The 54,733-nt window shown below is 69.7% G+C and carries 61 protein-coding genes, 2 tRNA genes and 1 pseudogene (1 of these 64 cut by a window edge); 41 read left to right on the top strand and 23 right to left on the bottom strand.

The window, feature by feature from the left end:
* Positions 1–24: transfer RNA gene (locus tag IMZ11_RS29295), tRNA-Gly, on the bottom strand; it reaches 50 nt to the left of the window's first position.
* A 319-nt stretch (positions 25–343) separates the two neighbouring features.
* Between IMZ11_RS29295 and dcd the strand changes: the two genes are divergently transcribed.
* The 3 genes from dcd (at position 344) to IMZ11_RS29280 (ending at position 2,719) form a co-directional block, all read left to right on the top strand.
* Positions 344–919 carry a dCTP deaminase gene (gene dcd, locus IMZ11_RS29290; RefSeq protein WP_061253110.1) on the top strand — a complete coding sequence of 192 codons (576 nt, stop codon included), beginning with the start codon at positions 344–346 and terminating at the stop codon, positions 917–919.
* A gap of 183 nt (positions 920–1,102) precedes the next feature.
* Positions 1,103–1,720, top strand: coding sequence for a DUF47 domain-containing protein (locus IMZ11_RS29285; protein WP_061253111.1), 618 nt, complete (start codon positions 1,103–1,105; stop codon positions 1,718–1,720).
* Positions 1,721–2,719, top strand: a complete 999-nt coding sequence (locus IMZ11_RS29280; RefSeq protein ID WP_228645666.1) for an inorganic phosphate transporter — start codon at positions 1,721–1,723, stop codon at positions 2,717–2,719.
* Positions 2,720–2,724: 5 nt separating this feature from the next.
* Here the strand turns inward: IMZ11_RS29280 and mshD are convergent, their stop codons facing one another.
* Positions 2,725–3,627, bottom strand: a complete 903-nt coding sequence (gene mshD / locus IMZ11_RS29275) for a mycothiol synthase (RefSeq protein ID WP_228645665.1) — start codon at positions 3,625–3,627, stop codon at positions 2,725–2,727.
* A gap of 109 nt (positions 3,628–3,736) precedes the next feature.
* Here mshD and IMZ11_RS29270 point away from each other — a divergent pair, with 109 nt between their 5' ends.
* Positions 3,737–5,512 (top strand): bifunctional UDP-sugar hydrolase/5'-nucleotidase, encoded by a 1,776-nt coding sequence (locus tag IMZ11_RS29270; protein WP_228645664.1) that lies wholly within the window; start codon positions 3,737–3,739, stop codon positions 5,510–5,512.
* A 94-nt stretch (positions 5,513–5,606) separates the two neighbouring features.
* On the opposite strand, the gene IMZ11_RS29265 is transcribed toward IMZ11_RS29270, so the two are convergent.
* On the bottom strand, positions 5,607–6,326 hold the full coding sequence (locus IMZ11_RS29265) for a response regulator transcription factor (RefSeq protein ID WP_061253115.1): 720 nt from the start codon (positions 6,324–6,326) through the stop codon (positions 5,607–5,609).
* 358 nt (positions 6,327–6,684) lie between these two features.
* Here IMZ11_RS29265 and IMZ11_RS29260 point away from each other — a divergent pair, with 358 nt between their 5' ends.
* From IMZ11_RS29260 to IMZ11_RS29210, 12 genes are all read left to right on the top strand, one after another.
* Complete coding sequence (locus tag IMZ11_RS29260) at positions 6,685–6,933, top strand: MoaD/ThiS family protein (RefSeq protein ID WP_228645663.1); 249 nt, start codon at positions 6,685–6,687, stop codon at positions 6,931–6,933.
* A gap of 223 nt (positions 6,934–7,156) precedes the next feature.
* Positions 7,157–7,837, top strand: a complete 681-nt coding sequence (locus tag IMZ11_RS29255) for a DUF2993 domain-containing protein (protein ID WP_228645662.1) — start codon at positions 7,157–7,159, stop codon at positions 7,835–7,837.
* 31 nt (positions 7,838–7,868) lie between these two features.
* Positions 7,869–8,381 carry a sigma-70 family RNA polymerase sigma factor gene (locus IMZ11_RS29250; protein ID WP_061253118.1) on the top strand — a complete coding sequence of 171 codons (513 nt, stop codon included), beginning with the start codon at positions 7,869–7,871 and terminating at the stop codon, positions 8,379–8,381.
* Complete coding sequence (locus IMZ11_RS29245; RefSeq protein ID WP_228645661.1) at positions 8,378–9,202, top strand: anti-sigma factor; 825 nt, start codon at positions 8,378–8,380, stop codon at positions 9,200–9,202. Before IMZ11_RS29250 ends, IMZ11_RS29245 begins: the two co-directional genes overlap by 4 nt.
* Before the next feature lie 81 nt (positions 9,203–9,283).
* A complete protein-coding gene (locus IMZ11_RS29240) occupies positions 9,284–9,760 on the top strand; it encodes a thioredoxin family protein (RefSeq protein WP_228645660.1) in 477 nt (158 codons plus the stop codon).
* A 32-nt stretch (positions 9,761–9,792) separates the two neighbouring features.
* The gene (locus tag IMZ11_RS46780; protein ID WP_352231756.1) at positions 9,793–9,876 is read left to right on the top strand and encodes a putative leader peptide; all 84 of its coding nucleotides are present in this window, start codon (positions 9,793–9,795) and stop codon (positions 9,874–9,876) included.
* A gap of 55 nt (positions 9,877–9,931) precedes the next feature.
* The gene (locus IMZ11_RS29235) at positions 9,932–10,342 is read left to right on the top strand and encodes a DUF4395 domain-containing protein (protein WP_228645659.1); all 411 of its coding nucleotides are present in this window, start codon (positions 9,932–9,934) and stop codon (positions 10,340–10,342) included.
* Positions 10,339–11,178 (top strand): sulfurtransferase, encoded by an 840-nt coding sequence (locus tag IMZ11_RS29230; RefSeq protein ID WP_228645658.1) that lies wholly within the window; start codon positions 10,339–10,341, stop codon positions 11,176–11,178. Before IMZ11_RS29235 ends, IMZ11_RS29230 begins: the two co-directional genes overlap by 4 nt.
* On the top strand, positions 11,178–11,477 hold the full coding sequence (locus tag IMZ11_RS29225) for a DUF1416 domain-containing protein (protein WP_061253122.1): 300 nt from the start codon (positions 11,178–11,180) through the stop codon (positions 11,475–11,477). Before IMZ11_RS29230 ends, IMZ11_RS29225 begins: the two co-directional genes overlap by 1 nt.
* A 187-nt stretch (positions 11,478–11,664) precedes the next feature.
* A complete protein-coding gene (locus IMZ11_RS29220) occupies positions 11,665–11,910 on the top strand; it encodes a hypothetical protein (RefSeq protein WP_228645657.1) in 246 nt (81 codons plus the stop codon).
* A gap of 11 nt (positions 11,911–11,921) precedes the next feature.
* Positions 11,922–12,194, top strand: a complete 273-nt coding sequence (locus IMZ11_RS29215; RefSeq protein ID WP_228645656.1) for a ribbon-helix-helix protein, CopG family — start codon at positions 11,922–11,924, stop codon at positions 12,192–12,194.
* A gap of 152 nt (positions 12,195–12,346) precedes the next feature.
* Positions 12,347–13,633, top strand: coding sequence for a hypothetical protein (locus IMZ11_RS29210; RefSeq protein ID WP_228645655.1), 1,287 nt, complete (start codon positions 12,347–12,349; stop codon positions 13,631–13,633).
* A 6-nt stretch (positions 13,634–13,639) separates the two neighbouring features.
* Here IMZ11_RS29210 and IMZ11_RS29205 read toward each other — a convergent pair whose 3' ends face one another.
* The 3 genes from IMZ11_RS29205 to IMZ11_RS29195 form a co-directional block, all read right to left on the bottom strand.
* Positions 13,640–14,554 (bottom strand): hypothetical protein, encoded by a 915-nt coding sequence (locus IMZ11_RS29205; protein WP_228645654.1) that lies wholly within the window; start codon positions 14,552–14,554, stop codon positions 13,640–13,642.
* Between the two features lie 106 nt (positions 14,555–14,660).
* Positions 14,661–15,326 carry a DUF4352 domain-containing protein gene (locus IMZ11_RS29200; protein ID WP_228645653.1) on the bottom strand — a complete coding sequence of 222 codons (666 nt, stop codon included), beginning with the start codon at positions 15,324–15,326 and terminating at the stop codon, positions 14,661–14,663.
* Positions 15,323–15,976: a hypothetical protein gene (locus IMZ11_RS29195; RefSeq protein WP_228645652.1), complete on the bottom strand. Its 654-nt coding sequence runs from the start codon at positions 15,974–15,976 to the stop codon at positions 15,323–15,325. The genes IMZ11_RS29200 and IMZ11_RS29195 overlap by 4 nt, the downstream gene beginning before the upstream one ends.
* A gap of 147 nt (positions 15,977–16,123) precedes the next feature.
* Here IMZ11_RS29195 and IMZ11_RS29190 point away from each other — a divergent pair, with 147 nt between their 5' ends.
* On the top strand, positions 16,124–18,139 hold the full coding sequence (locus IMZ11_RS29190) for a hypothetical protein (RefSeq protein ID WP_228645651.1): 2,016 nt from the start codon (positions 16,124–16,126) through the stop codon (positions 18,137–18,139).
* Positions 18,140–18,156: 17 nt separating this feature from the next.
* A pseudogene (locus IMZ11_RS46775) lies at positions 18,157–19,515 on the top strand (helicase HerA-like domain-containing protein); the annotation flags it as partial.
* Between the two features lie 1,509 nt (positions 19,516–21,024).
* Here the strand turns inward: IMZ11_RS46775 and IMZ11_RS46770 are convergent.
* Together IMZ11_RS46770 and IMZ11_RS29175 are read right to left on the bottom strand one after the other, a co-directional pair.
* Complete coding sequence (locus IMZ11_RS46770; RefSeq protein ID WP_255707288.1) at positions 21,025–21,162, bottom strand: hypothetical protein; 138 nt, start codon at positions 21,160–21,162, stop codon at positions 21,025–21,027.
* A gap of 1,150 nt (positions 21,163–22,312) precedes the next feature.
* Positions 22,313–22,735, bottom strand: coding sequence for a YjdF family protein (locus IMZ11_RS29175; protein ID WP_228645650.1), 423 nt, complete (start codon positions 22,733–22,735; stop codon positions 22,313–22,315).
* A gap of 217 nt (positions 22,736–22,952) precedes the next feature.
* Between IMZ11_RS29175 and IMZ11_RS29170 the strand changes: the two genes are divergently transcribed.
* Positions 22,953–24,182, top strand: a complete 1,230-nt coding sequence (locus IMZ11_RS29170) for a MurT ligase domain-containing protein (RefSeq protein ID WP_228645649.1) — start codon at positions 22,953–22,955, stop codon at positions 24,180–24,182.
* 33 nt (positions 24,183–24,215) lie between these two features.
* Positions 24,216–24,923, top strand: coding sequence for a type 1 glutamine amidotransferase (locus tag IMZ11_RS29165; RefSeq protein ID WP_228645648.1), 708 nt, complete (start codon positions 24,216–24,218; stop codon positions 24,921–24,923).
* Between the two features lie 22 nt (positions 24,924–24,945).
* Here IMZ11_RS29165 and IMZ11_RS29160 read toward each other — a convergent pair whose 3' ends face one another.
* Positions 24,946–25,308 carry a DsrE family protein gene (locus IMZ11_RS29160; protein ID WP_061253131.1) on the bottom strand — a complete coding sequence of 121 codons (363 nt, stop codon included), beginning with the start codon at positions 25,306–25,308 and terminating at the stop codon, positions 24,946–24,948.
* Between the two features lie 88 nt (positions 25,309–25,396).
* On the opposite strand from IMZ11_RS29160, the gene IMZ11_RS29155 reads away from it, so the two are divergent.
* The 4 genes from IMZ11_RS29155 (at position 25,397) to IMZ11_RS29140 (ending at position 28,826) form a co-directional block, all read left to right on the top strand.
* On the top strand, positions 25,397–25,894 hold the full coding sequence (locus IMZ11_RS29155) for an FABP family protein (protein WP_228645647.1): 498 nt from the start codon (positions 25,397–25,399) through the stop codon (positions 25,892–25,894).
* A 94-nt stretch (positions 25,895–25,988) separates the two neighbouring features.
* Positions 25,989–26,954 carry an NAD(P)-dependent oxidoreductase gene (locus tag IMZ11_RS29150; protein ID WP_228645646.1) on the top strand — a complete coding sequence of 322 codons (966 nt, stop codon included), beginning with the start codon at positions 25,989–25,991 and terminating at the stop codon, positions 26,952–26,954.
* A 376-nt stretch (positions 26,955–27,330) separates the two neighbouring features.
* Positions 27,331–27,741 carry a Fur family transcriptional regulator gene (locus IMZ11_RS29145; protein ID WP_228645645.1) on the top strand — a complete coding sequence of 137 codons (411 nt, stop codon included), beginning with the start codon at positions 27,331–27,333 and terminating at the stop codon, positions 27,739–27,741.
* Positions 27,742–27,794: 53 nt separating this feature from the next.
* Entirely contained in the window at positions 27,795–28,826 is a 1,032-nt protein-coding gene (locus tag IMZ11_RS29140; RefSeq protein WP_228645644.1) for a folate-binding protein YgfZ, read from the top strand.
* Positions 28,827–28,936: 110 nt separating this feature from the next.
* Here IMZ11_RS29140 and IMZ11_RS29135 read toward each other — a convergent pair whose 3' ends face one another.
* Both IMZ11_RS29135 and dtd read right to left on the bottom strand, forming a co-directional pair.
* Positions 28,937–29,749, bottom strand: coding sequence for a hypothetical protein (locus IMZ11_RS29135; RefSeq protein ID WP_228645643.1), 813 nt, complete (start codon positions 29,747–29,749; stop codon positions 28,937–28,939).
* Between the two features lie 69 nt (positions 29,750–29,818).
* A complete protein-coding gene (gene dtd / locus IMZ11_RS29130; protein ID WP_228645642.1) occupies positions 29,819–30,244 on the bottom strand; it encodes a D-aminoacyl-tRNA deacylase in 426 nt (141 codons plus the stop codon).
* Positions 30,245–30,493: 249 nt separating this feature from the next.
* On the opposite strand from dtd, the gene IMZ11_RS29125 reads away from it, so the two are divergent.
* Positions 30,494–31,435, top strand: coding sequence for an asparaginase (locus tag IMZ11_RS29125; RefSeq protein ID WP_228645641.1), 942 nt, complete (start codon positions 30,494–30,496; stop codon positions 31,433–31,435).
* 90 nt (positions 31,436–31,525) lie between these two features.
* On the opposite strand, the gene IMZ11_RS29120 is transcribed toward IMZ11_RS29125, so the two are convergent.
* Entirely contained in the window at positions 31,526–33,139 is a 1,614-nt protein-coding gene (locus IMZ11_RS29120) for a DUF2207 domain-containing protein (RefSeq protein WP_228645640.1), read from the bottom strand.
* Positions 33,140–33,199: 60 nt separating this feature from the next.
* Here IMZ11_RS29120 and IMZ11_RS29115 point away from each other — a divergent pair, with 60 nt between their 5' ends.
* Together IMZ11_RS29115 and IMZ11_RS29110 are read left to right on the top strand one after the other, a co-directional pair.
* Positions 33,200–34,171, top strand: coding sequence for a magnesium transporter CorA family protein (locus IMZ11_RS29115; protein WP_228645639.1), 972 nt, complete (start codon positions 33,200–33,202; stop codon positions 34,169–34,171).
* 243 nt (positions 34,172–34,414) lie between these two features.
* On the top strand, positions 34,415–35,149 hold the full coding sequence (locus IMZ11_RS29110) for an SGNH/GDSL hydrolase family protein (protein WP_228645638.1): 735 nt from the start codon (positions 34,415–34,417) through the stop codon (positions 35,147–35,149).
* Between the two features lie 13 nt (positions 35,150–35,162).
* Here the strand turns inward: IMZ11_RS29110 and IMZ11_RS29105 are convergent, their stop codons facing one another.
* The 5 genes from IMZ11_RS29105 to IMZ11_RS29085 all read right to left on the bottom strand — a co-directional run bounded on the left by IMZ11_RS29105 (position 35,163) and on the right by IMZ11_RS29085 (position 37,881).
* Positions 35,163–35,504: a DUF2516 family protein gene (locus IMZ11_RS29105; protein WP_228645637.1), complete on the bottom strand. Its 342-nt coding sequence runs from the start codon at positions 35,502–35,504 to the stop codon at positions 35,163–35,165.
* A gap of 163 nt (positions 35,505–35,667) precedes the next feature.
* Entirely contained in the window at positions 35,668–36,099 is a 432-nt protein-coding gene (locus tag IMZ11_RS29100; protein WP_228645636.1) for a hypothetical protein, read from the bottom strand.
* A gap of 3 nt (positions 36,100–36,102) precedes the next feature.
* Positions 36,103–36,543, bottom strand: coding sequence for a helix-turn-helix domain-containing protein (locus tag IMZ11_RS29095; RefSeq protein WP_061253144.1), 441 nt, complete (start codon positions 36,541–36,543; stop codon positions 36,103–36,105).
* Positions 36,544–36,613: 70 nt separating this feature from the next.
* On the bottom strand, positions 36,614–37,528 hold the full coding sequence (locus tag IMZ11_RS29090; protein WP_061253145.1) for a M56 family metallopeptidase: 915 nt from the start codon (positions 37,526–37,528) through the stop codon (positions 36,614–36,616).
* Positions 37,525–37,881, bottom strand: coding sequence for a BlaI/MecI/CopY family transcriptional regulator (locus tag IMZ11_RS29085; protein WP_308066867.1), 357 nt, complete (start codon positions 37,879–37,881; stop codon positions 37,525–37,527). The genes IMZ11_RS29090 and IMZ11_RS29085 overlap by 4 nt, the downstream gene beginning before the upstream one ends.
* Positions 37,882–37,932: 51 nt before the next feature.
* Here IMZ11_RS29085 and IMZ11_RS29080 point away from each other — a divergent pair, with 51 nt between their 5' ends.
* Complete coding sequence (locus IMZ11_RS29080; RefSeq protein WP_228645635.1) at positions 37,933–38,448, top strand: O-acetyl-ADP-ribose deacetylase; 516 nt, start codon at positions 37,933–37,935, stop codon at positions 38,446–38,448.
* 82 nt (positions 38,449–38,530) lie between these two features.
* Here IMZ11_RS29080 and IMZ11_RS29075 read toward each other — a convergent pair whose 3' ends face one another.
* Both IMZ11_RS29075 and IMZ11_RS29070 read right to left on the bottom strand, forming a co-directional pair.
* Positions 38,531–39,319 (bottom strand): hypothetical protein, encoded by a 789-nt coding sequence (locus IMZ11_RS29075; protein ID WP_061253148.1) that lies wholly within the window; start codon positions 39,317–39,319, stop codon positions 38,531–38,533.
* A gap of 1 nt (position 39,320) precedes the next feature.
* A complete protein-coding gene (locus IMZ11_RS29070) occupies positions 39,321–40,058 on the bottom strand; it encodes an SDR family NAD(P)-dependent oxidoreductase (protein ID WP_061253149.1) in 738 nt (245 codons plus the stop codon).
* Positions 40,059–40,194: 136 nt separating this feature from the next.
* Between IMZ11_RS29070 and mshA the strand changes: the two genes are divergently transcribed.
* The 3 genes from mshA to IMZ11_RS29055 all read left to right on the top strand — a co-directional run bounded on the left by mshA (position 40,195) and on the right by IMZ11_RS29055 (position 42,838).
* Positions 40,195–41,478: a D-inositol-3-phosphate glycosyltransferase gene (mshA, locus tag IMZ11_RS29065; RefSeq protein WP_228645634.1), complete on the top strand. Its 1,284-nt coding sequence runs from the start codon at positions 40,195–40,197 to the stop codon at positions 41,476–41,478.
* Positions 41,479–41,571: 93 nt separating this feature from the next.
* The gene (locus IMZ11_RS29060; protein ID WP_061253150.1) at positions 41,572–42,069 is read left to right on the top strand and encodes a YbjN domain-containing protein; all 498 of its coding nucleotides are present in this window, start codon (positions 41,572–41,574) and stop codon (positions 42,067–42,069) included.
* 25 nt (positions 42,070–42,094) lie between these two features.
* Positions 42,095–42,838, top strand: a complete 744-nt coding sequence (locus IMZ11_RS29055; protein ID WP_228645633.1) for a phosphoglyceromutase — start codon at positions 42,095–42,097, stop codon at positions 42,836–42,838.
* Positions 42,839–42,940: 102 nt separating this feature from the next.
* Here IMZ11_RS29055 and phoU read toward each other — a convergent pair whose 3' ends face one another.
* On the bottom strand, positions 42,941–43,588 hold the full coding sequence (gene phoU, locus IMZ11_RS29050) for a phosphate signaling complex protein PhoU (protein WP_061253663.1): 648 nt from the start codon (positions 43,586–43,588) through the stop codon (positions 42,941–42,943).
* Positions 43,589–43,773: 185 nt separating this feature from the next.
* On the opposite strand from phoU, the gene IMZ11_RS29045 reads away from it, so the two are divergent.
* A complete protein-coding gene (locus IMZ11_RS29045) occupies positions 43,774–44,883 on the top strand; it encodes a cell wall metabolism sensor histidine kinase WalK (protein WP_228645680.1) in 1,110 nt (369 codons plus the stop codon).
* Positions 44,880–45,569 (top strand): response regulator transcription factor, encoded by a 690-nt coding sequence (locus IMZ11_RS29040; protein ID WP_061253152.1) that lies wholly within the window; start codon positions 44,880–44,882, stop codon positions 45,567–45,569. Before IMZ11_RS29045 ends, IMZ11_RS29040 begins: the two co-directional genes overlap by 4 nt.
* A 143-nt stretch (positions 45,570–45,712) precedes the next feature.
* Here the strand turns inward: IMZ11_RS29040 and IMZ11_RS29035 are convergent, their stop codons facing one another.
* Positions 45,713–46,363, bottom strand: a complete 651-nt coding sequence (locus IMZ11_RS29035) for a copper chaperone PCu(A)C (protein WP_228645632.1) — start codon at positions 46,361–46,363, stop codon at positions 45,713–45,715.
* A gap of 260 nt (positions 46,364–46,623) precedes the next feature.
* Here IMZ11_RS29035 and IMZ11_RS29030 point away from each other — a divergent pair, with 260 nt between their 5' ends.
* From IMZ11_RS29030 to IMZ11_RS29015, 4 genes are all read left to right on the top strand, one after another.
* Positions 46,624–47,106, top strand: a complete 483-nt coding sequence (locus IMZ11_RS29030; RefSeq protein ID WP_030510364.1) for a CarD family transcriptional regulator — start codon at positions 46,624–46,626, stop codon at positions 47,104–47,106.
* Between the two features lie 17 nt (positions 47,107–47,123).
* Positions 47,124–47,579, top strand: a complete 456-nt coding sequence (gene ispF, locus IMZ11_RS29025) for a 2-C-methyl-D-erythritol 2,4-cyclodiphosphate synthase (RefSeq protein ID WP_228645631.1) — start codon at positions 47,124–47,126, stop codon at positions 47,577–47,579.
* Between the two features lie 211 nt (positions 47,580–47,790).
* Positions 47,791–48,054: a GlsB/YeaQ/YmgE family stress response membrane protein gene (locus IMZ11_RS29020; RefSeq protein WP_228645630.1), complete on the top strand. Its 264-nt coding sequence runs from the start codon at positions 47,791–47,793 to the stop codon at positions 48,052–48,054.
* A gap of 85 nt (positions 48,055–48,139) precedes the next feature.
* Positions 48,140–48,409 carry a GlsB/YeaQ/YmgE family stress response membrane protein gene (locus tag IMZ11_RS29015; protein ID WP_061253155.1) on the top strand — a complete coding sequence of 90 codons (270 nt, stop codon included), beginning with the start codon at positions 48,140–48,142 and terminating at the stop codon, positions 48,407–48,409.
* A 281-nt stretch (positions 48,410–48,690) separates the two neighbouring features.
* On the opposite strand, the gene IMZ11_RS29010 is transcribed toward IMZ11_RS29015, so the two are convergent.
* The gene (locus tag IMZ11_RS29010; protein WP_228645629.1) at positions 48,691–50,154 is read right to left on the bottom strand and encodes a DUF2637 domain-containing protein; all 1,464 of its coding nucleotides are present in this window, start codon (positions 50,152–50,154) and stop codon (positions 48,691–48,693) included.
* Between the two features lie 186 nt (positions 50,155–50,340).
* Here IMZ11_RS29010 and IMZ11_RS29005 point away from each other — a divergent pair, with 186 nt between their 5' ends.
* The 4 genes from IMZ11_RS29005 (at position 50,341) to IMZ11_RS28990 (ending at position 53,312) form a co-directional block, all read left to right on the top strand.
* Entirely contained in the window at positions 50,341–50,706 is a 366-nt protein-coding gene (locus IMZ11_RS29005) for a PPOX class F420-dependent oxidoreductase (protein WP_308066866.1), read from the top strand.
* Between the two features lie 110 nt (positions 50,707–50,816).
* Positions 50,817–52,211, top strand: a complete 1,395-nt coding sequence (gene cysS, locus IMZ11_RS29000) for a cysteine--tRNA ligase (protein WP_228645627.1) — start codon at positions 50,817–50,819, stop codon at positions 52,209–52,211.
* A 22-nt stretch (positions 52,212–52,233) separates the two neighbouring features.
* Positions 52,234–53,190, top strand: coding sequence for a 23S rRNA (guanosine(2251)-2'-O)-methyltransferase RlmB (gene rlmB / locus IMZ11_RS28995; RefSeq protein WP_228645626.1), 957 nt, complete (start codon positions 52,234–52,236; stop codon positions 53,188–53,190).
* A 49-nt stretch (positions 53,191–53,239) separates the two neighbouring features.
* Positions 53,240–53,312: transfer RNA gene (locus IMZ11_RS28990), tRNA-Thr, on the top strand.
* Positions 53,313–53,326: 14 nt separating this feature from the next.
* Here IMZ11_RS28990 and IMZ11_RS28985 read toward each other — a convergent pair.
* Entirely contained in the window at positions 53,327–54,610 is a 1,284-nt protein-coding gene (locus tag IMZ11_RS28985; RefSeq protein ID WP_228645625.1) for a hypothetical protein, read from the bottom strand.
* Positions 54,611–54,733 lie beyond the last annotated feature (123 nt).

Genomic DNA, 54,733 nt, shown 5'->3' with positions numbered 1-54,733 from the left:
GTTCTGCCATTGAACTACACCCGCATCGGCCGTTCCGAAGAGCCGACCGCGTCCATCACTCTAGCGGAAAGTCGGCGTGGTCTCGTCGTCGAGGCCGAGAAGTTCCGAAAGATCTCATGGCTCACCGGTGGTGGTCGTGTGCCGTCCCGGGGTGCCGCCATCGGGCCGGGCGCCTGGCCCGAGAGGTCGAGCCAAGATTCACCCCCGAGGTGCGTCGTGTCCCTGTCGCAGGGCGGATTCGGGGGAGGTGAGACCCACATCAGGGGTGTGAGCCCGGATGGGTGTGCCTCTTCCGGTCGATGTCCACCACGACGTCGGAGTGGGGGCGGTTACCCTTGCACGCGTGTTGCTTTCCGACCGTGACATCCGTGCCGAAATCGAGACCGGACGGGTCAAGATCGACCCGTACGAACCGGAGATGATCCAGCCGTCCAGCGTGGACGTACGGCTGGACCGGTTCTTCCGTGTGTTCGAAAACCACCGGTACCCGCACATCGACCCGGCCATGGAGCAGCCCGACCTCACCCGACTGGTCGAGCCGGAAGGCGACGACCCGTTCATCCTGCACCCCGGCGAGTTCGTCCTGGCCAGCACGTACGAGGTGATCAGCCTCCCGGACGACATCGCGTCCAGACTGGAGGGCAAGTCGAGCCTGGGCAGGCTGGGCCTGCTCACCCATTCGACCGCGGGCTTCATCGATCCGGGGTTCGACGGGCATGTCACTCTGGAGTTGTCCAATGTCGCCACATTGCCGATAAAGCTCTGGCCGGGCATGAAGATCGGCCAGCTGTGCATGTTCCGGCTCAGCTCACCCGCCGAGTTCCCGTACGGTTCCCGGAGGTACGGCTCCCGCTACCAGGGGCAGCGCGGGCCGACGCCGAGCCGGTCGTTCCTGAACTTTCACCGCACGAAGATATGAACACGGGCCTCACCAGGCTCGCTGCACCTCGCAACCGCCCAGGTGTTGGCACCTGACCTCAGGGCAGCCATAACAGGAAGAGATGGTTACAAGCGGGCATGCATACCCTTAAGTTCGCATCTCAACTGGTTACCCGTACTCTTCTCTGCGGACCATCCCCGCACCTCACCTCTGGAGAATGACGTGCGCCTGCGTCTCACGCCCCGTGAGGACAGCTATTACGACTTGTTCGCCGACTCCGCGAACAACCTCGTCACCGCATCCCGGCTACTGGTAGAGATCATCAGTGACGGATCGGACCGGGAGGCCCTGGCCGACAAGATGCGGGCCTGCGAACACGCGGGTGACGAGCGCACTCACGCGATCATGAAGCGTCTCAACGAGAGCTTCATCACGCCGTTCGACCGTGAGGACATCTATCGCCTCGCCTCGAACCTCGACGACGTCATGGACTTCATGGAGGCGGCCGCCGACCTCATCGTCCTCTACCAGATCGACCACCTGCCCAAAGAGGTCGTCCGTCAGGTCGAGGTGCTGGAGAGGGCCGCCGAACTGACCGCCGACGCCATGCCGCGCCTGCGTTCGATGCAGAACCTCAACGAGTACTGGATCGAGATCAACCGGCTGGAGAACCAGGCCGACCAGATCTACCGCCGGCTCCTGGCCAAGCTCTTCAGCGGCGAGTACGACGCCCTCATGGTCATGAAGATGCGTGAGGTCATCGAGCAGCTCGAACTCGCCGCGGACGCGTTCGAACACGTGGCGAACACGATCGAGTCGATCGCGGTCAAGGAAAGCTAAGTGGAGCTCGCACTCGTCATCGGCGTCATCGTCGTCGCTCTGGTGTTCGACTACACCAACGGCTTCCATGACGCCGCCAACGCGATCGCGACCTCCGTGTCCACGCGGGCGCTGACCCCGCGGATCGCGTTGCTCCTCGCCGCCGTGATGAACTTCATCGGCGCGCACCTCGGTACCTCGGTCGCCCAGACGGTGGGCAAAGGGATCATCGACGCTCCGAACGGCTCGCACGGCCTGATAGTCGTGGGCGGGGCGCTCATCGGAGCGATCGTCTGGAACCTCATCACCTGGTACTTCGGCCTGCCCTCGTCGAGCAGTCACGCCCTCATCGGCGGTCTGGTCGGCTCCGCCATCGCCGCGAGCGCCACCGTGCACTGGAGCGGTGTGGTGGAGAAGGTCGTCATCCCCATGGTTCTGTCGCCCGTCGTCGGATTCATCCTGGGCGGCATCATCATGATCATCATCCTCTGGATCTTCCGCAAGTCGAGTCCGCGCTCGACCAGCCGGGGCTTCCGGTACGCCCAGACCGTGTCGGCGGCGGCCATGGCGCTCGGTCACGGCCTCCAGGACGCGCAGAAGACCATGGGCGTCATCTTCCTCGCGCTCGTCGTGGGCGGCTACGTCTCGCCGGACGCGGGAATCCCCGAGTGGGTCATCACCGCCTCGGCCGCGGCCATCTCCCTCGGCACGTACGCCGGTGGCTGGCGCATCATGCGGACACTGGGCCGGCGGATCATCCACCTGGACCCGCCGCGCGGCTTCGCGGCCGAGGCGGCGGCCGCGTCCGTCCTCTACACCGCCGCGATCGGTTTCGGAGCGCCGATCTCGACCACGCACACCGTCACCAGCGCGATCATGGGCGTGGGCGCCACCAAGCGCCTGTCGGCCGTGCGGTGGGGGATCGCGGGCAACATCGTGACCGCCTGGGTGCTCACGATCCCCGCCGCCGCCGTGGTGGCCGCCCTGGCCTACCTCGGCCTGCACTGGATCCTGGAGTAGGAGCCTCAGCCGCGGTACATCACGTCCGTGTTCCAACGGGTGAACCCGAGTGACTCGTACAGCCTGACCGCGGCCCTGTTCTCCTCGTCCACGTACAGCATCACCTGGGCGAGGCCGCGCGAGCGCAGGTGCTCGAGGCCGGCGAGCGTCAGCGCGCGGCCGAGCCCCGAGCCCTGCTCGGCGGGGTCCACGCCGACCACGTAGACCTCGCCGACGGGCTCACGATCCTGCCCGTCACCCTCGTGGACCTTGGTCCAGTGGAAGCCCGCCAGGGAGTCGTCCCGTACGGCGAGGAAGAAGCCGTCGGGGTCGAACCACGGCTCCCGCTCCCGGAGCTCCAGATCCTCCCGCGTCCACGCGCCCTGCTCGGGGTGCGTCGAGAACGCCAGGGCGTTGAGCGCGACCCACGCGTCCTCGTCCTCGCCGGGGACGAACGTGCGCAGCCGTACGCCCTCGGGCACGCTAACGGAGGGGAACGGCGCGTCCAGCGGACGCCGCATCTGCCAGAGCGACCTGGCGCGCGACAGGCCCGCGGACGCGGCCAGCGCGCCCGCGGCCGGATGGTCTCCGTGCGCCCAGAGGCGGACCCGCCCGCCGGTCTCCGCCAGGACCGCCTCAAGCAGCCGCCGCCCGAGCCCGCGGCCGCGCAGCGCCGGGCGGACCACCAGCTCGCCGCCGGTCCCCTCCACCGGGTCGGCGGGGTCCAGGTGCGCGAACCCGGCGATCGTCCCGCCCTCATATATCAGTACGGCTCTCGCCCCCGGATCGCCGCCGTGGCGCAGCCGCAGCATCGCGTGCTCGTTGAGCGGACGCACCCCGTCGGCCTCCGCGGCCTCCCGGACCAGTTCCATGACGTCGGTGACCTGTTCGTCATCGAGTCGTCTCCTGGTCTCCACACGCACGTCCACGTCGCATACCTCAGTTCCGTCTAGTGGCAAAAGCCGCCATCATCATGAGCGGCGAATCGTTGTCTCTTCGCCATCTCATGTAAAGGTCGCGGTCTTACTGTCATGTTCCATGACCTCTCGCTCCCTTCTCCGCCTCGCGGTGGCGGGCGTCGCCGCGGCGACGGGACTGACCCTGGCCGCGCTCCCCGCGGCCGCCGCGCCGACCGCCTCCGCCAAGCCTCAGCCGATCCCGATCCGGCTGCTCACGGTGAACGACTTCCACGGCAACCTGGAGACCCCGACCGGGTCCAGCGGCCGCATCGTCAACGAGACGGGCGTGACCGTCCAGTCCGCGGGCGGCGCGGCCTATCTGGCCACCGCGATCAAGCAGAACACCATCAAGGGCCGGACCGACGTCGTCGCGGCCGGTGACCTGATCGGCGCCTCGCCGCTGATCTCCGCGGCCTTCCACGACGAGCCCACCGTACAGGTGCTCGGAGCGCTCGGGCTCGACGTCTCCTCCGTCGGCAACCACGAGTTCGACGAAGGTCTCACGGAGCTGCGCCGCCTCCAGAAGGGCGGCTGCCACCCTACGGACGGCTGCTCGCCCGCGGGCAAGTGGAAGGGCGCCAAGTACGACTACATCGGGGCCAACGTGGTCGACGACGACGGCAAGCACGCGCTGCCGCCCATCGCGATCCGCGTGGTGAACGGCGTCAAGATCGGTTACATCGGACTGGTGACCAAGACCACTCCGTCCATCGTGACGCCCGCCAGCATCGCGGGCCTCACCTTCCAGGACGAGGTCGAGGCGGGCAACCGGGCTGCTGCCTGGCTGAAGAGGCGCGGCGTCAACGCGATGGTCGCACTGGTCCACGAGGGTGACTCGATCACCGCCAACCAGAGCCCCGACGCCTGCCCGCTGACCACGGGCGTGGGCAGGACGATCGCGACCAACCTCAGCGCCGACGTGGACCTCGTCGTCATGGGGCACTCGCACCAGGCGTACGTCTGCACGACGACCGACCCGGCCGGCAACACCCGGTACTTCACCCAGGGGTCGTCCTTCGGCCGGGTGCTCACCCAGATCGACTTCCAGGTGGACAAGAAGACCCGGGACGTCATCCGCTCCTCGGTGACCGCCGACAACAAGGTCGTCGCCGTGGAGGGCCCGGCCAACGCGGGTCTCGACATCACCAAGTACGCCGCCGACCCCACGATCGATTCGCTCGTCTCGTACTGGAAGACGGCCGTCGCGTCCAAGGCGAACGCGCCCGTCGGCAAGATCACCGCGGACATCACCAACGTCGCCCCGTCGGGCGGCAGCGGTGAGACGGCGCTCGGCGACGTCATCGCGGACGCGCAGCTCGCGGCGGCCAAGAAGGACGGCGGCAACGCCGACATCGCCCTGATGAACCCGGGAGGCGTCAGGACGCTCCTCACCTACGCCGGTTCCCCGGCCGGTGAGGGCGACGGCGTCGTCACGTACGGCGAGGCGTTCGCGGTGCAGCCGTTCAACAACCTGCTGCAGGCCGTCACGCTGACCGGCGCCGAGCTCAAGACCGTTCTGGAGCAGCAGTTCACGGGAGGCCCGAACGCCCAGGCGTTCACCAAGATCCTGCAGCCCTCGTCCAACCTCACGTACAGCTACAACGCGAGCGCGGCCTGGGGATCCCGGATCTCGGACCTCAAGATCGATGGGGCGGCGGTGACCGACACCCAGTCGGTCCGTGTCGCGGCCAACAACTTCCTGGTCTCGGGTGGCGACGCCTTCACCGAGTTCACCAAGGGCACCGACCTGTGGACGTGGAACGGCGGCTTCGACGTGGACGCCTTCACCGCCTATCTCACGGCCAACTCCCCGATCGCGCCGCCCGCGCTGACCCGGATCACCAAGGTCGGTTGATCACGGCGACCCTCATGAGGCCCGTCCCGCCCGGGGCGGGCCTCACCCCCCGGTCCCGTACGGCTCCCGCCGGAGACGGCGAACCGGATCGGGATCAGTGGTGGGCGGGCTCCTGCTCGCCGGTCTCGGCGTGCTCGCCCCCACGGTCGGGGACGAAGCGGTAGCCGACGTTCCGGACCGTTCCGATGAGCGACTCGTACTCGGCGCCGAGCTTGGCGCGCAGCCGCCGGACGTGCACGTCCACGGTGCGGGTGCCGCCGAAGTAGTCGTATCCCCACACCTCCTGCAGCAGCTGGGCGCGGGTGAAGACCCGCCCCGGGTGCTGCGCGAGGTATTTGAGCAGCTCGAACTCCTTGAAGGTCAGGTCGAGCGCGCGCCCGCGAAGCCGGGCCGTGTAGGTCGCCTCGTCGATCGCCAGATCGCCGCTGCGGATCTCGTCCGGGACGTCCTCGGCGGCGGCCAGCGACAACCTGCCGGTCGCCATGCGCAGCCGGGCCTCGACCTCGGCCGGGCCGGCGCTGTCCAGCAGTACGTCGTCCACGCCCCACTCGGCCGTCATCGCGGCCAGGCCGCCCTCGGTCACGATGACCAGCAGCGGGCAGTCCATCCCGGTGGTGCGCAGCAGTCGGCACAGGCTCTTGGCATGGGCGAGCTCGCGCCGCGCGTCGACCAGTACGGCGTCGGCGGGCGGGGCGTCGATCAGCGCGGACGCCTCCGCGGGCGCCACGCGTATCGAGTGCAGGAGCAGACCGAGCGCCGGAAGCACCTCAGCGGAGGGCTCCAGCACGTTCGTCAGCAGGAGCAGGTTGCTCACATCGGCCTCCTCGCCACGCCCGCGGTTTCGCGGGATTGTCGAGATCGCTCGCTCACATGCCCTCCTCGTCACAAGTGAAACGGTCGGGCGCGCCGGGAGAGCACCGCGCTGTGCACGTTCACAGGCTCGCCTCCTCCGCGTCATCACGGCTTCAGCCGTACAAACACGTAAGGACCCGGGGGCAACGTCGCCCAGGTCCCGTCTTCCGTAGGGTAGCCCACAGGAATATTGCGTCCATTGTGAGTCGGGCGTGTAAACAGTTCTTCACGCGGACAATCAGCGTAACCGCACGGCTACGCACAGGTGTCCGCCGGGGGGTCGGAAACGGCTCCGGACGGCGGGGTCGGGAAGGAGGACCATGGCCACGGGCACGGTCCGTTACTGGGCGGCCGCGAAGGCCGCGGCGGGGGTCGCCGAGGAGCCGTTCGACGCGCCCACTCTCGGGGCACTGCTGACGCGCATCTCGTCGAATCCTGATCTGGCGCAGGTCCTGCGGCGCTGTTCCTTCCTCGTGAACGGCGCGCCGGTGGGGACGCGGGATCCCCATTCGATCGATCTGCCCGAGGGAGCGGTCGTCGAAGTTTTACCTCCCTTTGCCGGGGGATGAGGCGCTAGAAAGTGCCGGACACATGCTGCCCGTCGCGAGCGCGGATTCGGATGGACGCGTCGCATGGCGGAGGAGGAGGTCGGAGTGGAGCCTCCGGCCGACGACGACAACGCGGCGAGGCGCTATCTGGGCCGCGCGCGACAGGGCATGATTTGTCAGGCACGACCAAGGGTGAGCCGACCCGCGTGCCCCCGTCAGACCGCGTGCCCCCGGAGGAAGACGGATGCGCAAGCTCGTCGTGTTCCTGATCCTGCTCGTCGTCGTGCTGGCCGTCCTCGACCGGGTCGCGGTCGCGGGGGTGCAGCGAGAGATCGCCAGGCAGATCGAGGCGAAGTACGACCTCAGCTCGACCCCGACCGTCCATGTCGAGGGCATTCCCTTCCTGACCCAGGCGATCTCCGGGCACTATGAGGAGATCAGCATCGCCATGGGCGAGTTGACCCGTGAAGGCGTCACGATCTCGAAGATCGACGCTACGCTCTACGGCGTGTCCGCCCCGCTGGCCGACCTGATCCAGGACGCCTCCAAGGCCGATCTCCGCGCCGAGCGGGTGACCGGCACCGTCGTGATCTCCCGCAAGACCCTCGACGCGCGGGCGCCCCGCGGCATCAAGATCGAGGGGGGAGGCGGCGACACGCTGCGGGTGTCCGGCAAGGTCACCGTGCTCGGCCAGAACATTCCGGTCACCGCCGACATGAAGATCGAGACCGTCCAGGGCGGCATCCGGCTCATCCCGTCCGATGTGAAGATCGCCGGCGGCATCTCCGTGCCGAATGTGGAGAAGTTCATCGGGTTCACCGTTCCCGTGAAGAACCTGCCGCTCAATCTCAAGATCAACAAGGTGAGGTCGGTGCCCGAGGGGCTCGCGGTCGAAGGCTCGGCAACCGATGTCCCGCTCCGCTGAACCCGACGATCCGTCCCTACGTCATGAGGACGTGAGCGCAGCCGGAACCGCGGACGAGGAACTCGTCCGCGTGCTCTTCGACGATCACGCGGGGCCCTTGTACGGATACGTGCTGCGGCTGACGGGCGATCCCGGCCGGGCGGAGGACGTCGTCCAGGAAACGCTGCTGCGGGCCTGGAAGAACCCGTCGGCCCTGTCCGGGCGGCCGGTGCGTGCCTGGCTGTTCACGGTGGCACGTAACCTCGTCGTCGACCAGCACCGGGCGCGCAGGTCACGGCCGAAGGAGACCGGCGACGAGGCACTGGCCGTGCTGCCCGCCGACGACGAGCTGGAGAAGGCCGTCGAGTCGTGGGCCGTCGCGGAGGCGCTGGCCTCGCTCAGGGCGGAGCACCGCGAGGTGCTCCTGGAGACGTACTACCGGGGGAGATCGGTGAAGGAGGCGTCAGAGATCCTCGGCATCCCGCAGGGAACGGTCAAATCGCGCACCTTCTACGCGCTCCGGGCACTCAAGCTGGCTCTGGAGGAACGGGGGCTGGCGCCATGACCTGCGAAGACGTCCGGATCTCACTCGGCGTGTACGTCCTGGGCGCGCTCGACACCGAGGAGACCGCCGAGGTCGAGGCGCATCTGGACGACTGCCCGGACTGCCTGGCCGAGCTGGCGGAGCTGTCCGGTCTTCCGCCGCTGCTCGCCCGCGTGTCCGAGGAGGACATCCGGCACGCGGCGGACCCGCCGCGCGAGATGCTCGACCGCCTGCTCACCGCCACCGTACGGCGCAGGCGCCGCTCGCGGGTCATGCTCGCGCTCGCCGCGTCCGTCGTGGTCGCCGCCCTGGGCGGGACGACCTGGGCCACCACCGTCGCGCAGCACGCCGCGGACAGCTCGGCGGGGGGCTCCTCCACCGTGTCCACGATGGCGCGGCCGGAGGAAGCCGCCAGCGCCGCCGCGGACTCCGCCGCCGCGGACTCCGCCGCCGCTGACATCGGCGCCGGCGGCATGGGCGACGTGGCGCGCAAGACGCAGCCTTCGGGCGCCTCCGATGAGCCGGTGCAGACGCTGGTGGCTCCGACGGTGAAAAGCGCGAAGCGCGGCAATGTGGAGCTGCGGGTCGAGCTGACGCCGGGCGAGGGGGGCACCCGGGTCGTGGCGACCGTCACGGGCCTGCGCTCAGGTGTGGTGTGCCATCTCACCGCCGTCGGCATGGACGGCACGGTCTCCGGAGTGGCGAGCTGGAAGGCCACCGCTCAGGGGTACGCCCCGACCACGGTCACGTTCGACGGGTCGACCGAGCTGACGGAGGACAAGATCCGCCACTTCACGCTGACCACCGCGGAGGGCCGGACGCTCGTCACGGTCCGCATGTGACCCGGGGGAATGAACCGGAGGGAATGAATCCGTGTCGCCCGCAGGTTGTCCATCGCGATGGTAGGGATAGTCGTTCTCTGTGTGACGCTCGCCACCGGCGTGGTCATCGGACTCGTCATGAAGCGCCGCGACGGACGGCTGCGCGTCGTACGGCCGCGCGCCCTGCCGGGCCAGGGAGCGGAACCCGGGACGAGCGAGGGGACGAGTGCCGTGACCGGTGAGGACATCGGCGTCGAGTTGGGGGAGCGCGCCACGCTGGTGCAGTTCTCCACCGCCTTCTGCCAGCCGTGCCGGGCCACCCGCAGGATCCTGGACGAGGTCGCCGGCATGGTGCCCGGTGTCCGGCATGTCGAGATCGACGCCGAGAGCCGCCTCGACCTGGTCCGGCGCTTCGACATCATGCGCACGCCGACGGTGCTGATCCTCGATGATTCGGGAAATGTCGTGAAAAGGGCATCCGGGCAGCCCAGGAAGGCCGACGTGATCGCGGCCCTCGGCGCGGCGGTCACAATCGATCAGGGCGTGGACAAATCGTCTCACCAGTCGGACGCGGTGTGACAGATGGCGAGACGCCGGGTACTGTCGAGTCCATGACTCCCACGACAGAGCTGCTCACGAAGCGACGGGCGGTTGATTTCTGCCGCGTCGCGACCGCGCTCTGTCGCATGGCCTGAGGGTGATTCCGCGCGGCTGAACGCCGCAATCCGAATCCTTCAGGAGCATCCCGCGATGCAGGTTGATCCCCGAGGTCCGCGCTTCGGCGCGGCTGTCACGACTGTGGTTCTCGCGCTCGTCCTCGTGACGGGCAGTGCATGGCTGCTCGCCGTACAGGCGATCGTGTTCGTGCTCGGCGCCCTCGACGTCTCGCCGTACGGCTTCTTCTTCCGGAAGTTCGTCCGTCCGAGGCTGGGTCCGCTGGGAGAGCTGGAAGACGCGGCGCCGCCCCGGTTCGCGCAGGGCGTGGGCATCGCCTTCGCGGTCGTCGGCCTGATCGGGTTCGCCACCGGGATCACCCCTCTGGCTCTGGGTGCGACAGCAGCGGCACTGCTGGCCGCCTTTCTCAACGCCGCCTTCGGCTTCTGCCTGGGCTGCGAAATGTACTTGATCCTCCGCCGTCTACAACCTGGGAGAACTACATGAGCCGCTCCGCCGTCCTGGTGGACGCCGACTGGGTCGAGGCCAACCTCGACACGCCGGGTGTCGTGCTCGTCGAGGTCGACGAGGACACCAGCGCCTACGACAAGGGTCACATCCGTGGCGCCGTGAAGATCGACTGGAGGGACGACCTCCAGGACCCCGTTCGCCGTGACTTCGTGGACCGGGCCGGGTTCGAGGCCCTCCTGTCGGCCCGTGGCATCGCCAACGACGACACTGTCGTGCTCTACGGTGGCAACAACAACTGGTTCGCCTCCTACGCGTACTGGTACTTCAAGCTGTACGGCCACGAGAACGTCAAGCTGCTCGACGGCGGGCGCAAGAAGTGGGAGCTCGACTCCCGCGAGCTGGTCGAGGAGAAGCCCGAGCGGGCCGCCACGACCTACACCGCCCAGGAGCAGGACCTCTCGCTCCGCGCCTTCCGCGACGAGGTCGTGGCGGCGATCGGCAAGCAGAACCTGGTCGACGTGCGCTCTCCTGACGAGTTCACCGGCAAGCTGCTCGCTCCGGCGCACCTCCCGCAGGAGCAGGCGCAGCGTGCGGGCCACGTGCCCACCGCCCGCAGCATCCCGTGGTCGAAGGCCGCGAACGACGACGGCACCTTCAAGTCGGACGACGAGCTGAAGAAGCTCTACTCCGAGGCCGGTGTCGACTTCGGCAAGGACACCATCGCCTACTGCCGCATCGGGGAGCGCTCGGCGCACACGTGGTTCGTGCTGCACGAGCTCCTCGACCAGGCCAACGTGAAGAACTACGACGGTTCGTGGACCGAGTACGGCTCGCTCGTGGGCGTGCCCGTGGAGCTTGGGGAGGCTCGCTGATGACTACTCAGGGTTGCGCTGCACCGGAGCAGACCGTGGCACTGCCGGCGGGCATCGACCTGTCGACGCAGGCCGTCATCCAGGGCGTCGTCTCCGGCGCCGGTACGGCCTACGCCCGTCTGCTCGACCACTCCGGTGAGTTCACCGGCGAGGTCGTCGTCTCCGATGAGGGTGTCTTCCGCTTCTTCGCCGCTCCCGGCTCGTGGACGGTCCGCATCATCGCGGGCGGTGGCGTCACGAAGGACGTCGCCGTCGAGGCCAAGCTGGGCGAGGTCGCCCAGCTCGCCGTCGCGGTCTGATCTGGTTCTCCCGAAAGGGCCGGTGCGTCTCCCGACGCACCGGCCCTTTCCTTTTCATTTGCCCCGTCGGCGTCGCCGCTTCTTTCTGCGCCTGGCGTGTGGTCACGCGGCCGACGGCGGATCCCCGCCCGTGACGAATGGTCGTTTACCCTGCGTGACCTTCTGGTTTCGTAATACGTTTGCTAGCGTGGAGGTGCACAAATCCGCTTTGAAGCACGGCGTCGATGCCGATGATGTGGTTCATGCCGCCACTCGTTTCCTGGTCGCCTACTCGCTCTCCGGTGAGGGGGATGAGGGACCGGGACGAGAGTTGCGGCTGGGACCCGATCGTGCGGGCAACCTGCTCGAAACGGTGGTGTTGCTGCTTGACGAGGCAGAGTTGGTCATTCATGCCATGCGAATGAGGGCCAAGTATCGGCAACTGCTTCCGTGAGAGGGGGACAGATGGAGGAACCGGCGCAGTTCATGTCGAAAGGCGTTCCCGTCAGCGAGGAGCGCATCGAGCGACTCGTGGCCGAGGCGGAGGAAGGATACGACGTCCCGGAACTTCGTCGCAGAGGGGGGAGGCGCCCACTCGGGGCGGCGCCGGCGGAGGTCGTTCCCGTACGCCTCGATCCCGAGCTGAAGGACGCGCTCATCCGCCGGGCCCAGGTCGATCACACCAGTGCGAGCGAGGTTATCAGACAGGCGTTGCGCTCATGGCTGCACGTGGCTTGACGCCCGACGACAACCGCGACGCGATGATGAGTACCGATGAGACCATGGAGCTTCTGCGCGAACCGAGCGGATACAGCCGTCGGCGATGAGAGGCGCGCTTCTCCGGTCGATGTTGCGGATGTGACGGGACGAGACCCGATACCATGCACCAGATGTCCGGAACGTCCGCGCTTGTCGCCCCCCGCCAGGCCGCCGAATCACGTACGCGGCCATGGATGCTGTCGCCGTACTCGCTGCCGTTGCACATGCTGCGGATCGCCGGGTCGTGCGCGCTCCCGCTGATCATGTGGTTCGCCCTCGGGCGTGTCGTGCGCTGGGGGCTGCTCCTGCTGGCCGCGACGGTCTCGCATGGTTCGTGGTACCAGGCGCGCCTCATCCTGACCGTGTTCCTGTTCACGCTCGTCGTGATGACGTCGCTCGCCACGACCGCGGGCATGCTGCACGTGATCCGTGGGGCGCTGATGGAGACCCGGGCCCGCCGGGCGGCGGGCGAGGGACGCGAGGGCATCTTCGGAGCGCTCAACCGGACCGCGCTCCTGTTCGCCGGCATCTACATGACCTGGGGCTTCGTCCAGCAAGACGTCACGGACTTAATGAACATCGACCTGTTCCGAAAGCCGGACGTCTTCTTCACGGACGCATTCAGCGGTCAGAACAGTCAGGTGATGGCGGGCCTCATCAACCTGGATGTGACGATCTCGTTGGTCGCGATGGTGCTGGCGTACGTGCTGAAGACCATTTTCGGGCGCCGTCACGAGGCGAGTGAAGGGCGCTTCTCCGGGATCGTGGCCACCTTCGGAGAACTCGCGTTCGTGTTCTACGGCCTCAACGCGGTCGGCGCCGCCGTGGACACGCGCGCCGGATGGGTCGGCACGCGTACGGCCGTCGCGGCGCTGAAGGAGTGGAGGACCAACGCCGAGGCGAACGTCCCGGGATTCGCGGTGTTCTCGGAGTTCCTGGGCAACGTCTGGCCGTACGTCGTCGAGGCGCTGATCCTGCCGCTGGCCTGGCTCACGGTCGGCGTCCTGGTGTACGGGGCGTACGTGGAGGACACCGAGACCACGATCAGGGGAACGCGGCTGGAAACGGTCGCGGCGCGGATGCAGCAGACGCACACGCTGACCCGCAGGGCGGCCGCCCGGCTGACCGCCGGCTGGACCGAGCGGTGGATCCCGCTGATCAACGCATTCCGGCTGACGATCCGGGGAGGCGCTCCCCTCTTCGGGTTGTTCGCCCTGTGCTACGTCGGGCTCCACGTGGGATCGGACTATCTCGGCAGGGCGGGTCGTTATCTCATGGCCAGTGACCGGCCCTACCTGTGGTTCGTCACCGATGTTCCGGTGGAGTTCGTCACCGATCTGGTGACGACCACGCTGACGATGTGCCTGATCGCCGCCACATTCGACCTGGCCGCCACCCGGAGCCGTCTCGGCCGGTGACGCCGCTCAGCGGAGGAATCTCAGCACCTGGTCCCGTTTCTCCTCCGTCGTCGTGGCTTCCTTCATCATGTCCTCGACGGATTGCCCGGGAACACTGCGGTAGGTGCTCGGGCGCAGTTCGACCATGACCTCGTCCGCGATCGCGGGCGGGACCACCCCGACCAACTCGAGCCGGTACGGCGTGCCGACCTTGTTGTCCTCGGTGTCCGGAGGGGTCGTGTCGTTCAGCAACTGGGTCTTCCAGGTGCGCTCGGCCTTGTCCTTGAGCTCGACGTCGGGCGCACCGTGCCGGATGGCGCCCTCGCCGTCCAGCGCCGTCCTCGTCGCGATGATCTTCATCCACTGGCGGTCAGAGGTGTCCTTCTTCCCTGTCGGGTCCGGGATGCGCTGGACGTCGACACGCCAGGAGACGTGTTGCCAGGTGGCCGTCTGCCCGGGCTGGACCACCTGGATGTGGTCGCTCGGCCGGCCGTACTCGTACACGCTGTAGGCGAACCAGCCGGGGGCGGCGACCGCGATCAGGATCGACAGCAGCGCTCCGGTGCCCTGGAGCGCGATCCGCTTCCCGCGTGGCATGGGGACGCGCGCGCCCGGGGCGACGGGTTCCGGTGACGGCTCCGGCTCCGGCTCCGGAGACGTGGGCGCTGCCGGTGGCGCCGGTGGGGCGGGCGCGGGGGCCCTGGTGCCGGTTACGGCGGGGAAAGGTTGAGTGGACCTGTCCTTGTCCTCGTCCTCGGGCGGGGGCAGAGGGGGCCACACCCGCTGGTCCGGTAGATCCCTGCGGAGTTCCCCGGGGATCGGGATCTGGGAAGCCTGCGGCGCCGGGCCTGGGCGCGAGCGCGGGGGCGGCGAGAACCAGTCCCGCGCCTTCGTCCGCTCGCGGTGGCGGCGGCGCCGCCCCTCCATGGGGGTCTCACTCATTTCTCCACCTCGGCTGACGGATCGCCCGGCCGCACGCCGCCCGACATGCCGCGTGTCACGCTGCGTGTCGCGCCGTGCCCATGGGTTCGGTCGTCTGGTGCGCGCATCAGGTCTTGTCCACCAGGGAGTGCAGTTCCTCCGCCTGTGAGGTCAGGCGGGTCAACGCGGCGCCGGAGAGCCCAAGATCGATCTCCGCCTCGGGCGCGAAACTGTCGACGACGATGGCCCCCGGCGGCGGACTGAAGACGAGACTGATCCCGGGCAGCGCCTCCTCCGGCACCTCGAAGACCAGCACTCCGCTCGACCAGAGCCCCGGCTGGACGATCTTGTTGAACATGGTGAGACTCTCGTCGACCTTGTCCGTGGGCTTGTAGCGCCGGCCGTCGGCGGTCAGGAGGACGGGAGGCTGGAGCGTGCCCAACTGCATCGGCTCCTTCGGCGTCGTGGCGATGACGTTCACCAGAAGGAACAGGTTGCTCGTCTCGACCTTGACGACCTTGCCGAGATCCTTGGTGTCCACCGCGTGCGCCGCGGTCACGGACGTCACCTTCACGCTGAAGCGGTTCGTCTCCACCAGTTCGCCCGCGGACCCCTTGGTGGTGAGGGCCGAGCCGCGCTGCTCGAACGGCAGGGTGAAGGTCTGGGCGTAGACCGCGGCCGCCGCCAGCGCGAGGCCGACCACGATCCCGACGACGCGCCGAACCGCCCCCGGCCCGGTCCTGTTCTTGCCCGTGGATCGCCTTCGGGCGCCGGCGTCGGTCGCCACAATCACGCCTCCTCCTGTCGTACAGGGAGGGTGACCTGCGTGGCCACCACGGGGACGGCGGGATCCGCGTCCGCCTCCATCTCGAGCTGCCAGTAGTGCGTCCCGTCACGCAAGCCGACCTTTTCGTAGACGAAGCGGCCGACGTCGAGGGTGATCGAGGGTGGCGCGACGGCCGCGGGTTCGAGCTCGTACTGCACGACCACCGTCGTGGTGATCCCGGGATGCAGTTGCTCGCTCTTCACGCCGTAGCTGAGGACGTGGGCCTCCGGACCGTACTCCTGCTTGATCTGGGGAGTCATGCGGAGCAGCGCGCCGGCGAAGCCCGCGAAAGGAGACCAGCTCTGCCCGGCTTGCGGTATCACGCCGACCGAGGCGGTGGTGTCGCCCATGTTGGTGACCTTGAGTACGAGCTTCAGATAGCGCTTGGTCCGGCCGTACTCGTTCCGCTCGACGGTGTCGACGGCCTTGATGAACTGGGTGCGGAACTCGCCCTGGTCGACGATCTCGCCCGGTTGCGCCTTCGGCGGAGGTTCGTCGGGCGCCTCCTTCAGGCCGCCGAAGGCCGCTGTGACGCCGATTCCTGCCGCGATCACCGCGAGGGCGACCGGAACGAGTACCGGGCGTCGGCGGCGTGCGCCACGGGGGGAGGACGTCATGGCAATGGATGCTAGTACGACCACACTTGCACCATTAGCCGCATTGATCCCATCGACCGGGGCCGCAAATGTGTCCGAATGGCGAGAACGCCACCCTGATCGGCTTTCCAGCTCCTACGCTGTGATCCAGGCGGACATGGAGGGTCTGTGGGCGACCTGCATCCCGAGCATGCCCAGCTTCAGGCGGATCGCATCTACCTGGGCTGGCAGTACGCCCTGCTGCATCCGGACCCGGGACCGCCGCCGAAACGCCCGGCACGCGAGGACCTCGCGGAGCCCGAGGTCGATCCCGACTGGGTCGTCAGGGAGCGGCTCCAGGAAGATCTGCTCAACCGCCCCGTCCGGATCTTCCGGATGTTCATGGCCCTGCTGGCGGCCGGCATCCTCGTTCTCGGCCTGAGCGGGTTGATGAACTGGTCCTTCGTCCTCATCGGCCTGGCCGCGACGGGCGGCGTCGCGGGTATCTGCACGTACGCGATCCGGCAGGGGAACCGGGCGGTCAGCTTCCGGGTGGAGGAGCGCCACGCGCGGGCCCGGCGTGAGCGGGAACGCCGTGAGCGCGAGATCGTCGCGGCCCAGGAGGAGCACGCCGCGAGATACCGGGAGTGGGCGGAGAAGAAGAGCGTCTTCGACAAGCAGCTCACCTGGTACGCCGTGGCCGTGCCCGACGAGATCGACCGCGTGGACGTCGCCGGTGGGACGCTCCCCGGCTGGTCCGCCCTGATCACATTGATCGGCGCGACCCGGCTGTACAGCGGCGGCCACCTGACCGTGCTCGACCTGTCCGAGGGCGCGATCGCCAAGGACCTGATCGAGCTGGCCAAGAGAGGGGGCGACGATCCACTCGTCTGGGTGTTGCCGGTCGATCTGCCCCGGCTCGATCTGGGGGCGACGCTGCCGCCCGAGGCGTTCGCCGACGTGCTCGCGCACGTGGTCAGCGTCAGCGAGGAGACCAGCAGGGACGTCGGGTTCGACAACGCGATCCTGGAACGCGTCCTGGAGGTCCTCGGCGAGAACGCCACGATCAACCAGGTCACCGCCGCGCTCAGGGCCCTCGCCCAGGTGGGCGACCCGCGTGACGACATGCGGTACGGCCTGCTCACCGCCAACCAACTCGAACGCATCGGCACGCTGTTCGGCCGGGGCGTCGCCGACCGGGTCGTCATCGAGCGCGCCTGGGCCCTGGAATCCCAGCTGCGCAAGCTGGAGACCCTCGGCTCCGAGGCCGTACAGCTCCCGCCGGCACGGCTGCGCGTGGTCAGCATGGACCGCCAGGCCGGGGTGTTCGGCAACCGGGTCCTCGGCACGTACGTGGCGACCGCGCTGACGCACATCCTGCGGCAGTCGCCCGCCTCAGAACGGCCCTGGTACCACACGATCATCGTCGCCGGGGCGGACAAGCTGCGCGGGGACGTGCTCGACCGGCTCATGGACGCCTGCGAGACCTCCCAGACCGGGCTCGTCCTGACCTATCGCAGCCTCACCCCCACGGTCAGGGAACGCCTGGGCCGGGGCCACGCCGCCGTCGCGTTCATGCGGCTGGGGAACGCCGAGGACGCCCGGGTGGCCAGCGAGCACGTCGGCACCGAGCACCGGCTGGAGCTGGCCCAGCTCACCGAGACGTTCAGTTCCGCGGTCAGCGGCACCGGCGGCTACTACACCTCGACCGTGGGCGAAGGCCGTACCGACCCGGAGGAGAAGAGCGAGGGCGACCTCAAGGAGGACATCACCGAGTCCACCCAGTGGGGACGCAGCGCGACGAACGCGACGACGAACATGGCGGAGAGCGTCCTGCAGCGTTCCCGCGAGTTCCTGGTCGAGCCGCACCAGCTCCAGCAGCTTCCGACGACCTCGGTCATCGTCACGCACGCGACCGCGGAGGGACGGCAGGTCCGCCTCGCCGACGCCAACCCGGCCATCCTGACCTTCCCGAAGACGACGCTGGGCGACTTCGAGGAGGTACGGCGGGCCGCGCTCGCCGCCCCCGAGCAGGTCCAGCGGCCCCAGCAGGCCCACCAGGCCCAGCAGGCCCACCAGGCCCAGCAGGCTGAGCAACCCCCCCAAAACCGGCACCGCGCCGAACCCGAGCCCGAACCCGAGGAAGCCCCGCCGCCGAACCTCGGACCTCCACCGGCTCGTCTCGACTGGCGCAAGACACGGTAAGGGCATCGTCAATATGGATGTGTGAACGTGGCCGACGAGAGAGTCTCTCCCCTGTTAACCGTCAACTGAGGGGTCTCATGCATCCGTTCCCCCTGAGCGGGCCCTGGTACCGGATCCAGGCCATCGCCGCGCCCTCACGGAGCTCGTCGGCGGAGTGGGACTTCGTCACGGTCCTCCCGGCTGTGCTGTCCGCCGCGCAGCGCAACCGGCCGTTCGTGATCGGCTGGTTGTCGCGAGGGGCGGGGGCGCCGCTCGAACTGATCACCAACGCCGGTCCGCTCACGCCGCCGCGCCCGCCGAAGCGGGCCGTCACCTCGATCGACGTCACGCCCACCGGGCCGCAGCCGCTGCTGTTCCCCGGAGGCGCCCGCGGCGTCGAGATCGGGGACGAGTGGCTCGCCGACCTCGCCGACCTGGTGTGGACGCCCTGCCCCGGCCGGCAGGCGCCGCCGCTCAACGGCCGCAGGGAGCCCGAGCCGGACGAGCCGAAGCAGCCGACCCTGTTCGAGTCCACGCTGGTGACGCTGATGTCCCGGCCGTTCGGCTGGGTCGTGGTCGCCGAGCCCACCGACCTGCTCGACGCCGAGGTCGCCCACCTGCGGACCCAGCTCAACGTCCTGCGCCAGTACGGTGACGCGTCGGAGCGGTCGCGGTTCGACGCGGAGCGGGCCGAGCGCAGGATGCAGGAACTCGACGCCTTCCGCGAGGCCGGGCTGTGGAACGTCAGGGTCCTCGCGGGCGCCGCCGGGCCGGACGAGCTGCGGCAGATCGCGCCCGTCCTCGTCGGTTCCGTCGAGATGAGCCACCACCCCTATCGGCTGCGCAGCGCCATGTCCGGGCCGCTCCTGTCCGAGCCGATCCGCTCAGGACCGCCTCACGGGTCCTCGCCCGAGTCCGTGTACGGCTTCGCCGAGGCGCTCCACGTCACCCTGCAGGATCCGGCGGACGGGGCGGCCGCGCCGTTCGCGGCCACGGCGGGAGCGCTGGCGGCGCTGGCCGGGTTGCCGCGCCGTGAGGTTCCCGGGGTGCGCGTGCTCGACGCGGGGTTCTTCGACGTCACCAGCGAGGCGGACACGACCAGCGGCGAGACCATCGACTTCGGCGCGATCGTGGACGGCCAGGACCGCGCGGTCGGCACGTTCCGGGTGCCGCTCGCGACGCTCAACCGGCACGCCTTCATCACCGGGGCCACCGGCTCGGGCAAGTCCCAGACAGTCCGGCACCTCCTGGAGGAGCTCACCAAGGCCGGGATCCCGTGGCTGGCCATCGAACCGGCCAAGTCCGAGTACGCCGCCATGGCCGGTCGGGTCGAGCACCTGGCCCCGCTCACTGTCATCAACCCCTCGGCACCGGACAACGTGCCCTTCAGCGTGAACCCGCTCGCGCCCGAGCCCGGCTATCCCGTACAGGCGCACATCGACATGGTCCGCGCCCTGTTCATGGCGGCGTTCGACGCCGAGGAGCCCTTCCCGCAGATCATGTCCCTGGCCCTGCAACGGGTCTACGAGGCCAACGGCTGGGACGTGGTCACCGGCGGCGGCATCCCCGGGGCCGCGGTCCAGCCCGCCATACCCACCCTGGAGCAGCTCCAGCAGCACGCCCTGGAGGTGATCCAGGAGATCGGATACGGCAACGAGGTCCAGGCCGACGTCGAGGGGTTCATCAGCCTGCGGCTGCGCAGCCTCAGGGTCGGCAGCGCGGGCCGGTTCTTCGAGGGCGGCCACCCGGCGGACATCGGGGGCCTGCTCCAGCGGAACGTGGTGCTCGCGATCGAGGACGTGGCCAACGACGAGGACAAGGCGTTCCTCATGGGCACGCTGATCATCCGTATCGTGGAGCACCTGCGGATGCGGGCCCGCCAGGGGTTGTCCCACGAGGAGGGTGTCAGCGGCCTCAGGCACGTCATCGTGATCGAGGAGGCGCACCGGCTGCTTCGCGACCGCGGCTCCCAGCGCGCCTCCACGCACGCCGTCGAGCTGCTGGCCGGGATGCTCGCCGAGATCAGGGCGTACGGCGAGGGCATCGTGGTGGCCGAGCAGATCCCGACCAAGCTCGTGTCCGACGTCGTGAAGAACACGGCTCTGAAGGTGGTCCATCGGCTGCCGGCCGAAGACGACAGGCAGCTCGTCGGCGCGGCGATGAACCTCAGCGAGGACCAGTCGCGCCAGGTCGTCTCGCTGCAGCCGGGATACGCGGCGGTGTTCGCCGACGGCATGGACCGCCCGCTGCGCGTCCAGGTGCCGCTGGGAGAGGGGCGCGAGCGCGCCATGCTCGGGCCCATCCCGCCCATCTGCGGCCGCCGTTCCGCCGCCTGCGGGCGCGAGTGCCGTACGGGCAAGGCGTGCACGCTGTTCGAGCTCCGCGAGGCGGACCTGCTCGCGGTCGCGCCGGAGTGGGCGTGGTTGCGGATCTGGACCGACACGGTGGTGCTGGCGTTCGTGGCCAACCGGTCGTTGCCGGGCGTGCCGCGCATCCTCGCCGACATCTGGGCCGAGCTGCCTCCGAAGCGTCGTGAGTGCCTCCTGGCCACGCTGGTGGAGCACTGCGTCGCCCGCCGCGCCTGGTCTCTGCGGACCTGGTTCGATCCCGCGCTCCTCACGGAGAAGGCGGCCGAGGTCGCGGCGGTGCTGCTCGACGCCGCGGCCGCCGCGTCCCATGGTTCGCCCGGTCCGATCTCTCCCTGTCCGGCCGCGCGCACCTCGGGGCACGGTCCGATGTCCCACCGTCCGGCGACGTACGACGCGGAAGCGCATGGTCCGGTGCCTCCCGGGTCGGCGGCCTTCGCGGGCACGGTGTCCGCCGGGCGTTCGGCCGTCCCGGCGGTCCAGACGGTGGCCCCAGCAGCGGGCACGGCAGCGGGCACGGCAGCGGGCACGGCGACGGCCTCAGTGGCGAGCACGGCGGCGAGCACGGCCGGTACCGGAACCGGAAGGGTCGGCTCCCTGCGGATCGATTCCGCGCAGATCGATTCCGCGCAGATCGATTCCGCGCAGATCGATTCCGCGCAGATCGATTCCGCGCAGATCGATTCCGCGCAGATCGATTCCGCGCAGATCGATTCCGCGCAGATCGATTCCGCCCAGGCCGATGCCGCGCAGATCGATTCCGGCCAGACCCGTTCCGCGCAGACCGGTTCTGAGCCGATCGGCTCCGTGGTGGTCGATCCGACCGGTGCGAGGTCCGTGGAATCCCCACCGTCGCTGATCGCCGAGCGTGTGAGCGGCCGCTCCGGACAGATGACCGCGTGCGAATCCGCCGCCGGATCCGACGGCGACTCCGCCGACCGACCGGATCTCGGCACGGCCGGCGTCCCGGCAGTCTCGGCCGTTCCGGCCACGGAGCCGGTACGCGGCGTGAGCGGCATGGGTGACCTGGTGGCAGACCAGGATGCCGACCGGCCGATCGGCCGGGCGACCTTCGATCCGAGCGATGAGACGGCGGCGACCGGCCGGGCGGTCTCCGCACCGACCGACGGGACGACCGACGGGACGACCGACGGGACGGCGACGACCGGGGGAGAGGGCGGCACACGACGCCAGGGACCGGTGACGCCCTCACGGCCTCCGGGACGATCGATCCCGATCCAGGCGGGCGAGCGGCCGGGGACCGCCTGGGTGATCCCCCAGGTGCGCTGGCTGCACGAGGTCGACCGGCTGTTCCCCTTCGGCCACCCGGCGCCCAATCTGCGCAGCCCGGCCCCGTCCATGGAGTACGCGCTGTTCGGTACCGACCCCTCCGGCCGGCCGTACCCGCATCAGGGCGTCAACGGCTCCGGCTGCGGGCCCGCCGGGCAGGCTGGGCAGGACGCGCGGGACACGGACGGTTCGGCGGCCGCCGGTGCTCGGCCGGAACTGCTCGGCCACCGGGCCAAGGCGTTGCGGCACCACCCGCTGTCCATGGAGGTGGACCGCAACCGCGCGCTGGCGTGGCGGGTGATCCTGGGCGACGACGAGCACGAGGGCATCCAGCGGGACATCACGGCGGTCGCCATCGCGGTGGAGCCGCGCGAGCGCCTCAGGTACGTCGCCCAGACCATGGGCGCGGGCTGGCTGGAGACCGTGCTCTCCTGGCCGCGGCGGTTCGTCCTCCCCTTCGACGGCGACGCTCCGGCGGAGCTCTCGTTCACCGACTAGCCTCGCCGGGGCGTGGGCTCAGGAGGCGGACGGTCGGCGCTCAACGGTCCCTGAGGCGCTCGATGCGCTTGCGGCGGGCCACTTCGCGCCGGTGCTCGTCGGCGGCCTTCCTGCCGGCCTTGCGGTCGGCCGCCGCCTGCCGCTTGCGGCTCTCCAGCTCCAGCCGCATCGCCTCCTGGGAGGCGGTGCTCCGCATCGTCGTGACCGCGCGGCTCGCGAGCTTGGCGGCCCGCTTGGGGTTGGGGCGCCCGGCCGTCCCGATCGTCGACTCGACGGCCACGGGCGGAGCGGACTCGGCCCGTTCCAGCAGGGCCACGCCGTTCCGCATGAGGAACTCGTGGAGCTCCGGATCGGTGGGCTCGGAGCCGAACACGACGCGGGTCGCGCGCAGCTCGCCGTTCTCGTGGATCTCCAGTACGCCGACCCAGAACGGGGAATCGAAGAAGACGGAAAGAGTGACCATCGATGCTCTCCAGTGCGTATGCCGACCGACGGCCTGACGAGGCCGCTCACCGGCACACCGGACATCCCTGGAGAGGGCGGATACGAAGTGGCTTGCCCGGGCTACCAACCGGACCGCGTTTTCGTGTGCGCCCCCAACGATAGGCCCGGACGGCGATCTGGACGAAGCCGAATAGGATCGAGCAGCGCACTATGGTGAGCGGGATGAGGAGGAGCGCATGAGTCAGCTTCCGTTGCGGGCGCAGCTCGCCAGTGCTCTGGGCCGTACGGCCGCGACCCTGTCCCGGGCCACCGGGCGCGGCGACGGATCGGTCATCGGCGGCAGGGTCGGGCTGATGCTGGAGCCGGATCTGCTCCGCCAGCTCGCGGCGGACCGCAGGCTCGCGCTGGTGAGCGCGACCAACGGCAAGACCACGACCACGCGCCTGATCGCCTCGGCGTTGCGGCAGCTGGGAGAGGTGGCCACGAACGCGTTCGGCGCGAACATGCCCGCCGGTCACGTCTCGGCTCTCTCCTCGGCCAAGGACGCTCCGTACGCCGTGCTGGAGGTGGACGAGAAGTACCTCCCGGAGGTGCTCGACACCACCCAGGCCGGGGTGGTCTGCCTCATGAACCTGAGCCGCGACCAGATGGACCGAGCGGCCGAGATCTGGCTGCTGGCCCAGAAGTGGCGGCGTGCCCTCGCCTCGCGGCCGACGCTCGTGATCGCCAACTGCGACGACCCGCTGGTGGCCTGGGCCGCGTCCGGCGCGGCCAGAGTCAGCTGGGTGGCCGCGGGCCAGCGCTGGCGTGAGGACTCCTGGTGCTGCCCCGAGTGCGGCGGTCCGCTGGATCGCAAGGGCGCCGACTGGGCCTGCCGGGAGTGCGCGTTCCGCCGTCCCACGCCGTCCTGGGTGCTCGACGGTGAGGACGTGATCGACCCGCGCGGCCAGCGCTGGCGGCTGGACCTGCAGCTTCCCGGCCAGGCCAACCGCGCCAACGGCGCGATCGCCCTCGCCACCGTGGCGGCGTTCGGACTCGAACCCGGCCACGCGCTCCTGGGGTTGCGCGAGGTCACCTCGGTCGCGGGGCGCTACACCACGGTCGAGCGGGACGGGCGGTCGCTGCGCCTGCTGCTCGCGAAGAACCCGGCGGGCTGGCTGGAGGCCTTCGACGTCTCCGACCCCGCGCTGCCGATCATCCTGTCGGTCAACGCGCAGGGGCCCGACGGCCGGGACACGTCCTGGCTCTGGGACGTGGACTACCGCATTCTCATGGGGCGTCCCGTCCTGGTCACCGGCGAGCGCCGCCGCGACCTCGCCCTCCGGCTGTACGTGGCGGGCGTGCCGTTCCAGCTCTGCGACTCGTTCGGGCAGGCGGTCGCCGTGTTGCCGCCCGGCCGGATCGACGTGATCGCCAACTACACCGCCTTCCAGCAGATCCGAACGGAGTTCGGCCGTGCGGAGTGACCACGGCCGCCGCCCGACGAGTGGAGTCTCGGCATGACCTCTCACCTTCGCCTTGTCTGGATCTATCCTGACCTGCTCAGCACGTACGGCGACCAGGGCAACGTCCTGGTCCTGGAGCAGCGGGCCCGTGCGCGCGGCATGTCGGTCGAGACGGTCCACGTACGATCCTCCGACCCGGTGCCCGAGCAGGGGGACATCTACCTGATCGGTGGCGGTGAGGACCGGCCGCAGATCCTGGGCGCCGAGCGGCTGCGCAAGGACGGCGGCCTGCCCCGGGCGATCGGCCGGGGGGCCGCGCTCCTGGCCGTCTGCGCCGGTTACCAGATCATGGGCACGGTCTTCGGCGGCGAGGAGGGCCAGCCGGTGCCCGGCATCGGTCTGCTCGACATCAGCTCCGGCCGTGGCGAGCGGCGCGCGGTCGGCGAGCTGGCCGCCGAAGTGGACCCGGCGTTGGGCGTGCCCACGCTGACGGGCTTCGAGAACCACATGGGCGTCACCCGGCTGGGGCCGGGCGTGCGGCCGCTGTCCCGGACGATCGTCGGCACGGGCAACGGCGACGGCACCGAGGGCTGCTACGCCGGCAAGGTGATCGGCACCTACCTGCACGGGCCCGCTCTGGCCCGCAACCCCGGCCTCGCCGACCTGCTGCTGGCCTGGACGGCCGGACCGCTCGCCCCGATCGACGACACGTGGTACCAGCGCCTGCGCGAGGAGCGGCTCGCCGCCGTCCTGCCCGGCTGATCCGGCGGGCCGGGCCCGTGCGTCAGTAGACCAGGGCCTGGACGCCGTCGGCCAGGATCTCCTCGACGAAGGTGGACGCGCCGGCGATTCGGACGCCGTCGATGACGTCGTCGATCGTGATGCCGCGCCGTGCCGCACACTGGGTGCAGAGGGTCACCCTGCCGCCGGCGAGTACGGCGTCGAGCAGGTCCGCCAGCGGGGCGGCCTCCTCAAGATTGAACTCCTTCGCCCGGCCGGGCAGCGCGAACCAGGAGGATTCGCCGGTCAGCCACAGGGACACCGGGACTCCGCTGACCAGGGCGGCTGCGGCGACAGTGAACGCCTGGTTGCACCGTTCCGGCGCGTCCGCCCCGGCCGTGACCTTGATGACCAGAGATCGTGCCATGCCCGCAGCCTACATCCGCCGCAAAGCCATACAAGGTGGACATGGCGGCCGGGTCGGACGGCCATGACACGCCCTAAGCTCGTATCCCATGGACGTACACCCTGACCTTGAGCCGATCGCCTTCCTGCTCGGCCGCTGGGAGGGAGCCGGCGTGGTCGGCTACCCCACGATGGAGAGCGCGAACTTCGGGCAGGAAGTCGTTTTCGGGCACAACGGCAAGCCGTTCCTGACGTACAACAGCCGGACCTGGCTGCTCGACGGTGAGGGCAACAAGGTGCGGCCGCTGTCGACCGAGTCGGGCTTCTGGCGCATCCAGCCGGAGCGCCAGATCGAGGTGTGCCTCGCCCACCCGACCGGCATCGTCGAGATCTACCTGGGCGAGGTCGTCTTCCACAAGATCGAGCTGCGGACCGACATCGTGGCCCGCACCGACACCGCGAAGGAGTACACCGCGGGCCACCGGCTCTACGGCCTGGTCAACGGCAACCTCATGTACGCGTACGACATGGCGGCCATGGGGCACCCGCTGCAGTCCCACACCTCGGCCGAGCTGAAGAGGGTGGCCGACTTCACGCCCGACGAATAGGCCCGCCGCACCGGCCGGTTCACGGCCGAAACTCATCTGTCACGCCCGGCCCCTCCCGACCGATATCTACCTACGGACCGGACGAGGAGGGGCGATGAGGCCACGGGCGTTGGTGCTGGCGCCGATGCGGGGTCCCGCGTGGGCGCGGCTGCGGGAGCTGGCCGACGTGATCTACGAGCCTGTACCCGCTCGGCGCCCGTTCCGGACCCAGCCGGCGAAGGAACTGGCCGCCCGCCTGGCGGCCGAACACGCCCGCATCCTCATCACCGAGGCCGACGAAGTGAACGGGCCGGTGCTCGACCTGCCCCTGATGGTGATCGGCTGTACGCGGCCGGAGCCGGTCAACGTGGACGTCGCGGCGGCCACGGCCCGCGGTATCCCGGTGCTGTGCGCTCCCGGGCGCGACGCCGACGGGATCGCCGAGCTCACCCTCGCCCTGCTGCTCGCCGTCAGCCGCCGGTTGCTGGTGGCCGACCGCGACGCCCGGACGGGCCGCGCCCACGAGGAGCGGGAGCGCCACCGGTCCTGGGAGCTCGCCGGCCGCACCTTCGGCATCGTGGGTTCCGGCCCGTCGGTGCGTGCGGTGACCTGGAGGGTGAAAGGGCTCGGAATGCGCGTGATCGCCCACGGCCCCGACTCCCCGAAGGGACGCCACGGCCTCGACCGGCTGCTCGCCGAGGCGGACGTGGTCTCCGTGCACGGAGCGGGCGGCGGCCTCGCGGACACCGGTTCGGGCACGATCATGGGCGCCGCCGAGTTCGCGGCCATGAAACCGGGCTCGATCTTCATCAACACCGGCCGGGCCGACCTGCACGACATGGACGCACTGACCGGCGCGCTCAAGGCCGGGCATCTCGGCGGCGCCGCGCTCGACCACGCCCCCAAGGAGCCGGACCATCCCCTGGCCGGCATGGACAACGTCCTGCTCACCCCGCGGATCGGCGACGCGACGTACGACACTGAGGTGAACCACACCCGGATGATCTGCGGGGACATCGTGCGGCTGCTCGGCGGAGAGCCCCCGTTGCACTGCGTCAACCCCGAGGTCCTCCGCGCGTAGCCGGGACCGGGGTTCCCAGAACTCTCAAGACCCTGAGAACTCTCTGGACATGAAAGAACCCCGGGCGCGCTCCGCCTCGAGGATGAGGCGGGCCAGCTGGACCAAGACGCGGGATGTCTCCCACGCCGCCGGCTGCCCGGGGTTCCGGTGTCTGTCGAGGATTCGCCGGACGTCGTACGACATCCGGACGGAGGTCCGAATGGACGGCGTCCTAGCGGACAGCCACCTCGCTAGTCCAAGAATGAATCACCATTGTCTGGACCACCTCCTTTCTGCGTGCCTGTACGTTATGCGACGCCTTCGGAGAGCGGCAAGCGAATTAATCGGCAGGTCGATTTGTGCCGATCGGCGGCCCTGAGACTCGTACACTCTGTGCATGACCGACACTTGGCACGAGGAGTTGCGGGCACGCGGCTACCGGGTCACACCCCAGCGTCAACTGGTGCTGGAGGCGGTCACCTCGCTCGGTCACGCGACGCCTGAGGACATCTGCTCGCGGGTCCAGGAGACGGCGCGCGGCGTCAACATCTCCACGGTCTACCGCACGCTGGAGCTCCTCGAAGAGCTCGGCATGGTCACCCACACCCATCTGGGTCACGGTGCGCCCACCTACCACCTGGCCTCCGAGGCCGACCACGTCCACCTGGTCTGCCGGGGCTGCGACGAGGTGACCGAGGTCCGGCCGGAGCTGGTGCAGGGTCTGGTCGGCACGCTTGACGACGAGCTCGGGTTCGCCACCGACGTCCGCCACCTGACCGTCTTCGGCCGCTGCCGCAACTGCCGCTGATCTCGCGGGCTCCCGAGGCGCGCGGCTGTGGAGCGCGGCAATAGCCTTGAGGCATGCGCAGCCCTTTGCTGGACACACCCGGAGCCGTCGCCGCTGAAGCCCCCGACGCGACGGTCGCCGCTCACTACGGAGAGCCCTTCGCCGAGCAGCGTGCGCTCGCGAGCGGTCAGGCCGTCGTCGACCGGAGCGACCGCGAGGTCGTCCGCGTCTCCGGCCCCGACCGGCTGAGCTGGCTCAACAGCCTGAGCTCGCAGAAGCTCGACGATCTCGCGCCCGGCACCCCCGCCCAGACGCTGTTCCTCGACCCGCAGGGCCGGATCGAGCACCATCTCGTCCTGATCGACGATGGCGAGGCGGTCTGGGCGCACGTCGAGCCGGGCACGGCCGCCGAACTGGTCGCCTTCCTGGAGAAGATGCGGTTCATGCTGCGGGTGGAGATCGCCGACGTGACCTCCGACTACGCCGTGGTCTCCGTCGCCGCTCCCGGCGGTGCCGTACACCTGCCGGACTCCCTGCCTGACGGGACCGTCGTCGTCGGCGGTGACCTCCTGATCCCTCGCGTACGGCTGGCGAGCGTGGCGGCGGACCTGGGGCTCCGGCCGGCCGGGTTGTGGGCCTACGAGGCGTTGCGCATCGAGGCGCACATGCCGCGTCTCGGCTTCGACACCGACCACAAGACGATCCCGCACGAGGTCGGCTGGATCGGAGAGGCGGTGCATCTCGGCAAGGGGTGCTACCGCGGCCAGGAGACGGTTGCCCGTGTCCACAACCTGGGCCACCCGCCCCGCCGACTGGTCTTCCTGCACCTGGACGGCAGCGTGGACACCCTGCCGGCGCACGGCGCCGCGGTGACGCCGGGCGCGGAGGGCGCCGGGGCGCCGGACGCGGGGCAGATCGGCTTCGTCGGCTCGGCGGCCCGCCACTACGAGCTCGGCCCGATCGCGCTGGCCGTCGTGAAGCGGACCGTCCCGGTGGACGCGGTCCTGCTCGCCGGCGGCGTGGCCGCGACACAGGAGGTCGTCGTCCCCCCGGACGCGGGCCGCAACGTCCAGATCGACCCCGCCCTGCGCCGCCGGATCCGCTGAAAGCTGTGCCTGATTACCGCGCCTTGCTTTGATTGCCGCGCCTTCGGCACGGCGAAAAGCAACGGCGTGATCGCGCGTTTCCGCGTGATCACGCCGTTGTGGTAGGAGTACTACTTCGTCCAGATGGCGGCGTACTTGCCGTCCTCGCTGTTCACCTGGACGGGGAAGTAGCCCTCGGTCTTGAGCTTGTCGAACCTGCTCTGGTAGCCGGAGCTCGACATCCCGGTGTACTCGTACCAGCTGCCGCTCTTGTCATTGCGCCAGATGGTCGTGAACGTGCCGCCGGGGTCCACCGCGACGTACGCGGGGCGGTAGCCGTTGGAGACGCGAATCTTGAACGCGTTCTCGTGATCCGCGGACGACAGGTCGTAAGTGAGGTGCCACTTGACGCCGGAGGCGTTGGGCGTCCAGATCGCCGCGTACGTCGGGGCGCCGTCCGTGCCGTACACGTCGATCGACGTCATCATGAGCCCCTTGGCCTGGGCCTTGAGGTTCGCCGTGATGAGCTGGTCCGTGGTCATGTTGTGCTGGGCCATGAAGCTGCCGGACTTCTTCACGAAGACCGCGGCGAAGCGGGCGGCGTCGCCGCTGCCGGTCGCCGTGACGACCGTCGGCTGGTAGCCCTTGGCGGTGTATTCGTCGAACCGCTTCTGGTAGCCCTGCGATGACATGTCCTGGTACATGGCCCAGGCCGCGCCGGACGACTTGACCCACACGCCGGCGTAGCTGGGGCCGGAGGAGATGCTCAGGCTGACAGGTACGTAGCCCTTGCCGCTCAACTCGTGGAACTTCTGGACCTGCTGGGCCGATGTGATGCCGTGATAGGCGATGGACGCGGATGACGCCTGGGCGTGTGCCGCGGTCGGCGTCGCCGCCGCGGCAAGCGCGACGGCCGCGATGGCGAGCGTTCGGGTAATACGCATGACCTTCCCCGGGGGTTTTGGGCGTTCCGATCTTGGGCGAGGAACGACCCTAACAGAGGAAGATCGGCGTCAGACCTCCAGCAGTAAGGTGATCGGCCCGTCATTTGTCAATGACACTTTCATGTCGGCGCCGAAAACTCCGGTCTCCACGCGGGCGCCCAGCGCTCTCAGCTCGGCCACGACCGCCTCGACCAGCGGCTCGGCGACGGGGCCGGGCGCGGCCGCCTGCCACGTCGGACGCCGTCCCTTTCGGGCGTCGCCGTACAGTGTGAACTGGCTCACAACGAGGAGTGGCGCGCCGACGTCCGAGCATGACTTCTCGCCATGCAGGACGCGCAGCCCCCAGAGCTTGCCGGCGAGCCGGGCCGCCTCGGCGGGCCCGTCGGTGTGTGTCGCGCCGACGAGGACGAGCAGGCCCGGCTCGTCGATCGCCCCCACGACCTGACCGTCGACCACGACTGACGCGGAGCTGACCCGCTGTACGACCGCACGCATGGCCCCGCATTCTGCCATGTCCGCATTCTGGTGGCAGGTCCGGTACAGCCGGGATTGTCACTTCAAGTAGCAACCCCCGGCTCATCGAGAGGCACTCGACTGGGTCGATCGCGGACCGCTGGCGAGTCAGTCCATCAGATCGACGCGGAACCGACCGACCGCGTACGGCCGGACTGCGGGCTGAACAGGGAGGATCCGCTGGAGATCGGGCGGGACGGGGGACCTCCGGTAAATGCGTACACTCGCCGTATGTCCGAATTGATCGTCGAGGTGGTCCGCTCCGGGTTCGTGGAATCCGTCCACAGGGCCCGTGTTTTCGCTGTGGACGCGTCCGGAGCCCCCGTCATGCGGCACGGTGACACGGACGTCCTGGTGTCGCCGCGCTCCTCGATGAAGCCGCTGCAGGCGCTCGGCATGGTGTGGTCGGGCCTCCCGCTGGAGAACGAGCTGCTCGCGCTCGCCTGCGCCAGCCACGCGGGCGAGGACTTCCACGTCGAGGGGGCGCGGAAGATCCTGGCCGAGGCTGGGCTGGACGAGAGCGCCCTCGGCTGCCCCGAGGCCCTGCCCGAGGACACCGCCGCACGGCACCGGGCGATCCGGGCGTACGTCGAGCCCGGCCGGATCTTCATGAACTGCTCCGGCAAGCACGCGGCCATGCTGGCGACCTGCGTGGTGAACGGCTGGCCGGTCGAGAGTTACCTCGATCCCGGGCACCCGCTGCAGAGGGCCATCCGCGCCGCCGTCGAGGAGTTCACCGGGGAGCGCGTCGCGGCCACTGGCGTGGACGGGTGCGGCGCGCCGCTGTTCTTCGTCTCCATGGAGGGCGTGGTGCGGGCCTTCCGGCGGCTCACGCTCGCCGGCGAGGGCACCCCGGAGCGTCGCATCGCCGACGCCATGCGCGCCCACCCCGAATGGACCAGCGGAACCGAACGGCCCGAGGCGAAACTGATGCGCGCCATGCCCGGCCTCATGGTCAAGGCCGGGGCGGAGGCGTTCGACGCGTTCGCCTTCGCGGACGGCCGCGCCGCCGCCGTCAAGATCGAGGACGGCGGCGCCAGGGCGCGCGTGCCGGTGACCGTGGCCGCCCTGCGCGCCCTCGGCCTGGACGCCCCCGAGTTCGCGGAGCTGGCCGCCGCACCCCTGCTGGGCGGGGGCAGGGAGGTCGGCGAGATCCGGGTCCGCCGTCCCTGACCGTTCCCGGCCGGGACGGCTTCCCGGTCGCGTTCTGCTTGGTCGCGTTCCCGCTTGCCGGTCCTGTCCTGGAAGCGTGCCGGGTCGGGCCTAGAAGGAGCGGAACAGGCGCGCGGCGGAGATCGCGCCCGAGGTCGTCATCGTGAAGGTCCGCATCGAGTCGGCGAACTTCGACAGGTCCCACTCGGCCGGGCCCTGGTACCAGTACAGGTTGTCCGCCGGGCGGCCGTCGCCGTCGATGGAGGCCACCACGCGGGCCCACCGGTCCACCCCGTCGAAGACCACGGCGTACGGGAGGTAGCGGGAGAACAGCTCGATCCGCTGTGCCGGCGGGATGCTCCCGATCTCCCCGGACGCGAGATGCTCCCGGAGGCCGAGCGTGTGGGCGAGCACCGCCGCGCCCTTGGCGGTCTTCGCGGGCATGTACTGGCCCCCGACGGCCAGCGCGGCTCCGGCGATGATCAGCGCGAGTCCCACCAGGGCGTACGTCGTGAACCAGGCGAGGGCCACGGTCGCCACGACGCCGAGGACGGTCGCGACCACGCCGACGGTCGTCCAGCGGGTCCGGACCGAGTCGGGCCGCCGGGCGAACCAGCCCTGGGTCACCACGTCCTGGTAGAGCTCGTCGCGCACCTTGCCGAGCCCGGCGGTGAACGAGCCGTGCAACTGCGACAGCAGTACGGTGTCCCGCCCGTCGAAGACGGCGTCGTAGAGCGCGCGCTCGTAGGGGAGGAGGGAGGCCACCGGCGCTGACGGCAACCTGACCAGGAGCCAGTCCGGGGCGTCGTACGCCTGCCGCGGCTGCTCGTCGATCCGGAGGTAGCCGCGTACGGCGAGGTCGACGATGGTGGCCGTCACGTCGATCACGTCGGCCTGCTCGTCGATCAGCGTGCCGATCTGGCCGGGCCGTACGCCGTCCGGGGGAGTGAACTGGCCGTTCTGGTGCGCGACGACCACGCCGGACTGGGCGCCGACCACCCGGGCGTCCCGGCCGCGGGTCCAGTAGAGCAACCCGACGCCCCCGCCCAGCAGGAGCAGCAGCAGCGCCAGGGCCCCGCCGGTCACGGCGTTCAGGGTGAACGCGTTGGCCAGCTCGAAACGGTGCTCCAGGATCGGCGCGGCCCCCGTCGCGCCCTTCGGGTAGCCGACGACGATCGTCAGCACCTCGCCGTCCCGCAGGCCCTGCTGTTCGAACGTGGCGGCAGCCCCGGTCTCGTCGATCGAGGCGCCCGTGCAGCCGATCGCCGAGGCCGGCTCGCCGGCGAAGCAGGAGAGGCTCTCCGCCCGGCCCGGGCCGCTGACCGTCACCGTCACCTGCTCCGCCGGTCCGGCCACGGCGAACCAGCGCAGCTCCTCGCCGCCGGTGAGGGGTGTCACGGCGCCGGTCACGTCGTACTCCACGGTGCCGCTGCCGGTGAACGTGATCGCCTCGCCGTCGAAGGAGGCGCCTTTGAGGTTGGAGACGCGGTAGACGCGGTCGTTGCCGTCGTCGTATCGCGTCCGCGTGAGCAGCGTACGTCGCATCGGAGCACCGGAGAGAGTGATCTTCTCCACGACGTGCAGGACGCCGTCCTTGCGCAGCTCCATGGTCACGTCGTCCTTGGCCACCGTCGCAGGGTCGGCGTGCGCGGGGGTGCCGACCGTGAGGAGCGCGAGGACGGCGAACAGGGCAGCCAGACCGAGTCGGCGAGCGAGATCCACCATGAGCCAGCACCTTATCGGTCCTCCTTTGTCCCGATGTCGGGCTCGCTAGTGTGTGACGTCATGGCACGTACGCGCTTGTACCGGAACGGGGTCCTGGAGGCCGAGGACTTCCCGGTCTCCGAGGTCTCCGACCATTTGCGGGACCCGTCGGCGGTCGTCTGGTTGGACATGTGCGCGCCGGACGAGGAGGACCTCGCCCAGATCAGCGAGGAACTGGGCCTGCACGAGCTGGCCGTGGAGGGCGCGCTGGCGCATCGGCAACGCCCCAAGCTCGACGTCTACGACAGCCATATGTTCCTCAGCGTCTACGCCGGAGCGTTCGACCAGGAGACGGGCAGCCTGGACGTCGCCGAGGCGTCGGCGTTCATCACCGAGAACGTCCTGGTCACCGTGCGCAAGACCGAGGGTTTCGTGATCGACGAGGTCGTCCGGCGCTGGGACTCCTCGTCCAGCCTGGCCAGGCACGGCGTCGCCTTCCTCCTCCACGGTCTCCTCGATTACGTGGTCGACAGCCACTTCGACGCCGTCGAGGCCATGGACGAGCAGGTCGAGGCGTTGGAGGGGACGCTGTTCGAGGACCGCCCGATCGGGTCCGCCGAGCAGCGCCGTACCTTCGAGATGCGCAAGAGCCTCGCACTCCTCCGCCGGATCGTCATGCCGATGCGCGAGGTCGTGAACACGCTGCTGCGGCGGCACGACGACTCGGGCGACGAGGCGATGCTCCCGTACTTCCAGGACGTGTACGACCACGTTCTGCGGGTCACCGAGTGGACCGAGTCCCTCCGCGACCTCGTCGCCAACATCCGCGAGGCGCATCTGACCATGCAGAGCAACCGGCTCAACCTGATCATGAAGAGAGTGACCGGCTGGGCCGCCATCATCGCCGTGCCCACCATGATCACCGGGTTCTACGGGCAGAATCTCCCGTTCCCCGGTTTCGAGCGGCCATGGGGCTTCTGGGTGTCCACGTTCCTCATCGTGCTGGTGTCGGCTCTGCTGTACCGATCGTTCCGCAGGCGCGACTGGCTCTGACGCTCGCCCGGAGGGAGGCCCGGAATCGCGCGTACGGCGCAGCCGAAACCCGGCCGGATTCGCGCTGCGTCACGGTCGATTACGGGAGAAACCCACCCCATCCGCTACGGCAGCGGCCCGCCTCCGCCCCGACCCCGGGAGGAGTCACGCATTCGACAGGGGCGGTCACGCTGCGCTGGATAAACTGCGGCCCTGGTCAGGATGATCTCCCGACGGACAGCCAGAGGTGTCATGCGCGGGCCCATGAAAGCGCGGCGTTCCCTGAGAGCCGCAGTCGCCGCCGTTCTGGTGACGTGCCCTCTCATCACGGGATGCGCCGACGCGGTGAGCGAGACCGCGCAGCACCAGGCGGTGCCGCAGGTACGGCCACCGGTGGTGATGTTCCTCGGTGACAGCTTCACGGTCGGCTCGGGCCCGGTCGCCGAGTGGGACACCTACGCTGCCGGGACGGCCAGAAGCCTGGGTTGGCAGCTCATCACCGCCGGAGGCGCCGGCACCGGCTACATCGCCAGGGGCCGGATCGGCCGCACGTTCGAACAGTCCTTCGCCCGGCAGCTCGCCTGGCGGCCCGCGCCGGACCTGGTCGTCGTCTCGGGCGGCCACAACGACCGGCGGGCGCGGCCCGCGGGCGTGCGGGAAGCCGTACTCCGCCTGGTGGGGAACGTCAGGGAACGGTGGCCGCTGGCCAGGATCGTGCTCGTCGGCCCCATCTGGATCGACACCGCGCCGAAGGAGGCGTACCGCACCAGGGACGCCATCGCCAGCGCGGCCTGGCTGGCCGGGGTGCCCTTCCTGGATCCGCTGACCCAGCGGTGGATCAGGGACGACCGGACCAGAGTGCTCCTGTCCGACGGCACCCACCCGACCCTGTACGGGCACCTGCGGCTGGCGCGCTGGCTCGTCGGAACCTTGCGGGCGCGGGGCCTCGCCGGTGACGCGGCGGCTCCCCCGGCCCTGGTCGGGCCCGAGCCGTCCTAATCAGAGCCGTCGATCACCAAGGGCCGTAGGGTCCCTGGTTGCCGCCACCGCGGTACTGGCTGACCGCGGGCTTCACGTCGGCGAGATAGATGCCGGAGGCGATGACGGAGAGGATGGTGAGGAGACCCGGCATGCCCATACCCATGCCCATGTAGTTGACCGCGGGGGCGAACGTGAACAGCGTCGCCAATCCCAGGATGATCAACCACAGCTGCTTGGTCTGCTTGCTCGCCGCCGGGAAGGCGCGTGCGGGGATCCGGATCGCGTGGATCAGCGCCCAGACGGACAGGATGAAGGCCCCGACGGAGAGCAGCCAGAAGATGAGAGTGAGGATGTTGCTGACGGGGCCGATCATGGACTCTCCCAGGCGGTCACGGTCTCTGTCGCCCCCAGACTAGTGCGGTGTGGCCTGTGCCGGGCCGCCACCGGCCCAACCGGCGATCTCGCGACCGGCAGAGGGCGGCGACGACGCGGGCCCGCCCCGGCCGTAGCCGATGGCGGGCCCGCGTCGTGGTGCCTCAAGCCTTGGTGGAACGGGGACGGCCGGGCTTCCTGTCGGAGGAAGCGGGCCGCGGCTCGGCGGACTTGGAGACCTCTTCGAGCTCCATCGCGGCCTCGCCGCTCACCTTGCTGACGATCTTGCGACCGCGCACGGCCAGCTCCTCGTACAGCTCGTTGAACCGGGTGGCGGCGGTGTCGGCGTACTCGCGGGCCTTGCCGGGGAAGTCCTTGGCGACGGCCTCGGCCTTGCCCTGGACGGTCTCGGCGTACTCGCGCGCCTTGCCCGGGATGTCCTTCGCGGTCTCGCGCAGCTCGCCCCTGCGGGCCTGCAGCTTCTGGAACTGCTCGGGCAGCTCGCGCAGCTTCTCGACGGCGTAGTCACCGGCACCCGCGACCGCGTAGAACGGCTTGGACTCGGTGATCTTCTTGACTTCGGCGGTGAGAGTCATCGGTTACCCTTCCTTGGAATCCGGTGTGGCGGTGTTCTCCCTGTGAACCGCGGCATCAGGCGGGGGCTCAGCCGGTTGCGTCGGCTGGGCCTCCGGGTTCCCGGCGCGGTTCTCCTTGCGGAACGACTCGTAAATGTCGATCAACACCTGGCGTTGCCGCTCGGTGATGGTGACATCGGCCCGGATCGCGGCCAGCACGTCGCTGTCCGGCTCGCGGTCCTCGATCAGCCCGGCCTGCACGTACAGCGCCTGCGCGGAGATGTGCAGACCTTTGGCGATCTGGTTGAGGATCTCCGCGCTCGGCTTGCGCAGGCCGCGCTCGACCTGGCTCAGATAGGGATTCGAGACCCCCGCCTGCGCGGCGAGCTGGCGGAGAGAGATCTTCGCCTGTTGCCGCTGCTGGCGGATGTACTCGCCGATCGAGCCGACCTTCGGTAGTTCCATACCCTCCAGTGTGCACACCAAGTGCTTGCAATTGCAAACTCGATGGCAAACACCTGCAAGCGGTGCGGAGTCAGGCGGGGAGCAGCCAGAGCAGCGGAGCCGAGACGGCGAGGGCCGCGGAGGCGGTCAGGATGGCGTACCTGACGTGCGCGGGAAGGTCCAGGTCGGGCTTGATGAGCCGGTTCACGCGTGTCATCACGTTCTGCCCGGACGTGGCACCGAGCGCCCCGTGCGGTGTCGGGACGGAGGTGGCGGCGCCGAACCGCAGGAGCGCGGTGGCGAGCCGCTTCGGAGAGCAGAAGCGCCGGGCACGGTCGTCGGCGGCCATCTCGACCAGCAGCGCCACGGACGCCTGGGCGTCCCGGACCACGGCGGCCCAGGGAAGCGCCCGGAGCAGCGCGCCGAACGGCAGCAGTACCAGGTCGTGCCGCTCGCGCGCGTGCGCGAGCTCGTGCGCGAGCATCGCGTCGAGCTCGTCCTGCGAGAGCAGGTCGAGCGTGCCCGCGCTGATCACCACCTGCGACCTGAGCCCCGGCACGCAGTACGCGGCCGCGCCCGGGTGGTCGACGACCCGGACGCCGGGGACGGCGGGCTCGTCCCTCGCGATCAGGGAGAGCAGCATGCGGTGGCGGCGCTGGGCACGGAGCGTCTGCACGCCGGCCGCGACGAGCACCGCCACGAGCACCGCGAGCAGGGTGAGCCCGCTGAGCAGGGCGCAGAGCCTGATCGCGTCGTGCGGCTCGCGGATGTCGAACTCGGCGCGGATGAGCAGGATGGAGAGCCCGTGCACGACGCCGGCGCCATAAGGGGCCAGGGCGTACGCGAAGAGGGCTCCGGTCGTGGCGAGTCCCCACGTCACTCCGAGGGACTGCCACAGGAGGATGGCGGTGCGAGGCGCACGCCACGTCCAACGCGCGGAGGTCAGGCGCCAGGCGCCGACCGCGCATGCCAGGGCGAGGGCCGCCAGGACAGCCGCCGCGATCACTGCTCCTCCAGCTCCGTGAGGGCTCTTCGGAGGATCTCGGCCTCGGACCCGGAAACCGCCTGGGCGAAGCGCGTCAGCGCGGCGCTGCGGTCTCCCGTCAGGTCCAGGGCTTCGAGCATGAGCTCGGTGACGTAGGCGTCACGGCTCTCGGCGGGCTCGTAGCGCCAGGCGCGCCCGTCCCGGGTGCGGTTGAGGAACCCCTTGCGGGAAAGACGGTCGAGTACGGTCATCACGGTGGTGGGTGCCAGGTCGCGGTCCGCGATCAGGCGGCCGACCTCGCGTGCGGTCAACGGTGCGCTCTGTGCCCAGAGGATGTCCATGATGCTACGTTCGAGATCGCCAAGTCCTTTCACGCCAACTAGCCTACCTGGGGTAGTACTACGTGTCGTAGAGGGGCGCATGTCGTGAAGCTCACGCTGGTCCAGGGGGACATCACCGAGCAGCGGGTGGACGCGATCGTCAACGCGGCCAACTCGTCGCTGCTGGGCGGCGGCGGGGTGGACGGCGCGATCCACAGGAAGGGCGGTCCGGAGATCCTGGAGGAGTGCCGGGCGCTGCGCGCGTCCCGGTACGGAGGCGGCCTTCCCGCGGGACAGGCTGTTTCGACCACGGCGGGACGGCTGCCCGCCCGGTGGGTCATCCACACCGTCGGGCCGGTGTACTCGCGAAGTGAGGACCGGTCCCACCTGCTGGCCTCCTGCTACCGGGAATCGCTCAAGGTCGCCGACGCGCTCGGCGCGGCGACGGTCGCGTTCCCCGCCGTGTCGACCGGCGTCTACCGCTGGCCGATGGACGACGCCGCCCGCATCTCGGTCACCACCGTGCTGCGCTCCGGGTCGACGATCGACGAGGCGCGTTTCGTGCTGTTCGACTTCGCAGCATATGAGATCTTCGACCGGGTCCTACAAGAATTCGGGTGAATCGGCGGGATCCAGCCCTCGGGTTTGCCGTTCCATGCGGAAATCTTGGCGTCTCCATGCGGAAATCTTGGCGTCGAGGCGCTCAGGCGACCGCCGACCAGGGGATCGTCAGCTCGCCGAGCCGCCAGCGGGACGGGCCGCCGAGGGGCGGCGTGACCGCCACCGGCCAGTCACGCGCCAGCAGTTCCGCCGTCCTGGCCCAGCGCTGGCGGGAGCCGTACGGCGCGAAGGGGGCGCAGGTCGCCCAGGCGCGGTCCCACTGGCGGAGGAACTCGTGGACGGGCTCGCCGGGGACGTTCCGGTGGATCAGGGTCTTGGGCAGCCGCTCCGCCAGGTCGGACGGGCGGTCGAACCCGCCGAACCGGGCCGCGAACGTCAGCGTGCGCGGTCCCTCGGCCCCGAGCGCCGCCCACACCGCGCGGTGACCGATCTCCGAGCAGGTGCCCTCGACGATCACGCCGCCGGGGTCGATCCGCGAGCGCAGCAGGTCCCAGTGCGCCCAGGCGTCGGCCTCGGCGTACTGCCTGAGCACGTTGAAGGCGCGCACGATCAGGGGGCGGCGAGGCACCGGGAGCTCGAATCCGCCCCTGACGAAGGTGAGCCCGTCCCGTTCGTACGGCCGGGCCGCCGCGACCCGCGCCGGATCGATCTCGACGCCCACGACCTCGACCCTCGGGCACACCACGCGGAGCCGTACGAACAGCTCCAGGGTCGTGATGTGCGAGGCGCCGTAACCCAGGTCGACCACGAGCGGGGCGTCACGGGCCGAGCGCAGCAGCGGAGCGTGGACGGCGGCGATCCAGCGGTCGGACCGCCTGAGCCGGTTGTGCCCGGTGGTGCCGCGGGTGATCTCGCCGACGGGCCTGCGCACCTCAGACCCGGTGGACCTTGTGCTGGGCGGCCTGCGCGCGCGGCCGGATCACCAGGCGGTCGATGTTGACGTGCGCGGGACGGGTGACGGCGAACGCGATCACGTCGGCGACGTCCTCGGCGGTGAGCGGGTCGGGCACGCCGTCGTAGACCTTGGCGGCCGACTCCGCGTCGCCCCGGAACCGGGTCAGCGAGAACTCCTCGGTGTGGACCATGCCCGGCGCGATCTCGACCACGCGGACCGGCTCGCCGCACAGCTCCAGCCGCAGGGTCTCCGTCATCGAGGTCTGGGCGTGCTTGGCCGCGCAGTATCCGCCGCCGCCCTCGTACGACACCAGACCGGCGACCGAGGTCAGCATCACCAGCACGCCGTCGCCGGACGCGATCAGCCTGGGCATCAGGGCCCGGGTCATGCGCAGCGAGCCGATCACGTTGACCTCGTACATCCGCTGCCAGTCGTCCACCCGGCCAGAGGCCACCGGTTCGAGGCCGATCGCGCCGCCCGCGTTGTTGACCAGCACGTCACACCGGTCGAGCGTGGCGGCGAAGGCGTCGACGGACTCCTGGGAGGTGACGTCGAGCGTCGCCGGGCGGATCGAGGGCACCTCGGCGGCCAGCCGGTCCAGCCGGTCGCGCCGCCGGGCCGCGGCCACGACGTCGAAGCCCTCGGCGGCGAGTCGCCGGGCCGTCGCCGCGCCGATGCCGCTGCTCGCTCCGGTCACCACTGCCGTCTTCGTCATGGTCGCTCCAAAGAGGGATTCCAAACCGTGGGTGGAGTTCTCATCTTTCCAGGAGCTCGGAAAAGCTGTGGAACCGCACCGATTCGGGAATCTTGTCGGGTTTCTTGAGGTTGTTACCGTTCTGGAGGTGGTGCGGGTGGCGCTCAGTCGGCGCCGGGTCAACCGGGTCGCGACGATCAGCATGCACACGTCGCCGCTGGATCAGCCCGGGACGGGCGACGCCGGCGGCATGAACGTGTACGTCGTCGAGGTGGCCAAGAGGCTGGCCGCCCTCGGCATCGAGGTGGAGATCTTCACCCGGCAGACCGCCAGGGACCTGCCGCCGACGGCGGAGATCGCGCCCGGGGTGTCCGTACGGCACGTCACCGCCGGGCCGTACGAGGAACTGGACCGCGCGGATCTTCCCGCCCAGCTCTGCGGATTCCTGTCCGGCGTGCTGCGGACCGAGGCGATGTACGAGCCCGGCCGCTACGACGTCATCCACTCGCACTACTGGCTCTCCGGGCAGGTCGGCTGGCTCGCGAAGGAGCGCTGGGGCATCCCCCTCGTGCACACCATGCACACCATGGCCAAGGTGAAGAACCTCCTGCTCGCCGAAGGCGACAAGCCGGAGCCCACCGCGCGCGTCCTCGGCGAGGAGCAGGTCGTCGGCATCGCCGACCGCCTGGTGGCCAACACGGCCGCCGAGGCCCGCGAGCTGATCGAGCTGTACGACGCGCCCAGGGACCGGGTGACCGTCGTGAATCCCGGCGTCAACCTCGGCGTCTTCCAACCGGCGTCCCAAGGGGCGGCCCGGCGCCGCCTCGGCCTGCCGCAGGACGCCCACGTACTGCTCTTCGTGGGCCGGATCCAGCCGCTCAAGGGTCCCGACGTCCTCATGAAGGCGGTCGCCCGGATGCTCGTCGAGGATCCGTCGCTGCGCTCGCGGCTCGTCGTCGCCTTCGTCGGCGGGCCGAGCGGCAACGGCCTGGCCCGCCCCTCCCTGCTCACCGAACTCGCGGGGGAACTCGGCATCACCGACGTCGTACGGCTCTCGCCGCCCGCGCCGCAGCACGAGCTGGCCGACTGGTACCGGGCGGCGGACGTGACCGTCGTCCCCTCACACAACGAGTCCTTCGGGCTCGTCGCGCTGGAGTCACAGGCGTGCGGCACCCCCGTCGCCGCCGCCTCCGTCGGCGGCCTGCGCACGGCGGTCAAGGACGGCGTGTCCGGCATACTCCTCGACGGGCACGACCCCCACGAGTGGGCGGTGGCGCTTCGCCGCCTCCTCGGCAGCCCCGCCTGGCTGGACTACCTCTCCGGCAACGCCGTACGGCACGCGGAGGCCTTCGGCTGGTCGGCGACGGCCGCCCGGCTGGTCGAGGTGTACGCGGGCGCGATGTCCCGGCTGCACCGCGTCCCGATCGCGGTCAACTCCTGATCTCCCGGGGCACGGCCTAGTCTGAGAAGAACGGGCGGCGCCGAGGTTCACGCGCGGAACGGTAGGGCGGGAGCCGCCCGACGAGGAGGGGACATGAGTGATCTGGAAGGCGTGATCGAGGGCGCGCTCAAGGCGGCGGACCTCGCCTACGAGCGGCCTCGGCCCGGGGCGTTCCTCGTCAAGCTGCCCGGCCAGCACAAGCTCGCCACCATGACCTGGCTCGTCCTCGGCGATCAGGCGCTCAACGTCGAGGCGTTCTTCTGCCGGCAGCCGGACGAGAACCACGCCGATTTCTACCGGTGGCTGCTGTCCAAGAACGGCTCGATGTACGGCGTGCACTTCGCGCTCGACCCGGAGGGTGACGTCTACCTCGTCGGCCGGGTGCCGTTCGACGCGGTCACGGAGACCGAGATCGACCGGGTGCTCGGATGCGTCCTCACCTACTCCGACGAGTCCTTCGACCGCGCGCTGGAACTCGGGTTCGCCTCCTCCATCCGCAGGGAGTGGGAGTGGCGGGTCAAGCGGGGCGAGTCCCTCGCCAACCTGCAGGCGTTCGCGAGGTTCGCCGATCCGGCACGGGACCCCGCATAAGCCATACGGACTAAGCTTTCGGGCTATGGCGACTTTGGTGCTGCTGCGGCATGGCGAGAGCGAGTGGAACGTCAAGGGCCTGTTCACCGGGTGGGTGGATGTCACGCTCTCCCCGGCGGGCGAGGAGGAGGCGCGGCGCGGCGGTCAGCTGTTGCTCGACGCCGGTGTCCACCCCGATGTGGTGCACACCTCCCTCCTGACCCGGGCGATCCGGACGGCCAACCTCGCGCTGGAGGTGGCGGATCTGCTCTGGCTGCCCGTGCACCGCTCGTGGCGGCTGAACGAGCGCCACTACGGCGCGCTCCAGGGCAAGGACAAGGCCCAGACCCGCGCGGAGTTCGGCGACGAGCAGTTCATGCTCTGGCGCCGCTCCTACGACACCCCGCCGCCGCCGATCGCCGACAGCGACGAATTCTCCCAGGTGGGTGACCCCAGGTACGCCCTGCTCCCGCCGGAGCTCATGCCGAGGACCGAGTGCCTCAAGGACGTCGTCGACCGGATGCTGCCGTACTGGTACGACCGGATCGTGCCCGACCTGGCCGAGGGGCGGACGGTTCTGGTCGTCGCGCACGGCAACTCGCTGCGCGCGCTGGTCAAGCACCTCGACGGCATCGACGACGCGTCGATCGCGAAGCTCAACATCCCGACCGGCATCCCGCTGCGGTACGAGCTCGACGAGAACTTCCGTCCGCTGAACCCGGGCGGGGACTACCTCGACCCGGACGCGGCCAAGGCCGCCATCGAGGCCGTCGCCAACCAGGGCAGGTGATCCCGTACCGCTCCGCGGCGCGGACACGAGCGCCGCGCGGGCGGGCCACGGACGCGGAACGGCGCGGCAAGGAAGCCTTGCCGCGCCGCCACGAGGAATGTCTCAGTCCGTGTTCCGTGAGCCGGTGACGAGGTAGACGACGTCGCGGGCGACGCGCACCGCGTGGTCGGCGTACCGCTCGTAGTACCGCCCGACGAGGGTGATGTCGATCGCGGCCTCCACGCCGTGCGACCACCCGTCGGCGAGCAGCACGCGGAAGAGCCGGCGGTGCAGCCGGTCCATCGCGTCGTCGTCGCTCTCCAGCTCCTTGGCGGTCTCGACGTCACGGGAGACGATGACGCTTCCGGTCTTGACGATCAGACGTTCGGCGATCGCGCCCATCTCCACGATGGTGTCGCGCAGCTCGGCCGGGATGGCCGAGTCGGGGTGGCGCATCCGGGCGATCTTGGCGATGTGCTCGGCGTGGTCGCCCATGCGTTCCAGGTCGGCGGCCATCCGCAGCGCGGTGATCACGGTGCGCAGGTCGACGGCAACCGGCTGCTGGGTCGCCATCACCTCGTAGATCGAGGTCTCGATCTCCGCGTAGAGCTGGTTGACCTCCGCGTCGCGGGAGATCACGCTCTCGGCGAGCTGGAGGTCGGCGTCCAGCAGTGCGGTGGTGCCCCGTGACATGGCGGAGCGGACAAGTCGGGTCATCTCCACCAGGCGGTCGGTGAGGGCTTCCAGCTCATCGTGGTAGGCGTCGCGCATGCCGATCAACCTACGCGTGGTTCCGTGAACGAACTTCGACCGTCAGATGAACTTTTCCGGAAAAGCCATGGTCACGCCCTATCAGGGAGGATACCGGGCGAGAAACGCCGCCTACATTTGGAACCGTGAACGAGTTGCTCGCCAGCCTCGCCGCGATGGCCGGATTCATTCTGGGCGCCGTCGTCATGATGGCGATCGGCCGCCAGTCCGACCACGAACAGCGGACCGAGACCTCCGACGACGTGCTGTCGTCCGGCGTGGCCTCCGTACTCGCGGTGCTTCCCTCGTCGGCCGTCGTCCTGGACCGGGACGACCGGGTGCTGCGCGCGAGTTCGGCCGCCCGCGCCTTCGGCCTGGTGCACGGTGATTCCCTCATGGCGGCCGAACTGCTCGCGCTGGCCAGAAAGGTCCGCAGGGACGGCGAGATCCGCGAGAGCGAGATCGAGACGGCGGGACGCAGGTTCGGCCAGGAGTCGACGACCTTCGCGGTCCGCGTGGCCCCTCTGGGATCGCACGGGCAGGTGCTCGTCCTGGCCGAGGACCAGACGGAGAGCCGCCGGGTCGACGCGGTCCGGCGGGACTTCGTGGCGAACGTCAGCCACGAGCTCAAGACGCCCGTCGGCGCGCTCAGCCTGCTCGCGGAGACCATCCAGGACGCCGCGGACGACCCGGAGGCGGTGACCCGCTTCGCGGGCCGGATGCAGCACGAGGCCGCGCGGCTGACCTACCTGGTGCAGGACCTGATCACCCTCTCCCGGATCCAGGGTGCCGAGCCCATCCCGACGCCGTGCGCGGTGTCCGTCGACGAGGTCGTCCACGAGGCGATCGACCGTTGCAACACCAAGGCGTCCTCCAAGCAGATCACCCTGGTCGCCGGCGGCAGGGAGGGCCTGCGCATCTGGGGCGACGACGAACTGCTGGTCACCGCCCTGCGCAACCTCATCGACAACGCCGTCGCCTACAGCCCCGAGCAGACGCGGGTCGTGGTCAGCGTCCGCCCGGCGGGCGACTCGGTCGAGGTGAGCGTCAGCGACCAGGGCATCGGCATCCCCGAGTTCGCCCAGGAGCGCATCTTCGAGCGCTTCTTCCGGGTGGACGCCGCCCGGTCGCGCGCGACCGGCGGGACCGGGCTCGGTCTCGCCATCGTCAAGCACGTCGCCGCCGCCCACGGCGGCGAGGTGACGGTCTGGAGCAAGGAAGGCTCCGGATCGACCTTCACCCTCCGCCTGCCCGCGTTCGGCGGTACGGCGGGAGCGGTACAGAGCACAACAACCCCCATGGAGGCTGCGAAGTGACCCGGGTACTCGTCGTCGAGGACGAGGAGTCGTTCTCGGACGCCCTGTCCTACATGCTCCGTAAGGAAGGCTTCGAGGTGGCCGTCGCGGCCACCGGCCCCGAGGCGCTGGACGCCTTCGACCGCAACGGCGCGGACATCGTCCTGCTCGACCTGATGCTTCCCGGCCTGCCGGGCACGGAGGTGTGCCGCACGCTCCGGCAACGTTCCAAGGTTCCCGTCATCATGCTGACGGCGAAGGACAGCGAGATCGACAAGGTGGTCGGTCTGGAACTGGGCGCGGACGACTACGTGACGAAGCCCTTCTCCTCGCGGGAACTCGTGGCCCGCATCCGGGCGGTCCTCCGGCGCCAGGGGGACGTGGAGGAACTGGAGTCGGCCATCCTTGCGGCCGGCCCGGTCAGGATGGACGTCGACCGGCACATCGTCGCCGTACGCGGCGAGCACGTGCAGCTTCCGCTGAAGGAGTTCGAGCTGCTGGAGGTGCTCCTGCGCAACGCCGGCAGGGTGCTCACCCGCGGCCAGCTCATCGACCGGGTCTGGGGCGCCGACTACGTGGGCGACACGAAGACCCTGGACGTCCACGTGAAGCGGCTGCGCGCCAAGGTCGAGGCCGACCCCTCCAATCCGCGCTGCATCCTCACCGTGCGCGGACTGGGCTACAAGTTCGACCCCGTGGAGGCCTGACACCGGGGACGGCGGAACCCCTTGCCGGGGACGGCAAGGGGTTCTTCGTCGTTCTCGGGGACGTCGTTCTCAGCGGGGTCCCGCCCGGGCGCAGGCCGTCGTCAGTGGCTCTGGGCCAGTGGCTCTGCGTGGGTGGCTCGGCGTCAGTGGCCGTGCGTCGCCTCGGTGCCCGTCCCCGTCTCGGTCCCCGTGGCCTCGGTGGTCGCGGTGTCGGTGGTCGTGGCCTCGGTGGTCGTGGTGTCGGCCGCCGGGGGCTGCGCGTTCGGAGCGGGCGGCAGGGTGGCGAACTCGCGACTGCGCGGGATCACGGGCACGGACATGATGACGTCGCCCGCGTTCTTGAACCGGAGGGTCAGCTTCACGCTCTCGCCGCCGAGCAGCGTCTGCTTGAGCCCTTCGACGGTGGTGCCCGTGGACTTCGCCAGCGTGTTGGGCGAGAGCTGGAACGCGCCGGGGATCCGTACGGAGTCGGCCTGTCCGCTGTCGGGCACGATCGCGGTGAGCGCGTCGGCGGTGGTGTTGGTGTTCACCAGGCTGAGGTAGAGCGGCGCGGAGCCGCCGGCCGCGATCTGGCCGCCGGAGTCAGGTCCGAGGATGAACGCCTGCGCGATCTTGACGCCGTTGTGGCCGTAGTCCCTGTCCGCGCCGTCGCCGACCATGTGGACACCCGCCTCGGTCGGCGCGTACGGGATGTTGGTGTTGGCGTCGAACCCGGCGCCGCACGCGGCCAGCGTAGGGGCGGCGGCGAGGAGCGCGGCAATGGCGATCACCCTGCGGCGGCTGGTGCTGCTCACGGTGCGAATCTCCTTGGTATGCATGGTTTTGAGCAGCAAACACCATATCTGCGCCCGGCCCCGGTCACGGACTCGGGCTCCCGGTGTCGAGTCCGTCTGGTTTTGCAGGTCATCCGGTATGTCCCGCTTTGCCATTCACAGAGTCGACTGCTTGTCAAGTCCTAAAATGACGTCTTGACCTGCAGTTATGTTCATTTCACTGTTCCGGGAGGCTGTGAGCGCGTGGTACTCTGGAGTACAGCGGAAGGGGTACTTGTCACATGACTTTCCAGGTCGGCGACACTGTCGTCTACCCCCACCATGGGGCTGCTCGGATCGAGGCCATCACGACCCGAACCATCAAGGGTGAGGAAAAGACCTACCTGGTGCTGAAGGTCGACAAAGGCGACCTGACCGTCCAGGTGCCAGCGGAAAACGCCGAGCTCGTCGGTGTGCGTGATGTCGTCGGCCAGGAAGGCCTTGAGCGCGTATTCGACGTGCTGCGCATGCCGCACACGGAGGAGCCGACCAACTGGTCCCGCCGCTACAAGGCCAACCTGGAGAAGTTGGCGTCCGGTGACGTCAACAAGGTGGCCGAGGTCGTTCGCGACCTGTGGCGACGCGACAAGGAGCGCGGGCTCTCCGCCGGTGAGAAGCGGATGCTCGCCAAGGCTCGGCAGATCCTGGTCAGCGAGCTGGCGCTGGCAGAGAAGACCAACGAGGACAAGGCCGAAGCGCTGCTCGACGAGGTGTTGAACTCCTGAACACGACGTCACCAAGGGTGGGCATCGGTGTCGATGTCCACCCTTTCGCATCTGGTCGTGAGTTGCACCTCGCCGGTCTGCACTGGCCGGGCGAGACCGGGCTCGCAGGACATTCTGACGGGGACGCGGCGGCGCACGCGTGCTGCGACGCGCTGCTGTCGGCCGCCGGCCTCGGGGACATCGGCGGCCTTTTCGGGACCGCCGATCCACGCTGGGCCGGGGCTTCGGGCGCCGTCCTCCTGGAGGAGGCGGCCCGCCGGGTCAGGTCGGCCGGCTTCCAGATAGGCAACGTGGCGGTCCAGATCATCGGTAACCGGCCCAAGCTCGCGCCTCGCCGTACGGAGGCGGAGAAGGCCCTGGGAGCCGCTGTGGGGGCTCCTGTGAGCGTCAGCGCCACCACCACGGACGGCCTGGGCCTCACCGGGCGTGGAGAGGGCGTCGCGGCGATGGCGACCGCGATCGTCTTCGGCTGACCCGCCGGTCGGATCCTCCGGCGGCGAATGGCCCAGTCCAAAGGGACATGCAAACCCGGATGGGCACAGGAGCGTCCTATTCAACACGTGGGTGGCGACCCGGAATCCAGGCGCGGAAAGGGTCGCCGCCCCATTTTTGATGATTTGTCGGCTAGCCGGGTAAAACTCCAAGTCGGACGTGAAAACCATCACTTCGACGGGGGAGCTGGTCATGATCGGAGCGATCGTCGGTGCCATCATCATCGGCATCATCATCGGAGCGCTCGCGCGGCTGATACTTCCGGGCCGTCAGAACATCAGCATCGGACTCACGATCATCGTCGGGATCGTCGCCGCTTTGATCGGCTCGCTGATCGCCAGCGTTCTCGGAGTCGCGAATACCAAGGGCATCGACTGGACCGAGCACCTCATTCAGCTTCTGCTCGCCATCGTGGGCGTGTACGCGGTCACGAGGGCGAAGAGCAGGAGCCAGTAAAGGGGATATGTAAAGGAATATCTCCCGAATACTGGGTAGTGATCTCCCTTGACGGTGAAGGTGTCACCCTCAAGGGAGGTCGATCATGACCATCGAATCCATTCTCGGTGCCATTGTGATTGGTGCGGTCGTCGGTGCGCTGGGACGTCTGTTCCTTCCCGGCAGGCAGCCGATCGGCTGGATCCTCACCATCGTCGTCGGCATCGTGGCGGCCCTCATCGGTACCGCCATCGCCCAGGTCCTCGGAGTCGACACCACGCCGGGTATCGACTGGATCGAACTGGTGATGCAGGTCGTGCTCGCCGTCATCGGTGTCGGCATCGTCGCCGGCATCCGCGGCGGAACGCGCGTCTAGATCCGTCCCGCGGGAGGTGACCCGCTGTGAACGGTTGCTGGACGCCGTCGGCGTGAGCGGCCGTCCCGAGCAGGAAAGGCCCGCTCGCCCCTCCCTGAGGGGTGAGCGGGCCTTTGCCGTGTGTCGCCTGGTATGCCACCCCGCATGTCGCTGAGAGCCGCTCTCGCGCCTCGTATGGGCTCCCGGGGTCGGGAAGGGCCCCCCGTCCCGGAGAACCGCTCACAGACGCTCTGGTCGTTCCCGGCCGCTCACGGGTCTGGATGACTCCGAAGGGGGGTGGCTCAGTCCGGCGGGAGCGGGGTGCTGCGCATGCGACCGGAGGGCGGGTCCACCGGCACCGGCTCGTCCTTGGCCTCCGCCGCGGTGCCGTACGGCTTCCGCCGGGCCTCCTCCTCGTCGGCCGCGTCCGCTTCGTGGGCCGGGTCGGGGATCTCGGGAAGCCGGCGTAGCGGCTGGGTGTCGATCTCCGCTTCCGACGTGCGGGCGTCGTGTGCCTCGCCGCGCCGTTCGACGGATTTCTCGCCGGACTTTTCGGTGGACTTTTCGGTGGGCTCGGTGTGCGGCTCGGAAGGCCGGTGGGCCGTGTGCTCCGGCTGCTCCGGCTGCTCGGTCCGGTTCCGGGCGATGTCCGCCGGCGTGTCGTGCGGCGTCGCGGCCTCATCCGGCTCCGCGGTGGCCGCGCCCCCGCGCGGCGTGCCAGGTGCGTCCGGCGTCCGGTCGTCCGGCGTCGTCAGGCTGTCCGGCGTGGTGCGGGCATCCTTCGCGGCCGGTTCGCCGGGATCCGCGTTCACCCCCGCGCCGGACTCCCGGTCGGAGTCGGTCGGAGCTTCGCCTCGCGGGCGGGGATGGACGAGGACGTCACCGATGTGCGGCCGGACGAGGTCGCCCCACCGGACGGGCCGGTTGCGCCTCGGGCTCGTGGGCCCGGCTTCGGGCCTCGGGTTCGCGGGCTCGGCTTCGATAGGCGTGACCTCCGCGGGCTCGGCTTCCGCCGGTGCGGCCACCGGTTCCGTGGTCGTCGGGGCGTCGCCGGCCTCCTGAGGGCCGTCCTCCTGAGGCGTCACCGTGACCGCCGCGCGCGACGGTGCCTCGGCCGGTTCCCGCGTGGGCGCCCGCCGTACGGGACGGGGCGGCTCAGGGGCCGGACGGGGCGAGACGACGGGTGCCGGAGCGTCCTCCTCCTGGGCGGGAGCGGCCTCCTCCAGGGCGAAGACGGCGGGAGCCGGGGCGATCTCCTGCGCGATGGAGACCGCCGGGGAATGCGCGTCCCAAGAGGCGCGGCGCGGCTCCTCCCTCTCGAAGGGAACGATCTCGGCGGCGTCCGTCAGGGGGTCCCGATCGGACCAGTGCGCCTGCGCCTGCTTGGCGAGGATCAGCAGCAGCCAGAGCCCGATGCTCAACATCACCCAGGGCAGCAACGCCACCACGACGGCGGCCTGCCGTACGTCAGGGGTCGCACCTGTGGCGGTCGCAACGGTCGCCGTGGCGGCGGCCGCCATCAGCAGGACCAGGATGAGACCTGCCTGCAGCCGGAGCAGCGGCCGTCCGGTGCGGACCAGCGGAACGCCGATCAACGCGACGACCAGCAGCGCGTCGAAGGCGGCAGGGTACAGATAGGCGAAGCGCGGCTCGGCCTGACCGGCGATCGCCAGCGCGCGCAGATCGTCGAAGGACAGTACGCAGGCCGCCGCCGCCAGCAGGGCGACCGCGAGACCCGCGACGCCGACGGCCAGGCGGCGAAGCACTAGCGGGAGTCCGGCGGATGGGGATTCGGGCGGGCGGGAGGCGCTGCCTGCCGCCGCGGGGGGAGAGGCGTCCATGGCGTTTCGAGCCTACAGAATGGGAGCAGCCCCGCCGATCACGGACGACAAGTAGCATGATCCGCGTATCGGACCAGGAGATCACCGGAGGAAGCGATGTTGCCTGACGGTGTGCGTGAGCTTTTCGACGCGCCGAACTTCGCGACCGTCGTCAGCCTCAATCCGGATGGCGCGCCGCAGGCGTCGGTCATCTGGGTCAGGACCGACGGGGACGACATCCTCTTCTCCACGGTCAAGGGACGCCGCAAGCACCGCAACTTCGATCGTGACCCGCGGGCCACGATCGTGGTGATCGACCCGACGAACCCGTACCGGTACGCCGAGGTCAGGGGCACCGTGACGATGGAGGACGACCCGGCGAGCGCGTTGATCGAGGAACTCTCCCTCAAGTACGCCGGCAGGTCGTGGGAGGAGCCCCACCCCGACAGCGAACGGGTGATCATCCGCATTAAGCCGCAAAAGGTATATCTCCGCTGAGTGGTTTCTGGGCTTATGCGTGGTACGCCCGGGGCGCGGGTTCACACGGGCGGTGTTCACCGTCCCGTAAGTCGGCCTGTGGTGCGGCGTGAGGCATTAGCCTTGCCTTCGTGAGCCTGAACCTCTACGACACAAGCACGCGTACGGTCCGTGATTTCGTACCGGTCGAGCCCGGCCGGGTCTCGATGTATTTGTGTGGTGCGACCGTCCAGGCTCCGCCGCACATCGGCCACATCCGGTCCGGCGTCAACTTCGACGTGCTCCGCCGGTGGCTGGTCCGGCTGGGATACGAGGTGACGTTCTGCCGCAACGTCACCGACCTCGACGACAAGATCATCCGAGTGGCCGCCGACGAGGGCGTGCCGTGGTTCGTCGTCGCCGAGCGCAACCAGCGGGCCTTCGGCTGGGCGTACGACCAGCTCGGATGCCTTCCGCCGACCGTCGAGCCGCGGGCCATGGGCCACGTTCCCGAGATGGTCGAGCTGATGCGCCGGCTCATCGACAAGGGGCACGCCTACGCCGTGGGCGGCGACGTCTACTTCGATGTGGTGTCCTACGCCGACAGGTACGGCAGGCTCTCCAACCAGAAGCTGGAGAACATGCGGAGGGCGGGCGACACCGACACGGACTCGCTCAAGCACGACCCGCGCGACTTCGCCCTGTGGAAGGGCGCGAAGCCCGGTGAGCCGACGTGGCCCACTCCGTGGGGTCGCGGCCGGCCCGGCTGGCATCTCGAGTGCTCGGCGATGGCGACGAAATACCTCGGCGGCACGTTCGACATCCACGGTGGCGGCGTCGACCTGATCTTCCCGCACCACGAGAACGAGATCGCCCAGTCGCAGGCCGCGGGCGACGGCTTCGCCCGGTACTGGCTGCACAACGGCATGCTCAAGCTGGCCGGCGAGAAGATGAGCAAGTCGCTGGGTAACTCGCTGCTCATCCCGGACATGCTGCGCAAGGTGCGGGCCGTCGAGCTGCGCTACTACCTCGTCGCGGCGCACTACCGCTCTGAGATCGACTATTCGGAGGAGGCGCTGCAGGAAGCGGCCGCCGGATACCGGCGGCTCGAGGGCTTCGTCACCCGGGCAGCCGAAGTGATCCACGACGTGGACGCCGTGGCCCCGCTGCCGCAGGCGTTCGTGGACGCCATGAACGACGACCTCAACGTCTCCCAGGCGCTCGCGGTCGTCCACGAGGTCGTCCGCGAGGGCAACGTCGCGCTGGCCCAGGGCAACAAGGAGCAGATCGCGCGGTTGCTGGCCGAGACGCAGAACATGCTCGACGTGCTCGGCCTGGACCCGCGTTCCGAGCAGTGGCGCGGGACGGGTGACTCCGGGCTTCGCGAGGTCGTGGACGGCCTGGTGGCCGTCGCGCTGGAGCAGCGCCAGGCGGCCCGTGCCCGCAAGGACTACGCCGCCGCCGACGCGATCCGCGAGCAGCTCGCCGCCGCGGGCGTGGTGGTCGAGGACACCCCTCAGGGGCCTCGCTGGGAGCTGGCACGCTAGAGGTGCCCCTACGCTAGAGACCATGGCGGGAAAGGCTTCAGGGAAGCCCTCACGGAAGCAGGGGTCGACCAGGGGAACTGGCGGCAAGGGCCGCGGTTCGCTCGCGGGCAGGGGCGCGACGCCCCCGGCCCACATGCGCCACTGGTTCAAGGACAAGGCGCGCGCCGAGCGGATCGAGCGCGAGGCCGCCGGTGGGGCGCGGCCTGCTCGCGCGCAGTCCAGGACGCGCCGGGAAGACACGCCGGAGGTCATCGGCGGCCGTAACCCGGTCGTTGAGGCGCTCCGCGCGGGCGTCCCCGCGAACGCCCTCTACGTAGCGCAGCGCATCGACAACGACGACCGCGTCCGCGAGGCCATCAAGATCGCCGCTGATCGTGGCATCGCCCTGCTGGAGGTCTCGCGCGACAAGCTCGACAGGCTGACCGACGGCGGAGTCCACCAGGGGATCGGGCTGCAGATCCCGGCGTACGAGTACGCGCACCCGTCCGAGCTCGTGGAGCGGGCACAGGACGCGGCCGAGGTGCCGCTGATCGTCGCCCTGGACGGCGTCACCGACCCTCGCAACCTCGGGGCCATCGCCAGGTCGGCCACCGCGTTCGGCGCGCACGGCCTGCTCGTCCCGTCCCGTCGTTCGGCGGGGGTCACGGCCGGGGCGTGGAAGACGTCGGCGGGCACGTTGGCCAGCCTGCCCGTCGCCCGTGCCGCGAACCTCACCCAGACGCTCCAGGCGTACCGCGAGAGCGGGCTGTTCGTGATCGGCCTCGACGGCGGCGCCTCCATCGACGTCGGCGATGTCGAGCTGGCGGCCGAGCCGCTGGTCGTGGTCGTCGGTTCCGAGGGCAAGGGGCTGTCCCGCCTGGTCCGCGAGTCCTGTGACCAGGTCGTTCGCATTCCCATGAACGCGGCGGCCGAGTCGCTCAACGCGGGCGTCGCAGCCGGCATCGCTCTCTATGAGGTCGCCCGTCGCCGTCGCCGATGAATCCTCGGTGACGGTACGGCCTCCAGCCCACTAAACTCGTGGGCGTCACGCCGCCTTAGCTCAATCGGCAGAGCATCTGTCTTGTAAACAGAAGGTCTGGGGTTCGATTCCCCAAGGCGGCTCGGCTGGTCAGGCCCTATCCGGAGATCATCCGGATAGGGCCTGACGATCTTTCGGTAGGAATTCGGTAGATCGTTTTCTTCCGGCCCTCGCGGTACGGCTTCAGCAGTTCGTCGGGAACTGCGACCGGCGAGTGCTGTGAGTAGCCAGCGCGCCGGGCCAGAGACTCCTCCCACAGCCTCTGGAGGCCCGCCCTGAGATCGGCCCGCATCCCCTCGGATACGTGCGTGTAGACACCCCGCATACCCGGGACCGCGTGTCCCATCCGCTCGGCCTGGAGGATCTCCGGCACGCCGAGCTCGGCCATCCACGTCTTATGCCCGTGCCTCAGCCCGTGCGGAGTGAGGCCCTTCATGATGGGCAGCCATGTCGCGAGCGACACATTCTCGTCGTCTGGGTCGTACACCTTGACCCCGCGACCGCGGGGCGGCGAGAACGGCACATCCCACACCTCGACGGCGGTCCCCGACCCTTGGCATGCGCGGGCGCCGGCCTTGTGCCGCACAGTGCTCCCGGCCTGCAGCTGCTGCTCGGTTCCGCAGATCGGGCACCAGGCGGCGGTCAGCTCTCTGGTCGTGGGGAGCGCGCCCCACGACGGCCGCCAGATCCTGCCCGGCCAGTCGGCGCCGTCCTTGCCGATGTCGACCATCACCGGCCGCGCCGGCCGGGATGGTCGGCTTCGAGCCTTCTCCTCCGGATACCAGCCGTCCGCTGCCGGGTCGAAGTAGTCGCGGGCGTAGTTGCTGTTCCGGATGTGCCCGTAGACGGTCGTTCCGCCACGGCGGTGGCCTGGGCCGAGAAACACGAACGGCCGGCCGCCCGGGCAGGGCTGCTCATCCTCGGTCTGCCCCTCGATTCGTATCCCCTTGCAGGAGCATCTCCGGTCGGGGTGGGCCTGAAGTTGCCGGGACAGCAGATCGGACAGGAACGTCGGCAGGTCGAGAGTGCGGTGTGAGTCGTCCTTCGGCGGCTGGAGATAGAAGTGTGGGTTGTGCTCGACCATCTGCCAGTCGACCCGGAGCGTGGACATGCGGACGTACTCGGGCTGGAGGCCACGCACCTCGGCATCGCGCATGCCCGTGTAGGCGGTCGTGATGTTCATGATGAAGTCGTCGTCATGGCCGGACAGAATCGCTGTCCGCTCGGCGAACAACAGCGCGTCCAAGGGGCTTGCCCAGACCTTCTCGGCGCGGCGGCCCGCTGTGCCGGCACCGGTGCGGCGGCCGCGCTTCCGCTGCCTCAGCGCTGGGTTGTTGTCGATCAGGCCCTCGAGGACTGCGTCGCCGAGGATTGTGCACATCGTCGACATCACGGTCGAGGTCGGCCCGACCCGGGTCCGTGAGCGCGTCGACGCAAGTCAACCTCGACGGCATCGTGATCGCCACCGACCGAGTCGCCACCCCAGGCCCCAACCGCGCCGACC

This window comes from Microtetraspora sp. AC03309 (assembly GCF_020826795.1).
In the GTDB taxonomy this organism is placed as follows: Bacteria; Actinomycetota; Actinomycetes; order Streptosporangiales; family Streptosporangiaceae; genus Microtetraspora; species Microtetraspora glauca.
Note: the sequence above shows the minus strand (reverse complement) of the source record. Positions and strands in the feature narration are given on the sequence as shown.

Coding starts and splice junctions, on each gene's coding strand:
- IMZ11_RS29165 (WP_228645648.1), top strand. CDS start 24,216: ATGACCTCTCACCTTCGCCTTGTCTGGATCTATCCTGACCTGCTCAGC.
- IMZ11_RS29060 (WP_061253150.1), top strand. CDS start 41,572: ATGAGTGATCTGGAAGGCGTGATCGAGGGCGCGCTCAAGGCGGCGGAC.
- phoU (WP_061253663.1), bottom strand. CDS start 43,588: ATGCGCGACGCCTACCACGATGAGCTGGAAGCCCTCACCGACCGCCTG.
- IMZ11_RS29110 (WP_228645638.1), top strand. CDS start 34,415: ATGAAAGCGCGGCGTTCCCTGAGAGCCGCAGTCGCCGCCGTTCTGGTG.
- IMZ11_RS29230 (WP_228645658.1), top strand. CDS start 10,339: ATGAGCCGCTCCGCCGTCCTGGTGGACGCCGACTGGGTCGAGGCCAAC.
- IMZ11_RS29140 (WP_228645644.1), top strand. CDS start 27,795: ATGCGCAGCCCTTTGCTGGACACACCCGGAGCCGTCGCCGCTGAAGCC.
- IMZ11_RS29195 (WP_228645652.1), bottom strand. CDS start 15,976: ATGACGTCCTCCCCCCGTGGCGCACGCCGCCGACGCCCGGTACTCGTT.
- IMZ11_RS29245 (WP_228645661.1), top strand. CDS start 8,378: ATGACCTGCGAAGACGTCCGGATCTCACTCGGCGTGTACGTCCTGGGC.
- IMZ11_RS29205 (WP_228645654.1), bottom strand. CDS start 14,554: ATGAGTGAGACCCCCATGGAGGGGCGGCGCCGCCGCCACCGCGAGCGG.
- IMZ11_RS29260 (WP_228645663.1), top strand. CDS start 6,685: ATGGCCACGGGCACGGTCCGTTACTGGGCGGCCGCGAAGGCCGCGGCG.
- IMZ11_RS29120 (WP_228645640.1), bottom strand. CDS start 33,139: ATGGTGGATCTCGCTCGCCGACTCGGTCTGGCTGCCCTGTTCGCCGTC.
- IMZ11_RS29135 (WP_228645643.1), bottom strand. CDS start 29,749: ATGCGTATTACCCGAACGCTCGCCATCGCGGCCGTCGCGCTTGCCGCG.
- IMZ11_RS28985 (WP_228645625.1), bottom strand. CDS start 54,610: ATGTGCACAATCCTCGGCGACGCAGTCCTCGAGGGCCTGATCGACAAC.
- IMZ11_RS29170 (WP_228645649.1), top strand. CDS start 22,953: ATGAGTCAGCTTCCGTTGCGGGCGCAGCTCGCCAGTGCTCTGGGCCGT.
- dtd (WP_228645642.1), bottom strand. CDS start 30,244: ATGCGTGCGGTCGTACAGCGGGTCAGCTCCGCGTCAGTCGTGGTCGAC.
- IMZ11_RS29145 (WP_228645645.1), top strand. CDS start 27,331: ATGACCGACACTTGGCACGAGGAGTTGCGGGCACGCGGCTACCGGGTC.
- IMZ11_RS29255 (WP_228645662.1), top strand. CDS start 7,157: ATGCGCAAGCTCGTCGTGTTCCTGATCCTGCTCGTCGTCGTGCTGGCC.
- IMZ11_RS29155 (WP_228645647.1), top strand. CDS start 25,397: ATGGACGTACACCCTGACCTTGAGCCGATCGCCTTCCTGCTCGGCCGC.
- IMZ11_RS29270 (WP_228645664.1), top strand. CDS start 3,737: ATGACCTCTCGCTCCCTTCTCCGCCTCGCGGTGGCGGGCGTCGCCGCG.
- IMZ11_RS29235 (WP_228645659.1), top strand. CDS start 9,932: ATGCAGGTTGATCCCCGAGGTCCGCGCTTCGGCGCGGCTGTCACGACT.
- IMZ11_RS29215 (WP_228645656.1), top strand. CDS start 11,922: ATGGAGGAACCGGCGCAGTTCATGTCGAAAGGCGTTCCCGTCAGCGAG.
- IMZ11_RS29210 (WP_228645655.1), top strand. CDS start 12,347: ATGTCCGGAACGTCCGCGCTTGTCGCCCCCCGCCAGGCCGCCGAATCA.
- IMZ11_RS29020 (WP_228645630.1), top strand. CDS start 47,791: ATGATCGGAGCGATCGTCGGTGCCATCATCATCGGCATCATCATCGGA.
- IMZ11_RS29055 (WP_228645633.1), top strand. CDS start 42,095: ATGGCGACTTTGGTGCTGCTGCGGCATGGCGAGAGCGAGTGGAACGTC.
- IMZ11_RS29105 (WP_228645637.1), bottom strand. CDS start 35,504: ATGATCGGCCCCGTCAGCAACATCCTCACTCTCATCTTCTGGCTGCTC.
- IMZ11_RS29070 (WP_061253149.1), bottom strand. CDS start 40,058: ATGACGAAGACGGCAGTGGTGACCGGAGCGAGCAGCGGCATCGGCGCG.
- rlmB (WP_228645626.1), top strand. CDS start 52,234: ATGGCGGGAAAGGCTTCAGGGAAGCCCTCACGGAAGCAGGGGTCGACC.
- IMZ11_RS29095 (WP_061253144.1), bottom strand. CDS start 36,543: ATGGAACTACCGAAGGTCGGCTCGATCGGCGAGTACATCCGCCAGCAG.
- IMZ11_RS29015 (WP_061253155.1), top strand. CDS start 48,140: ATGACCATCGAATCCATTCTCGGTGCCATTGTGATTGGTGCGGTCGTC.
- IMZ11_RS29100 (WP_228645636.1), bottom strand. CDS start 36,099: ATGACTCTCACCGCCGAAGTCAAGAAGATCACCGAGTCCAAGCCGTTC.
- IMZ11_RS29160 (WP_061253131.1), bottom strand. CDS start 25,308: ATGGCACGATCTCTGGTCATCAAGGTCACGGCCGGGGCGGACGCGCCG.
- IMZ11_RS46780 (WP_352231756.1), top strand. CDS start 9,793: ATGACTCCCACGACAGAGCTGCTCACGAAGCGACGGGCGGTTGATTTC.
- IMZ11_RS29115 (WP_228645639.1), top strand. CDS start 33,200: ATGGCACGTACGCGCTTGTACCGGAACGGGGTCCTGGAGGCCGAGGAC.
- IMZ11_RS29175 (WP_228645650.1), bottom strand. CDS start 22,735: ATGGTCACTCTTTCCGTCTTCTTCGATTCCCCGTTCTGGGTCGGCGTA.
- IMZ11_RS29030 (WP_030510364.1), top strand. CDS start 46,624: ATGACTTTCCAGGTCGGCGACACTGTCGTCTACCCCCACCATGGGGCT.
- IMZ11_RS29045 (WP_228645680.1), top strand. CDS start 43,774: ATGATGGCGATCGGCCGCCAGTCCGACCACGAACAGCGGACCGAGACC.
- IMZ11_RS29150 (WP_228645646.1), top strand. CDS start 25,989: ATGAGGCCACGGGCGTTGGTGCTGGCGCCGATGCGGGGTCCCGCGTGG.
- IMZ11_RS29125 (WP_228645641.1), top strand. CDS start 30,494: ATGTCCGAATTGATCGTCGAGGTGGTCCGCTCCGGGTTCGTGGAATCC.
- IMZ11_RS29225 (WP_061253122.1), top strand. CDS start 11,178: ATGACTACTCAGGGTTGCGCTGCACCGGAGCAGACCGTGGCACTGCCG.